Raw genomic sequence first — 57,671 nt, 5'->3', positions numbered from 1 at the left:
TCGCCGACGGCCGATCCCAGGCTGCCGCCCAGGAAACGGAAGTCCATCGCCGCGACGATCACCTCGGCGCCGTCGATGCGTCCCCGCGCGCAGACGACCGCCTCGGCCAGTCCGGTCCGCTCGCGGGCCTGGCGCACCCGGTCCGGATAGGGGGCCGAATCGGTGAAGCGCAGCGGATCGGGATCCGCGGGCACGGGCGTCGCCAGCTCGGACCATCCCGGGTCCAGCAGCTGGGCGAGCCGGCTCGGGGCCGTCAGCGGCGCGTGCCAGCCGCACTCCGGGCAGACCCGGTTGGCTGCGAGGAACCGCTTGCCATAGAGAAGGGTCCGGCATCCCCCGCACAGATGCCAGGCGAGGCGGTCCGCGGTCGACTCCGCCTCGACGGCTGGCACGGGCACGGGCGTGCCAGCGGTGGCCCCGGGCGCGGTCGTGGGCGCGGTCACCGGGCACCCGCCGTCAGAACGTACCGGTGCGCCGGCGAGCTCTCGCGCGTGGCCGGCGGTCGGTAGGCGGCAGCCCGCGCCGGCAGCCGCACCCCGGCGAACCGCANTGCCGCGGCCCGCCCGGTGTAGGCGGCGCCGAGCATCAGCTCACCCGCGACGTCCACCGCGCTGCGCCGGTCGACGTCCGCCAGGTAGCTGCCGGCCGCCCAGGTGTTGAAGGCGCCCAGGGACGGGCCGCACCAGATCTGGTAGTCGGTGATCCGGTCGGGCGCGGCGGAGATCGCCCAGCCCGAGGACAGCCCGAGATACCAGCGGAACACCAGCGCCATCCGTCTCTTCGGGTTGGCCTGCGCGCGTTCGATCTGCTCCGGGTCGCGCCGGCTGAAGTAGTCGACGGTGTCAGCCCATACCTCGTCCACGGACCGGCGCAGGACCGAACGCTCCAGCCAGTCCCGATCCTCCGCCGAAAGGTCGTCGAGGGAGTCGTGGGCGCGGTAGAGGTCGTACAGCCGGCGGCCCCGCCCGGCGAACATCGTGCCGCGGCGCAGGACCTGCACCTCGGCGCCGATCTCGAACATGTCGGAGGCCGGCGCCATGTCGATGTCGTTCGGGCCCGCCTTCGCCAGCAACGCCCGCGCCGCCGCCGACTGACCGGACTCGACGCACGCCTGGTTCACCGAACCGGTGACGACGTAGGCGGCGCCGAGCGCGAACGCGGCGAACACCGCCGATGGCGTACCGATGCCACCCGCGGCTCCCACTCTCGGCGGGCGGCGGTAGCCGAGCTCGGCGGCGATCCGGTCGCGCACCGCGATGATCTCGGGGAGCAGGACCGGGAGCGGCCGGCGGTCGGTGTGGCCGCCGGAGTCCGCCTCGACGGTGATGTCGTCGGCCATCGGCACCGTGCGGGCGAGCGCGGCCTGCTCGGCGGTCAGGGTGCCATCCGCCACCAGCGGGCGCAGCAGCGCGTCCGGGGCGGGGCGCAGGAAGAGCTCGGCCACCTCCCCGCGGGAGACCTTGGCCACCACCCGGTGCCCGACGTGTACGCCGCCAGCGCCGCCCGGCCGCAGCCCCGCGGCCCGGTAGGCGACGATCTGCGGGGTCAGCTCCAGGAACGCGGACGCCTCCACGCAGGTCACCCCGTGGCGCAGGCAGGCGGCCAGGATGGCCCGTTCCAGCTCCAGCTCGTTCGGGCTGTGGATCAGATTGCAGGCGAAGGGCGCCGGGCCGAGCTCACGGCGGATCCGCCCAAGCGCGTCGTCGATCCGGTCGGGCAGCACGCCGGCCGCCCCGTACGTGGCGAGGAAGCCCGCCCGTGCCATCGCCACGACCAGCTCCGGCGAAGCGATGCCGTTCGCCATCGCGCCGGTCATGTAGGGCTGACGCACCCCGTAGTCGGTCAGGAAGGACGCGGCTCCCAGCCGCTCGGGGCGGGCCGGCGGCGCCACAGCCAGCACCGTCGCCCCCGCCGCGCGCAGGCTCGCCGGGTCGTCGGTGGCCGCGATCGCGCCGCCCTGTTCGCTCACCACGACGCAGGGCGCGTCCAGCCGGGCGAGCAGGTCGTGGATCTCCTGGGCGGATCGCGCGAGCCGCGGCCCGCCCGATCCAGGGCGCGGCGTCGCCGGCGCGCCACGGACCGTCGTTGTCGTCGTCACCATGATTGCGCTCCTCTACCGCGCGCTTCGGCGGCGATGTCGGTCAGTCCGTAGATACGCATACCGGGTTTCCAGACGCTGGCGTCCGCGACGACCCGTGCCCGGGCACCGTCGCGGCGGACGTCCTTGATGTGGACCTCCAGCGTCATCTCCCCGTCATCCGGGCGGATCTGGCCGCGGTAGCGCCAGCTCATCGGCAGCCCGGCCGGCACGACGAAGACCGGCTCGACGAGGTCGTCGGTCAGGCCCTCCTGGACCATCCACTCCTGCAGCGCCTGGATGACGGCCTCGACACCCAGCGAGCCGGGCATCACCGGGTCGAGCCAGAAGTGCCGCGCGAAGAACCAGTCGTCCGGGCTCGTGGGGCGGACGGCGTGCAGGTAACCGCGGCCGAAGTCGCCGCCGCCGTCCACCACCGTGATCTGGTCGAGCAGGGCCATGGCGCCCTGGGCGCACAGCGGCGCGTTCGCGGCCCGCCGGGCGGCCACGTCGATGGNCCGCCGGTCCGCCTGCGCCGGGTTGGTGCGTTCCAGCCAGGTCGGCACGAACGCGCCCTGATCGAGACCGTTCTGGTTCGCCAGCGTCCGCTGGGTAAAGAAGCCGAACAACGACTCACCGACGTAGAACGGCTCGCCGTCACGGTCATCGCCGTCACGGCCGGACCCNTGCGATCCGGATCCGTCGACCGGCACGAGGAACAGCTCGTACTGGAAGTTCTGCAGGATCGCGCCGCTGAGCACGGTCGTGGACAGCAGGGTCGAACGCTGCCGGATGGTGCGTCCCGCCAGGTCCACCTCGCGCCGGACGGTCGCCGTGCCGTCGAGGTTGCGCAGGACGTAGTCGTTGGCCGGGTCGGTCAGGGTCGCACCCAGGTAGTAGCCCAGCAGGAGCGCCGACTGTAGCGATGTCTCCATGTGCACGATGTTCGGCATCGTCGGGCTGGGGCTGTCGGTGTAGTACCAGGAGTCCGCCGGCGAGTCGTACTCGGTGATCATCGACGCGCCGCCGCTGAGCTGACCGCGCGCGCCGTCCACCCGCATGACCCGGTCCACCAGCCGCAGGCCGCCGCCGGGCAGCCGGCAGACCGTCCGGCCCGCGGCGGAGGCGAACTCGGGACCGAGCGCGATGGCGAGGTCGCCGCGCGCCGCGTGGAACATCTGCAGCTCACCGAGCAGCGCCGACTCTCCGGTCGCGCCNACGCGGCCGAGGAAGGCCGGCAGGACGCCGCCGTGCGCCGGACCCACGGGGGTGCCCGGACGTTCCCGCACGGCCAGGGCGATCCCGCGGATCGTGGCGACCGGCCCGTGGGCGTCCCGCAGCTCAATGTCACCGCGCAGCCAGGGCCGCGGCACCAGGTCGATGTCGGTGACGGTCAGCACGAGCTCCAGACCGGCCTCGACGGCCGGCCCGGCACCGTGGCCGGGCGCGTGGATCTCGATCGACAGCCGGCCGAGCCCGTCGGGGAGTTCCAGCCGCTCGTCGGGCAGCGCGACGTCGAGGTGCGCATCCGCGATCACCAGGTGCAGACCGGCGGCCATCGCGAACACACTCACCGCCTGCCAGGAGGCGGTGAGCGCCGCGATGGCCAGGTGGGTCGGATCGGGCTGCCCGTCGTGCTCCACGCGGCCGGTCAGCCGGCTCACCGAGGCCCGCAACTGGCCCCGGCCGGCCGCGCCGCCCCGCGGCGCGAGCTCCGGCACGGCGGCCAGCGGACCGCCGGGGGCGAGCCGCACCGACGGGTTCACCCCCCGCTGGTCGTAGCGGGCGCCGAAGACGCCGGCAACGTCACCGCGCGTCAGCCGGTCCAGGTCACCGGCGTCGAGGGTGGTGCGGGTGGTACGGCCGGGCAGTTTGAACGCGTCCTCCGTCCAGCCGCGCGCGCCCCGGGAGCCGGAGGCAGCACCCGCCGGCTCCAGGGCGGCGAAACCGGGCGGGTTCCCCGGCGCTTCGATGCCGGCGAACCCGGCAGCCCCGGCGAGACCGCCATGGCTCGCGCCGTCCCGCGCGAGCCACCGGAACACCCCGCCGAGGACCTCCAGGAGCACGTCGGGGCCGCGGGTGACCCGCAGCGCAAGTGTGACCTCCGCCGTGGCCGGGTCGAACCCGCCGGGGGCCCCGATGCGGGTGGTGGCCTGAACACGCAGCTCGTCCCCGACCCGGGGCAGCGGTCCGCTGGTCACCAGAGCCGCCCGGGTCAGCACCCAGTGCCCCCCTCCCCGGGGTGCCAGGTGCGCCGACCCGCGCAACACCTCGTCCAGGGCCTGGCGGACCACGGCGGGCAGCGACACCCAACCGTCGATCGCCGCGGCGTCCCGGGCCACGACGGTGACATCCACCGTCAGCTCGGCAGGCGCCGTGATCTCGACGGGGGCGATCGCGGGAGCGGGCCGCGGCGGAGTGCCGGGCGCCGAGGCACCCGCGTGCCCGGGGAGCCCCGTATCGTGGCAGGCCGGCCGGTCCACCGCCGGGGTGCCCCATCCCGGCCCACCCCGACCACGATCACCCACGGCGGCCGGAATCCGGCCGCCGGGCGGTGCGATGGCGGCCATCGCGGCCAGCGCCCGGTCGGCCAGGGCGGCCTGCGTGCGCATCGCCGAGGCGTGGGCCGCGACCACCGAGGCCCGCAGCCGACGCAGGGTGGCCGTGGCGTCGTCGACAGCCGGGGCGGCTGCCGTACCCACAGCAGCCGTGTGGCCCACGCCGCTCAGGACGTCCGCGCCGCGGGTGGCTGCCGTGATCTCCCTGCCCCCGTCGGCGTTGTCCTCCTCGCCCCCCTCGACATCGCCCCCCTCGACGTCGCCCCCCTCGACGTCGTCAGGGCGGTGGGTGCCGCCGGGCCGCGCCTCGAACTCCGGGCCGGCCTGCATCGCCGCCCAGACGGCGGCGTCGGTGGGCTCGCCGTCGAAACCCAGCCCGTCCTGCGTCGCCTCGACCGTGATGGTCATCGTGATCCCTCCCATCGCCCGTGCAGTGCCTGGTCTTTCGGCCACCGACCGGACCTCATGCCCGGTCACCCGACTGCCACCGCTGCGCCCCCTGACGGATCAGATCCGCCATGTCCGGGGTGCCGACGAAGGTGAAGTCGGACAGGCGCTGCAGCACCCGTCCATCCGGGGTGTGGGCGGTCACGGTCACCGTGACCGTCATCGGGCCGGGTCGGACGTCGTCGACGACCACGATGAACGTCTCGTTGGCCGGCAGCGGAGCGAAGAACTCCGCGTGCCCGATCTCGATCGGCAGGGCACCCACCTCGTTCAGGGTCCACCGGGCGAGCACGCTCCCGGCCGCGGCGAGGATGTCGCACAGGACCGGGCGGTGCAGCGCGCCCGCGAACGCGCCGCCGGCGAAGGGCAGTTCCGGCAGGCGGCACTCAGCCACCAGACGGCCCGGCTCCCGCACGAGCAGGCGCCGGATGCCCCGCATCAACGGCCCGTGGATGAGCAGCCCGTCGGTGTAGACCCAGGCCGCGTCCTCGCCCTGCTCGCCGAGCCGGTAACCATCGGCGGGCCAGCCCGGGGCGGTCGGGGCGGCCCCNGCGGCCTTGCCGACCTCGGTGACCTCGGCGAGCACGAGGGTGCCCGCGTAGTGCGAGGTCGGCAACGCGCCGCCGCTGTCCCCGCGAACGGTCGCGGACACCGTCACCGGCCCGCCGTCACGCCCGTCACCGGGCCCACCGCCGGTCCCGTCGACGGGCCGCGCGTCGAGCCAGTAGTCCCGCAGGTGCGCCCCGTCGAACACGATCCCCTTGTGCACGATGAAGTTCCGGACCTCGACGACCTGACGCCCGGGCAAGGCTCGTTCGACCCCGTTGACCAACCAGCCGAGACCGGCGGTGGCGGGNAGCACCGGGGCCGGCCCGATCTGGTGCTGGTCGATGACCGTCTCGGTGTCCATAGCCGCTATCGAACGGTGCGCCACGAACGCGGCGGGCGCCGTGCCACCCGCGGCCCGCGCGAGCGGAGCGGATCCACCGATGAGGACCGCGCCATCCGCGCCGTGGCCGTCGACGAGTTCCGCGACGAAGCGGCGCGCGCCCTCGTCCGGCGGCAGCAGCGTCACGCCCCGGGAGCGGAAGAGCTCCCGCAGGTCGGCCGTGACCATCCCGCCGTCCCAGGCGCCCCAGTTCAGGGCGACCACCCGGCCGGTGAGCCCGGTCCGGGCCCAGGCCGCGACCCTGGTCAGCGCCTCGTTGGCCGTGGCGTAGTCGGCCTGCCCCGGGTTACCGAAGACACCGGCGACCGAACCGAACAGCACGAGATGACGCAGCGGTGCCCCCTCCAGCGCCGTGAGCACGGAGCGCAGGCCGGCGAGCTTCGGGGTGAGCACCGACCGGATGGCCGGGACGGTCTTGTCCGTGAGCATCGCGTCGGCGAGAGCGCCGGCGCCGTGCACGACGCCGGTGACCCGGTCACGCCAGGGCGCGAGCGCCGCGGCCGTCGCCACCGGATCCGAGGCGTCCACGGCCTGGTAGTGGATCCGCGCGCCGGTCGCGGCAAGGTCACCGAGGGTGGCCCGCACCTGCCGGACGGCGATCACGGCGGCAGCCGCGGCATCGACGTCGGGCAGCCGCACCTTGCGTCCCTCGGCACGGGCCCCGGCGAGATACGCCGCCTTGAGGCCGTCATCCTCGACTCCGGCCGCCCAGCCCGGCTCCTCAACCAGATTCGTGCGTCCGAGCAGGACGAACTCGCAGGAGGCGCGGCGCGCCAGCTCCTCGACGCAGCGCGCGGTCACTCCGCGGGCTCCGCCGGTCACCACCAGGACGTCATCCGGGCCCACCGGGGGCCGGAGCGTCGCCGGGGAGGTCGTCCCGGTCACCCCGGCCGCCTCAGCCACCCCGGCCGCCTCAGCCACCCCGGTCACCCCGGTCACCCCGCCCTGGACATACTCGACGGACCAGCGGCGTCCCTCGGGATCCAGACCGACCTCGACGACGTCCCGGGCGGAATCGACGGCCTCCGCCAGGACGGCCGCCGCGAAGGTGTCGTCGTCNAGCGCCGGATGGACGTCGACCGACCGGCAGACCAGCTCAGGTGCCTCGAGCGCGACGGTCTTCACCAGCCCGGTGATCCCCGCGGTGACCGCCCCGGCTATCGAGGACCCGCCCCGATGGCCGAGCAGCCCGTCGACCCGCGTCACCGTTAGGAAGGCCGCGCGCCGGCCCGCCGAGGCCGCCGCCCGCAGTGGTACGACGAGCCCCTTCGTGGCCAGGATGGCGTCGGCGAGCCCACGCGCGGCGACGTCGAAGTCGGCCAGCCCGGTGGCGCCGATCCCGGCTCGATCGTCCTCCCCGGCGCGGTCCGGCTCAGCCCCGGATCCGGCGCCCGGTGATGCCGGAGCGCCGAGGGCGAGCAGGCAGAGGTCCAGGCGGACCGATCCGGCGACAGCCGCGAGCGCCGCCTCGACCGCGGCGCCATCCCAGCCGAGGAGGCCGGCGGTGTCGGAACCCGCAAGGGACCCGATCGCGATCCGCTCGACCGAGATGCCGCGCTCCCTGAGGTGGCGGACCAGCGCCACACCACCGGCGTCACCGACCTCGATCACGAGCGCGCTGGGCTGGACGCCGAAAGGATCGTCGAGCGGGTCTACGGCCGGCAGAAGGCGCGGCACCGCGCGCAGCCGCTCGATGGGCGCCTCGGTCGGAACGGGGTGCGGCGCCGATGCAGTCGCCGTGGGCATCGACGCCGCCGTCTCAGTAGCGGTGGGCGGGGTCGACTCGGGTGCGGCGCTGGCCGGCGCGGTCAGGCCCAGGCCATCACGCAGGAACGAGGCCACATCCNCCAGCGTCCGCATCTCCGCCGCCCGCTCCGGACCCACCGCAGGAACACCCGGGAACCGCTCCTGCAACGACCCCAGAATCTGCACCCGCTTAATCGAATCAACCCCCAGATCCGACTCCAACGCCATCGACGGCTCCAGCACATCCACCGGATAACCCGTCTTCNCCGCCNCCNCCNCCGCCNCCGCCGACTCAATAACCGACACGTCGACGCCCGCCGGCGGCTCGGCCGTCGCCGGCTGGGCAATCCCAGCGGTGGCCGGCTGCGACCCCACGGTCGCCGGGGCCGCGGATGGGACGGTCACCGGAGGCACGGATGGGACGGATGGGACGGATGGGACGGTCACCGGAGGCACGGGCGGGGCAGCCGCGATCGCNCCCGCCGGACGCCCGTTACTGTTCCCGGTGCTGGGGATCGGAAGCGGGACGGCCGGCAGCCCGGGCGCCGGGATTCCCGGCGTACGCAGATCGCCCGCCGTTCCCCGTCCGTACAGGTCCGTCGGTTCCGTACCGGTGGTGAGCGCGCCGCCCGGCGCCCCGCCGGCCGCGAGCCCGCCGGCGCCGTGGCCGCCGACGCCGTGGCCGCCGACGCCGTTGCCCTGGCCGCCGACGCCGTTGCCGTACTCCAGGTCGGTCAGGGACGCCAGGATCTCGTTGACCCGGATATGGGCCTCACCCACGGCCAGGCTCTGCCGGGTCACAGCGTCGGCAGCGGCCCGGATCTCCTGACCCGCCCCATTGTCCGCGGGGGCCGCGCGAAGGACCTGCACGAGGCCCTCGGCGACCCGGAGCTGGGTGTCGAGGAACTGGGAGTGCAGGGCCAGATGGTCGCGGGCGACCTCGCTGATGCCGGCGACCTCACCGGCGCTCGGGGCCGGGGCCGCCAGGGTGGCTGCCGCCGGAGCAGGCGCTACCGGAGCAGGCGCTACCGGAGCGATGGCCGTCGGGACGGGTACCGCCCGGGTGGGCGCCGGTGCCGGCTGGGTGGGTACTGGCCGGGTGGGCGCCGGTGCCGGCTGGGTGGGTACTGGCCGGGTGGGCGCCGGTGCCGCTTCGGGGACGCGCCGCTCGGTGGCGGTCGGGACGTTTTCGAGCGCCGCGGCGGCCGACTCTCGCGGCCGGACGGCCGCGGCGGCCGCGAGCGTGACCAGCGCGTCGGCGTAGGCGCGACGGCGAGGCTCCGAGACGTAGTCCGCCCCGGTCAGCGCAACCGTCATCCCGGTCGGCTGCACCTGCTGCGGCAGCGGGGCCGTATAGCGGTTGAGCCCGCTGAGCTCGACGCCGAGCACCGCGAGGCGCACGGCCGCGGTCATCAGAGCCACCGCGCCGTCGCCGTCGCGACCGGCGTCGGTGGGGATCGCCACGACATCGTCGCCGAGGGTGCGCCGGACCAGACCGGTCAGCACCTGGCTCGGCCCGATCTCGACAACCACCGTCGCGCCGTCCGCGTGCAGGGCCTGCAGCCCGGCGACGAACTCGACGGGGTTGCCCAGCTGCCGGGTGAGGACCCGGCGGTTCTCGGCGGGGTCGTCGCCGTACCGGGCGCCGGCGGNGTTGGCGTGCACCGGCACGGCCGGCGATCCGATTTCGGTGACGTCCACCGCGGCGGCGAAGTCGTCCACCGCGTGCCCGACGAGCGAGGTGTGGAACGCCGCGGCCACGGAGATGCGCCGGGCGTCGAGCCCGTTCGCGGTGGCGGCGGTGACGAACTCCTCGACGGCGGGCGTCGGACCACCAACGACGACCTGGTCGGGGGCGTTGTGGTTACACACGACCACGTCCGGGTGCGCGGTCAGCAGCTCGGCGACCGCGTCGCGGTCGGCGCGGACGGCGGCCATGGTGCCGGGGTCGAAGCCGGGTTCGTCCGGCGGGGCCATGGCCTGGCCGCGACGCCGGGCGAGCCGGAAGAAGTCGGCGTCGGCGAGGGAACCGGCGGCCCACAGGGCGGTCAGCTCCCCGAAGCTGTGGCCGAGCAGGCTCACCGGGCGCAGTCCCAGCTCCCGCAGGAACCGGAACTGGCCGACGGAGAGCGCACCGATCGCGGGCTGCGCGTACTCGGTGCGCGTCAGGTTCATCTCGTGGTCGGCACGGTCGCCCGGATCGAAGCTCGGCGGCGGGAACACCGCACGGGCGAGCGTGAGCTCGGCCCCGGCGAAGGTGGCGTTCGCCGCGTCGAAGGCCTCCCGCACCGGCGGGATCTCGACGGCGGCGGTGAGCCCCATGTCGACGTACTGGCTGCCCTGGCCGGCGAAGACGACGCCGACGCGGGGCTGCTCGGCCGCCTGCCGGCGGTAGTGCACCCCGGCGGGATGCGACCATTCGGCGGCGTCGGCTCGCGCCGCGAGCTGCTCGATCGCGATCGCGCGCAGGCGCTCCGCCTCGGCGCCGGTGCGCGCGACGAACCCGACCCGCGCGGCGCTGCCCGGGATGCCCGTGTCACCGTTCGGTTCGGCCTGTCCGCGCACCAGGTCGAGGAGCTCCGCGGGCGTCGCGGCATGCCACAGGTGGGCGCGGACGGCACGGTGCGTCGCCCGGGCGGCACGCTTATCGGCGTCCGGGCGTGCCGTGTCGGGGGTCTCCTCCAGGACGACGTGGAAGTTGGTACCGCCGAACCCCATGGCGGAGGCGGCCGCCCGGCGCCGCCCCACGTCCGGGTCGAGCACCCAGGGCCGGGTGCGGGTGCTGAGGTAGAAGGGCGAGCCCTCCTGGGCGAGCGCCGGATTCGGTTCGCGGACGTTGATCGTGGGCGGCAGCACCCGGTTGTACAGCGACAGCGACAGCTTGATCAGGCTGGCCGCGCCGGCAGCGCCCTTGGTGTGCCCGATCTGCGACTTCACACTGCCGATCGCCGCCCGGCCCGGGCGTGCCCCGGCCTCGGCCAGGACGGCCCCGAGCGCGGACAGCTCGGTGGCGTCACCGACGGCGGTACCGGTGGCGTGCGCCTCGAACAGCTCGACGGACGCCGGGCTCACCCCGGCGTCCGCGTAGGCCCGGCGCAGCGCGCGGACCTGGCCCTCCGCGCGCGGCGCGTAGACGCTCTTGAACCGACCGTCGCTGGACGACCCGAGACCCCGGATGACCGCGTAGATCCGGTCCCCGTCGCGCTCGGCGTCGGCCAGCCGCTTGAGCGCCAGCATCCCGATGCCCTCGCCGACCAGGGTGCCGTCGGCGCCGGCGGCGAACGGCTGGATGCGGTCGGACTTGGACAGCGCCTGCGTCTTCGAGAAGCACATGTAACTGAAGATCGAGTTCTCGGTGTCACAACCACCGGTGATCATGAGATCGGCACGGTGGTCGATGAGTTCGGCGATGGCCCCGCGGACGGCCGTGAGCCCACTCGCGCACGCGGAGTCGACCGTGTAGTTCGTGCCTCCGAGGTCGAGCCGGTTGGTGATCCGGCCGGAGACGACGTTGCCGAGCAGCCCGGGGAACGAGTTCTCCTCCCACGGCGGGAACGCGAGCGAGAAGGCCTCCGAGACCGCGGCGGTTTCGGCCTCGTCGAGTCCCGCGGCGCGCACGACCTCGCGCAGGACCGGCGTCTCCAGCCGGGCCGCCAGCGGGTGGGCCATCGTGGTGGGGCCGGCCATGCCCAGGATGACCCCGGTGCGCTCGGAGTCGTACCATGCCGATCCCGGTGCGCCCGCGTCGACGAGCACATCCCGCGCGACGATCAGACTGAGCAGCTGCACGACCGCGGTCACGTCCAGCAGGTTGGGCGGAAAGCCGAACTCCACCGGGCTGAACGCGACCTCGGGGAGGAAGCCGCCCCGGCGCGCGTAGGTACGGTCGGGCACCGTCGCATCCGGGTCGTAGTAGTCCTCCGGGCGCCAGTGCGTCGACGGCACCTCGGTGACGCAGTCGACGGCGTCGATGACGTTGCTCCAGTACTCCCGCACGTCGCGCGCCATCGGGAACAGTCCGGCGAGCCCNACGATCGCGATCGGGTTGTTCGCGAGTCGTCGGTCGTCAGGGCGGTCGGACTCGTCCACGTGCTTCTCCCCTTTACTGGCCGGCAGGTCACCACCGCGTGCGGCGGGACCCTGATATGTCGGGCGTGGTGCCCTGATATGTCNGGCGTGATGTATCCGGCGGNGNNNTNNANNNGNGANNNATTGGGAACCGGTTCACCGGAGCGGACCGGCCGGTCCGCCGGAGAGCCAGACGGCCGGCGGGTTGTTCCGGAACAACGTTGTCCCGGAACAACGTTGTTCCGAAGCACTGCCGCAGGTCTTCGTGGCCGTGACAGCGAACCGCGAGGCCTGGCGACAGTTTACTCGTATCCGATCCGCGCGGGCATCCTGGAACCAGTGTCATCGACGTCCTGTTGTTCCGCAAGAACAACCTGCCGAACACTCGATCGGCCGAGGCAANCGCCGCGACGGTGCGTCGTGAGATGCTTCACTCCCGATCCACTCGACGTCGGGTCAGAATACGTCGAGAGGCCGGTCAACCGAACAGGGTCAGGATGGAACCGGAACCGGAATCCGGGGAGCCGGGCGCGACAGGACTTCGCGCACCAGATCCGCAAGGAGACTGGCGACGAATTCGTATCCGGCCGCGTTGGGATGATAGTCCCCGGGATTCCACAGTTGAGAGTCGTGGGCGCGGTCGACGTGATCGAAATCGACGAGGAGAATTCCGTGGTTCGCCGCGGTCGAGCGGACATGGTCGTTCGCCCGCTCGATCCTGGAGCGGAGTACGTCCAGGATCGCCGGCGGCGCCGAGAGCCTGGTGGTGAGGTCCGGAAAGGTGAAGGTGAACGCGGTGGTTCCCGGGACCGCGAGAGTCGCGACTAGGTGGGTGAAGTTTTTTTCGAACCTGTCCTGCGAGTAGTCCGCGAGCAGGTCGTTGCTGCCCGCGGCGATCCCGACGAGGGCCGCCGGGGCGGAGGCGGCGACGTCGAGCTGCGTGTCGATGACATCCTGCGTCGTCGCGCCGTTCCGCCCCAGGTTGAGAACGCGACTGCGCGGAATACCCAGAGCCGCGGCCATTCTGGGCGCCCAGCCGATCCAGGCGCCGTCGGGAGCCGGGTCACCGCGGCCCTCGGCGAAGCTGTCGCCGACCACGGTGAGCATCGGCGACGGCGTCGGACCGCCGATGATCGGTCGACTGTCCATTACACGGCCGCCGCGGCCAACATGATGGACTCGACGTTCTCCGGCGCGAGAAAGACCGACGACGGCACGACACCCGCGATCATTCCGAAGAACTGCGCCCGCGCCGTCTCGTTGTTCGGCAAGGCCCGCCACAGCGCCACGAGGTGCGGCGGGAAGTTCAGCTCGCCCAGCGTCGTGGNGAAATTGAACGCACCGGCCGATTCCTCGTCGCGCAACCGCTGATACTCGGCGAGGGCCTCGTCCATGGGCCGGTCGCCACGCAGCGCCTGGTCCACGTGCTCGGTCAACAGGTCCGCGCAGCGGAAGGCGTCGGTGATGCCCAGACCGGTCACCGGGTCCTTGTGGTAACCAGCGTCTCCGGTCAGCGCCCAACCCGGACCATAGGACGTGCGGTAGTAGTTGTCCGGATAACGGATTCCGTAGTAACGGTCCTCCTGGACGCCATGGCTGTCGAGATCCTCGGCGAGCTCGGGCGCGACGCTGCGGAAGGTCCGGCGCAGGCTCCCGTCGATATCGGCGCGGAACTCCTCGAAATCCTCGAGGTTGCGCATCGCGGTGACGAGGGTGAGCCCGTCATGGGTGGGCCAGCCGGCGCACTGCTCGTGGTCACCGAACCGGCTGTGGAACTGCCAGTCCAGCCCACTGAAATAGGAGTAGTAGATGAAGCTGGCCGCCGGCACGACCTTGTAGAAGTCGGCTCCCACCAGGTCGGCCACGACGGAGTTGCGGCCGTCGGCGCCCACGACGAGAGTGGCCCGCTCCTCGACGACGGCTCCCGTGGCGTCCCGGCCCACGANCCCCGCGNCCGTGCCGTCGTCGTGACGGATCAGATCTCGGACCGAGAAGCCCNCCCGGACTTCGACNCCCGCCGCGACCGCGCCGTCGAGCAGGAGCTTGTCCAGCACGATGCGGCGCGGCGCCATCGAGAACGCCAGCCCGTCGACCGGATCGGCGAACCCGCGGATGACCACACCGAGGTGGGACACCGTCATGTCGGTGATCGGCCGGCAGTTGGTCGCCGTGAGTGCGTCGAGCAGCCCCCACTCCCGCAGACGGAGCAGTGCGGCCTNCTGAAGATAGTGGGTGGAGATCGTGTCGCTGGGAAAGGACACGCGGTCGACGAGCAGCACCCGGTGACCGCGCCGGGCAAGCAACATCGCCACAGGTGAGCCGGCGCAGCGCGCTCCCACGACAATCACGTCGTACATGGTCGGAGACTCCCTGAAGTATGCCGGTCAACCGATCGTTACACTGGCACGACGGGTCCCCGGCGGATGTGTTGTCGTTATCCTCCTGGGCATCCTCCTAGGCTCCCCTATATACCTGCAAGGCGTCACAAGGTGATGTAATCGCACGATAGGAATCACCAATGGCAAAGGGTTCGTAAAGTCGCCTCGAATTCATCCCGAAGAAACCTTTCCAGCGGATGCTCAGTAACATGTCTGCTCAGTCGGAGATACGATCCCCACTGGAGATGGTTCGCGAGGCGCACTTTCAGGCGAACGGTGACGCGCCACCAAATCTCGAACAACTCCGTTCCGTCATCGACACGATGGTGCCATTCTGCAACCTGACCGGGGTGCGGGTCGTCGAGCTGCGCCGGGACGGCGGCGTGGCGGAGCTCCCCAACCGACCCGACCTCCAGAACCACATGGGCACCGTGCATGCGGCGGCGCAGTTCCTCGCCGCCGAGGTCTCCGGAGCCGCGGCGTTCTCGGGCGCCCTGGCACCGAGGATCTTCAGCCTCCGCAGCTTCGTGCTGCGCGACTGCCGGATCATGTACCTGCGGCCGGCGGTCGGTCGGATCCGGGCCCACGGTTCAGTGGACATCGAGGTGGCGCACCCGGCAGCGGAGCGGACCGCCGAAGAACGCTTCGAGATCCGCGGGGGCTCGCTGCTCTACGACGACGCCGGCGCCCTCGTCGCCAAGGCGGAGTTCGACTACCGCGCCTGGTTCGACGCCTCCTGACAAGACACCTGCAGGAAAGATACCTGCAGGCAAGGCGCCGCCGGCAGCAGGAGGGCCCTGCCCGCAGGTAAAGCCCGTAACCACGGCTCTCCCTCGCCCGGGCCGGGCATCCCGGCCCGGGCGTCCTCCGCGACTTCACTGGAAGAAGTCCACAGACGTTACTACGCTCACCATCATGCCCGGCTTTCCGGCTGCGCTCACCAACCTTTATCGGACCCGCTGTCGGAAATACCGATCAGACGATCGGCGATCCGGATGGAAGGAGCGGCACGTGTCCGCAGATGCTCTTGTTCCTCCCCCGTCGGCGGCCGCCGGTGAGACCGAACCCGCGGCGGAAAGCNAGACGGAACTCGAGGTCGCCACCACTGCCGGGACGCGATTCGGCCTGCGTGTTCTTCCGCAGGCCGACGAGTCCGCGCCGGTGATTCTCCTGCTTCCGGCGATGGGGGTTCGGACAAAGTACTACACCCCCTTCGCCGAGGCACTGCGGTCGCTGGGGTACTCGGTCGTGACAACCGATCTGCGCTGGCATCACCACGGAGCCGCGGCGCTCCGGCGCTCGGCCGGCAGCCGGGGCAGCTACCAGGAGGGTGTCGAGGACGACCTGCCGACGATCACGGCGGCGACGCGGGAACGATTCCCCGGGGCGCCGCTGTTCGTCGTGGGTCACAGTCTCGGCGGACAACTCTCGATCCTGCGTGCCGCGCGGGAGGCCCCCGACAGCGGCGGGCTGAGCGGCCTGGCCGTCATCGGCGCGGGCACCTCGTACTGGCGCGTCTTCAGGCCCCTTCGTTCAGCGTGGGTCCTGGGCGGTTCCACGTTCGTCGCGGGGGTGTCGCAGCTGCTGGGCTACTGGCCCGGGCACCGGTTCGGCTTCGGCGGGCGGCAGCCCAGGGCGCNGATGCTGGACTGGGCCAGAAGTGCCCGCACCGGCCGTTACCGGCTGGCCAGGTCGGAGCCCGACCTCCTCGGTCTTCTCGGCGCGGTGACCCTGCCGGTACTGGCCATCTCCCTGGACGCCGACCATCTCGCGCCGCGCCGGGCGGTCGACTATTTCACCAGGCGGTTGACGGGCTCGGAGGTCCATCGCGTCCACCTGGACCGCACGAGTGGATCCACCCACCTCGGTCACTTCGACTGGATGAAGGAACCCGCTGTCATAGCACGCCACGTGGCCGAGTGGATCGACCTCGTCCTCGGCCGGNGCGGCACGGGCGCCCGGTGACGGGAACCGCACCGTGACGGGGTGCTCGTCGCGGTTCCGCTCACTGTCGCCATCCCTCTTGTTCGCCATCCCTCTTGTTCTTGTTCGCCATCCCTCTTGTTCGAACTTGTTCGAAGCAGCCGCTCCCCACCGTGATTCTCGCTTCCCACCGGGCAGCCCCGACCGTCCGGTTCACCACGGTTGACAGACGGCTTGTCTTCGTCTCGAAGACAGCCTGTCCATCGCACGTAGGGTGCAGTCATGTCTCCCCGTNGCTACGAGCAACGGCTGCGCACGGCTGGTGCGGACCNGACCCGCCGCCGGATCCTCGACGCGATGTACGAACAGCTGCCCCGGCTCGCGAGCGTGGAGGCGGTCGCGCGGCAGGCGGGCGTGGCCCGGTCGACGGTCTACCTGGTGTTCGGCTCCCGAGCGGGGCTGTTCGATGCCCTCACCCAGGACGTGCTCGACCGGGGCGGTTTCGCGGACCTGGTGCGGGCCGTGCAGGATCCGGACCCACTCGTTCACCTGCGCGGCGGGATCACCGCAAGCGTGCGGGTGTACGCCGGGCAGCGCGACGCCCTGTGGGCCCTGCGCTCGATGGAACAGGCGCTCGATGGCGCGCTGCAACGGGCCGAGCAGGACCGTCTCGGCGGGATGGAACATCTCGCCGAACGCCTGGCCGCCCACGGCCTCCTGCGCGTGCCGGTGGCCGCCGCGGTCGACGTCCTCTGGCTGCTTACCAGCTTCGACGCGTTCGACCTGCTCTACACCGGCCGCCGGCTGTCGGTCGACGAGGTCGCGGCCCGGCTCCTGGCGACCGCCGAGCACGCGCTGCTCTGAACCGGCACACATCCCGCTGGAGCTACCCGAAGGCGGCGATCGACCTCGTCCTCGCCCAGATGGAGACCCTCACCGAGGACTGGTCCCCCGCCGACCAGTAAAACGACACTTCTCCTTGGTCATCGAGCAACCAATGCGCTGACCGGACGAGCTGCTGCCCCCGACATTCTCCGCCTCTTACGGAGATCGATACTCCTGTACTGGACGTGTACTGGACGTGTACTGGACGATAAGAGATGACCTTAACCTTGCTGAATTCGCCGAAGTTCAAAGCCGGTAGCTTCCGCTGGAAGGCCTGGGCGGGCGAAGCCGCGTTAGTACTGGGTGGTCGCGGCCAGGGCCAGCAGAACCAGCGCGATCACCGCGGCGGTCGTGCGGATGCTGTTGAAGAAGTCCCAGCGCGCCCGCTGCTCGCGCCAGTCGGCCGGCGGAGACTCCGGCTGCCAGGTGGCCATGGCGTTGTTGATCGGAAGGTCGCCGCGCACGGTGACCAGGATGTTGGTGAGGACGCAGGCCGCCACGATGCCGGCCAGCACCGCGCAGGCCGTCGCACCGGTGACGCCGGCCGCGACCGCCAGGGCGATCGTAGCGATCAGATTTGTAATCTGCAGCAGCTTCATCATCCGCGGGTAGCTGATGTCGAACGCCTGCTTGACCATTACGTAGGGAGTGGGCGGCAGTGAATGCATCGCGGGCCGTACGGCGACCAGGCCGACCGTCAACGTGCCCGCCACCAGCCCGGTCAATACGAGAGAGATCACGACCAGCGCCGAGACCATCCGCTTCAGCTCTCCGTCCTGTGCATGTTGNGGACATACAGGTGACGAGCAGAGACCCGGGCTCGCCCCCGGGCGACTGTGGGGCTAAGGCATTCATACCGCAGACGACGGCTACCCGAAGGCTGGTTCACGAACCGCGTCCAGAATTACCGAAAGTTCCGGGTCATAGGGAAACGAGGCGGCTCTCTACCGAGCCGGTCACAGGCCCAGGTCGTTGATGATCCGGCCGAGCGGCTCGGGCGTGACGGACGGCTGCGGACTATCGACCGTGAGGCGGTTCATCCCCTCCAGGTAGATGTCCACTTGTTCCCTTTCATCCAAATAGGCGGTAAATATTCACATGGTTTTGTGGTCCGGGCATGACTGTGTGCCGCGCGGCCACTCGTCCAGGTAGCGCACCGTCACGGTGATGGTGTTACGCAGTTCCCGCCGTGGTGATGTCGACCTGCTGGTTGCGCCGCACCATGTCGACGATCCGGTTCACCGGTCCCACCACGAACAGCTCGTCCCCGGGCCGGAGCCGGGTGTGGCGTCCCGGCCGGTAGTCCGGCCCGCCACCGGGAGCCCCCTGGCCGTCCCGCTCCACGCCGCCGTCGGTGTCCGCGCCGCTGTCCAGATTCACGCCGCTGTCCAGATTCACGTCTCCGCCGGTGTCCGCGTTCGCGGCCGCGGTGATCACGGCGAGCACCCGGGTCCCGGTGGACAGCTCCCGCAGGGTCGGGCCGACCAGCCCGCCGCCGGCGTGGATGGTCATCCTGGCCACCAGGAACGGCGTGCGCTGCACGTAGAAGGTACTGATGACGTCGTAACCGAGCGCCGCGCCGACGAAATACGGCGTGGCCAGGGCGGACGCGCTGCGTGCCGTATGGATGCCGAAGCGCCGCTCGACCTCGTCGGCCATCGTGGTGTCGAAGATCCGCAGCACTACTCGCAGGTCGGGGTGGTGCGTGTCCGGGTCGGACTCCCGCATCCGGCCGCGGGACCACCCGCCGCCCCGCCGGGCGGCCCGCCGGGCGGGGCGGCGGGCCGCCCACGCCCCCCGCAACTCCTCGTGCGCTTCCCGGGCCGACAGCACGGCCTCCAGGTTCGCGACGTCGTCGCTGGTGAGCACCGCGATCGTGGCGGCATGGGCGAGGCCGGCCTCCAGCAGCGTCGAGCGGACGGTNGCGTCCCCGATGATCACGGGCACCCCACGTTCACGGGCGACGGGCAGGTACCGGTTGTTCTCGTCACGCTCGATCACCACCACATGCCGGCCCGCGCGCACCAGGCCGTTCATCGTGGCGACCCCCACCGAGCCGAGCCCGCATAGAATGACGTGGCCACGCACCGCCCCGGCCCGCCCGCGTCCCATCACCCGCTCCAACCGACGGCTGATGATGATGTTGGTAATGAACGCATAGACGACGGCGATCGACAGGGCGCCGAGCAGCATCAGTCCGATGCCGAACACCTGTAGCCACTCGTCGGCGGCGCCGAAGTTGAAGTCGCCGTAGCCGACCGTGGCCATCGTCGCGACCGTGAGGTAAAGCGCGTCCAGCGGGCCGAACTCGGCGGGNGCGGCCTCGTTGTGGTTGGCGTAGGTCAACCACAGCACGACCGTACCGACCATCATGATCGTTACTACGGCGGCGAGTGCGAACCGGAAGGGGGGGTCGAGCTCCCCACGGATCATCGAGACGATCTCCCGGAACCTGGCCACCGTGGCCCGCCAGACCCCCCGGACCCCTCCGGGCTCGCGGGGATCGCCGGGATCGCCATGCTCGGCCGAGCCGCCGGCCAGCGCGGCGAACAGCCGCGCGTCGTGCAGGCCCGCGACCGTCATGCCCCGCTCGTGGAACTCCGACAGCCGCCCGAGGAGCGTCAGCCGGTCGCCGGGGCGCAGCGAGACGTCGCGGGGCGGGCAGAGCTCGGGGAGGCGCTCCCCCGCGCGGCGCAGCGAGATCGGGGTCAGATCGCCATAGCGGGCCCGGAAGGCATGCCGGCCTATGATCGACTCCTCGATCACCGCGAAGACCTCGGCATCGGACCGTTCGTCCATCGGGAAGGCGTGCGTCACGTCCGAGCGGAGGCACGCCTCGACGAAGCTCGGCCCCGCGAGCTCGGCCCGGTTCAGCACCCGGACCTGGCTGAGCGCGTCCGCGAGCTGGTCGCCGAGCTGGCGGTTACTGATGGCCACGACGAGCCGGACACCGGGGGCCGTCTCGGCCGCGACCAGCGCCGTGCCCAGGTTGTCGAGGTCCGTCTCGTGACAGGACACGACCGCGAGCGCCGCGGCGATGCCGGCCTCGCGCAGCGCCCCGGCGCCACGGGTACTCTCCACCAGGACCCGCACGCCCCACCGCTCCACCCTGCGCCGGGTGGCGGGGGCGACCCGATCGTCGATGGCCACCACCGTCACACCCGACGCCCGGAGCTGTTCGGCCAGCCGGAGCCCCAGGTTGCTCAGCCCGCAGACAATGACGTGACCCGACGAGTCGGAACCACCCGAACCACCGAGACCACCGAAGGCGCCCGAACCTCCCGAGCCGCCCTGACCGTTGACAGCGCCATGCCCGCTGAGGGCACCATGCCCATCGAGGGCACCATGAACGTTGACGGTGCCATGCCCATCGAGGGCACCATGAACGTTGACGGTGCCATTGCCTCCGGTCACGCCGGGACTTCCAGAACCCGCTGCCATGCCACCCCCCTCCAGCACGCCGAACCGGTCCCGTCCCGGTCATGCCTCGACCGGACCATCCTCAACCGGATCGGTCCGGGGCCGATCAACACCGCTCGGCACGCCGTGGCGCACCTGGCCGGTCCTCGCCGGACCCGGCCGGGATCGGGCGCGCCACAAGGGGAACAGGCACCGCGCTGAGGTGGGGTATGGGGACTCGTCCGCTGCCGCCAGTTTGTCATACCGGCCCGCGGCGACGGCCGGGCACGGACCCGGTGGGCGGATCCGCCGCCTCCGATAGTCTTTTCCACCGGTAAGTGGCAAAACGGTTCGGATTCGGCTACCCAGGCAGGGCGGAGAGCAGCAGTGAAGGCGAACGAAACTACTCTGGGTGAACTCCTCCAGGGTCAGTGTCAGTACGTCGTCCCGTTGTATCAACGCCCCTACAGCTGGGAACGCGCCAACCTGCGGCAACTCTGGGCCGACATCACGAGCGTGGCCGCCGCCGGTCCAGCGGCAACACACTTCCTGGGTTCGCTGGTTCTCGCGCCGAGCCCGTCAACCACGCCGGCCGGAGTGGCGATCTGGCTGGTGGTAGATGGTCAGCAACGGCTGACGGCGCTGAGCATCCTGCTCTGCGCGATCCGCGATCATGTCCGAGATGACGATCAGATGCTCGCGGCGAAAATCGACGATCTGTACCTCATGAACAGGTACGCGGCCGGAACCGAACGTTACACCCTGTTACCGACGCGAGCCGACCGGACCGCCTGGACCGCTCTCGTCGAGCGGTCGCCGGAGGCAGGAGGCCGGGCGGGGATCGGCGACGCATACCAGTTCTTCCGCAAGGAACTCGCCGCGTTGCGCGACGCCGACGACCCGCTGGACGCAGCACTGATCGAGCAGGCCGTGGTCGGTCAGCTCGCAATCGTGGAGATCGCCGCGCATGTCGACGACGACGTCTACCGCATCTTCGAATCGCTCAACCACACCGGCCGCCGGCTCACCCAGGCGGACCTGCTGCGCAACTACCTGTTCATGCGGCTACCCACCCGAGCGGACCGGGTGTACGACTGGCGGTGGTTCCCACTCCAGGAACTGCTCGGTGACAGACTGGAGGATCTGGTCTGGCTCGACCTCGTGCTCCGCGGCGACGACCGTGCCACCAAGGAGACCGTGTACCAGTCGCAGCGGCAGTATCTCCAGACGCTGCCGGACGAGGACGCCATCGAGCAGTGGATCTCCGAGCTGCATGCAAAGGCCCTGCTGTTCAGCCGGATCCTCGATCCGGACCGGGAGGAGGACCCGGTCCTGCGGCAGGCCCTGCACCGGCTGCGCCGGTGGGGGGCGGACGTCGTCCGGCCGATCGTCCTACACATGCTGATCGCGCATGCGAATGACCGTCTCGACGCCACCGAGACCGCCGCGGCACTCCGGGTGGTGGAGAGCTACCTGGTGCGGCGGATGCTGGTCGGCATCGCGAGCGCCAACAGCAACCGCATCCTCATGTCGCTCGTCAAGGAGCTCGGCGACCAGACACCGACCGCCGCCGCGGTCACGCGGGTTCTCTCCGGCCCGCGTAAGAAGTTCCCGACCGATCAGCCTGTGAAGGAAGCCGTCCTGCTCAATCCCTTCTACTGGACCGGACGCGGCCCTCAGCGCACCTATGTGTTGCGCAGCCTGGAAGAGGATTACGAGCATCTCGAACCAGTCGACTGGGGCGTGAAGCTGACGGTTGAACACATCCTCCCCCAGTCATTGTCGAGACCGGGATGGAAAGCGGTTCTCGACGCCGATGCCCACGAGGGTGAGACGCGCGACGAGCTGCACCGCAGGCTCGTCCATACTCTGGGCAATCTGACGCTCACCGCCTATAATCCGAAACTCGCCGATCACGAGTTCACCGAGAAGAAGAAGCTGCTGGCCGACAGCGGGCTGGCGATGAACCGAGAAATCGCCGGTCAGGACAGATGGGGCCGGGAGGAGATCCAGAATCGTGGCCGGGCGCTCGCCGAGCGGATCGTGAAGATCTGGCCCGGCCCGGACGAGTCCGTAGTACCGCCGCCCCAGGACCAGCGATGGACCCTGATGAGCCGGGTACTGGCCGCGATCCCACCCGGCCGCTGGACCAGTTACTCCGACGTCGCGGAGGTGATCGGGTCCCACGCCGTCGCGGTGGGAGCCAAGCTGGCCAGTGCCCGGATCTCCAACGCCCACCGCGTCCTGCTCCTGAACGGTTCCGTCTCCCCGGACTTCCGCTGGCCCGATCCGGAACGCACCGACGATCCACGGGAGATCCTGACCGCCGAGGGTGTCATTCTCAGCAGGTCGGGCCGGGCACTGGCCCGCCAACGCATGACCGCCGCCGAACTCGCCGCCGCCGCCGATCTCGAAACCCCGGAAGAGAGCCAGGGCGCCGCCGGAACCAAGGAACGTCTGTGGGCCGCCCCGGCCGCCCGGTCCGCCGTGGGGCTCGCGGTCAGCCTGTGGCCATCAGAGCGGCGCGCGGCGGCGCCCACGGACGATGCGAACTCCGGCCTCTCCTACCGGGACCGGGTCCGGGGCTGCCTGCTGGGCGGGGCGTTGGGAGACGCGCTCGGTGCGGCAATCGAATTCCAGTCGCTTGACGAGATCCGACGGGAGTACGGGACGGCGGGGGTCATCGGCCTCACGGCCGCCTACGGGGTACACGCTCCGTTTACAGATGACACTCAGATGACGCTCTTTACCGTGGAGGGTCTGATCCGGGCCTCGGTCCGCAGCCGTTCCCGGGGTATCGCCGATCCGCCCGCGGTGCTGTGGCGCGCCTACCAGCGTTGGCTCACGACGCAGCGGCGGACCGGTCCGGCCGCCGGGGAGGTGGACGGCTGGTTGGCGGCGCAGCAGCTGATGTATGCCCGGCGCGCTCCGGGGAACGCCTGCCTGTCCGGGCTGGGGCGCCCCGAGATGGGCACGCTCGCGCGGCCGGCGAACCCCGACAGCAAGGGATGCGGGGCGGTGATGCGCTCGGCCCCGTTCGGGCTGCTCCGGCGGGGCCCGGAAACCTCCTTCGACCATGCGGTCGCATGCGCCGTGTTCACCCACGGTCATCCCTCCGGGTACCTCGCCGCGGGCGCGTTCGCATGGATCGTCGCCGCGATGGTAGACGGCGCTGGCATCACCCAGGCCACCGCATCGGCCCTCGGCCGCCTGTCGGCCGAACGCGACGGCAAGGAAGTAGCCAGAGCTCTGCGGGCGGCGCTCGGAACGGCAGCGGACGGTGCGCCCACGGCGGAACGCGTGGAATCGCTGGGCGCCGGCTGGGTCGCCGAGGAGGCGCTAGCGATCGCGGTGTACTGCGCGGTGGCGGCGCCCGACGATCCGCAGACGGCGCTGCTCGCGGCAGTCAACCACTCCGGCGACAGCGACTCGACCGGCGCGATCTGCGGGAACCTCGTTGGCGCCGCTCTGGGTGAGCCGGCGCTGCCGGCAGCCTGGCTGAAGGAGCTGGCGGGCTATGAGCTGGTCGGGCAGGTCGCGGACGATCTGGTAACCGAGATCGAGAACACCGCGACCGTCTCCGACGCCTTCGGCGCGGCCACCCCGGCCTGGTCCACCCGCTACCCCGGGAGCTGAGCTCACGCACATCAGATCTCCCATCGGTTCGAGCTGCGCCGGTGCTCCGTGGTGCTTCCGGCTCACCTGGTCGGGGGACGTTAACCTGACCGTCCCCCTACCGAAGGTCCCTTTCGGCCACCCGGGGCGGCGAGGTGAGCTGGGCTGCGAGGTGAGTTGCATGAAGGTGCGGACAACAACGGGCCGGCGATGGATCGGGGCGGTGGCGCTGCTGGCGGGCGCGCTGCTCGTGCCGCTGGGATGTGGCGGCGGTGCCGGTGGCGGCGGCTCCACCGACGTCACCACGCCGAAGCCATCGGTGTCCGGCACCACGCCGGTGCCTTCTCCGTCCGTGTCCTCCCGCTCGCCGGATGGACCGGTGGTGACGTCGCCTTCCACGACCGCGACGCCGCGGGAGCCGGTCTGGTCGAGCGAACCGCGCCGCGTCGAGCATCAGCTGTACGGTAACGCGACGGTCGTCGCGGTGCGCGGCGCGCACAACGTCGCCGGCGGGATGGCTTTCGATCGGCTGACGATCGAGTTCCAAGGGCAGCTCCCTGGCTACGAGGTGCGTTACGTGGCCGAGGTGCTGTCGCCGGGCGAGGGCGTTGCGGTCCCGCTGCGGGGGCAGGCGTTCCTGGAGGTGGTGTTGTTCCCGGCCGTGGCCCACGATGAGACCGGTAGGTCGACGCTGCGCACACCGCGGGCCGGCGGCGGGCTTCCCGCGCTCGTCCAGTATCGGATGACCGGCGACTACGAGGGATACGTCCATTTCGGCCTGGGGGTTGACGATCGGGTCGGCTTTCGGGTGCTCGAACTGTCGAACCCGTCGCGCGTGGTGATCGACCTCGCCGCCTGAGGCCTGCCGGTGAGGTCTGCCGGTGAGGCCTGCCGGTGAGGCCTGCCGGTGAGGCCTGCCGGTGAGGCCTCGGCCCGTGGCCTGCCCGCGCCGCCCTGGCGCGGGCAGTTCCCTCTTTGCCGTCGCCGGTCATCGAGCCACACCGCGCCGCACCCCGAAAACCCAACACAACAGCATGATCAACTTAGGCTGCCCGGCACTGGTCCGGGAACGGCCCGTTCGGCATCGGGGGTCGGGACCTTCCGCACATGGTCTCAGGACTGGCGCGATATGGGGTGCTTGGCCTCGGCAGAGAAACATACGTGCCGGTCGGGGCACGCCGGAAGGTGTGCCCGCCCTGTGGAGATCGGGAGGCTGTCATGACGTACGTCCCACCTGGAAAGCCAGGCAGTATCGTCCATGTTACGGACCGGTACGAGAACTTCATCGGTGGAAAGTGGCTGCCGCCGCGGGCCGGTAAGTATTCGACCAACCTCAGCCCGGCCACGGCGCAGCCGATCTGTGAAATACCGCGGTCGGCGGCGGAGGATGTCGAGGACGCCCTGGACGCGGCGCACGCCGCCGCCGGCTCCTGGGCCGCCGCGTCCCCGGCGGAGCGGGCCGAGGTGCTGACCGCGGTGGCGGATGCGATCGACGCCAACCGGGAGATGCTCGCGGTCACGGAGAGCTGGGAGAACGGCAAGCCGGTGCGGGAGACGCTGGCTGCCGACATCCCGCTGGCCGCCGACCACTTCCGGTACTTCGCCGCGGCGGCGCGCACCCTGGAGGGGTCGATCTCCGAGATTGACGGCAGGACCTACGCCTATCACTTCCACGAGCCGCTCGGGGTGGTCGGGCAGATCATCCCCTTCAACTTCCCGTTGCTGATGGCGGCGTGGAAGCTGGCGCCCGCGCTGGCCGCGGGTAACTGCTCGGTGATCAAGCCGGCGTCACCGACGCCGTGGTCGATCCTCAAGCTCGCCGAGGTGATTCAGGACGTCATCCCGCCCGGCATCATCAACATCGTCAACGGGCCCGGCGCCGAGGTCGGCAGAGCCCTGGCCACCAGCCCGAAGATCGCGAAGATCGGGTTCACCGGTGAGACCACGACCGGCCGGCTGATGATGCAGTACGCGGCGCAGAACATCATCCCGGTCACCCTGGAGCTGGGCGGAAAGTCCCCGAACATCTTCTTCGAGGACGTCCTGGCCGCCGACGACGCCTATCTGAACAAGGCGGTCGAGGGGCTGGTGCTGTATGCGTTCAACAAGGGCGAGGTGTGCACCTGCCCGTCCCGGGCGCTGATCCAGGAGTCGATCTACGACGAGTTCATGGCGCGGGCGCTGGAACGGGTCGGCCGGATCCAGCAGGGCAACCCGTTGGACCCGGCGACAATGCTGGGCCCGCAGGTCTCCGCGCAGCAGCTGTCAAAGATCGGCTCCTACGTGGACATCGGCCTGGCTGAGGGCGCCGAACTGCTGGCCGGTGGGCACCGGACGCGGCTGGCCGGAGAGTTCGCGAACGGCTACTTCTTCGAGCCGACGCTGCTGAAGGGCCACAACAAGATGCGGGTCTTCCAGGAGGAAATCTTCGGCCCGGTGCTGGCTGTCACCACCTTCAAGGACGAGGCCGAGGCGTTGGCCATCGCCAACGACACGCCTTACGGGCTCGGTGCCGGTGTGTGGACGCGGGACGGTGCCCGCCAGTTCCGGATGGGCCGGGGCATCAAGGCCGGCCGGGTCTGGGTCAACTGCTACCACCAGTATCCGGCGGGCGCGGCATTCGGCGGATACAAGGTGTCCGGCATCGGCCGCGAAAACCACCGGATGATGCTGGAGCACTACAGCCAGACCAAGAACATGCTGGTCAGCTACGACGAGAACGCGCTCGGCCTGTTCTAGGGTCTCGGAGTCCAGGGTTCCGGAGTCCAGGGTTCCGGAGTCCTTTGGCATTTCCCATCGACGATTCCCCTGACTGGAGGATGTTATGAAGGCAGCAGTTGTCACCGATTTCCGGGCACCGTTGCGTATCGAGGACCGGGACGTCCCGGTGCCGGGGCCGGGCCAGATCCTGGTACGGATGNAGGCCAGCGGTCTGTGCCACACCGACATCCACGCGGCGCACGGTGACTGGCCGGTGAAGCCGACTCCCCCGTTCGTCCCTGGTCACGAGGGCGTCGGCGTGGTCAAGGCCGTGGGCGCCGGGGTGACCGGGCGCGCGATCGGCGACCGGGTCGCGATCCCGTGGCTCGGTCACGCCTGCGGACGCTGCCGCTACTGCGTCGGCGGCTGGGAGACGCTGTGCGAAAGCCAGCGCAACAGCGGCTACTCGATCGACGGTGCGTTCGCCGAGTACGCGGTGGCCGACGCGGACTACACGGTGCCGGTGCCCGGTGACGTGCCGTCGTTCGACGCCGCGCCGCTGACCTGCGCCGGCGTGACCACCTACAAGGCCATCAAGGTAGCCGGGGTGACCCCGGCCGAGACGGTGGCCGTGTTCGGCATCGGCGGGCTGGGCCACCTGGCGTTGCAGTACGCCCGCATCGCGGGNGGNTTNACCGTCGGGGNCGACGTCACCNAGGCCAAGCTGGAGCTGGCCACCGAACTGGGCGCCGACCACGTGGTGAACGCGCGGACCGCCGACCCGGTCGAGGCCATCCAGCGGCTGGGCGGCGCCGACGTGGCGGTCGCGCTCGCCGCGTCGCCCCGTTCGTTCGAGCAGGCGTTCGCCTCGCTGCGGCGCGGCGGCCGGCTGGTCTGCGTGGCCCTGCCGGCGGATGGCACGATGTCCATCCCGATCTTCGACACGGTCCTGAAGGGGATCACGGTCAAGGGATCGATCGTCGGCACCCGCAACGATCTGGCCGAGGTGTTCCGGCTGCACGCGGCCGGCCGGACCAGGGTGATCGCTTCCGGCCGGAAGTTGGACGACGTCAACGCCTGCATGGACGAGGTCCTGGACAGCAGGGTCCCGGCCCGGCTGGTGTTCGAGTTCTGATCTGGCCCATTCCGACCGGTCCGGCCTGATCAAATTTGACCCGATCTAACGCGATCTAACGCGATCTGATCCGGTCTGATCTGGTCTGACCCGGTCTGACCCGGTCTGACCTGGTCTGACCTGGTCTGCTTTGATCTTGCCCGCACGGCCATCGGTCCTCATCCCCCCAACGGGGAAGGGAACACGAGGAGAATCCCGAAAGGGGGAAAGACCATGAGTCCGCTTACCGTGGGCGTGGCCATGGAGACCGCGCCCGGCGAGCGTCGGGTGGCCATGGTTCCGCAGGTCGTGGGCCGATTGGTCGGCTCCGGTCTCGACGTGCTCGTCGAGACCGGAGCCGGACGTGGCGCATGGTTTCCCGACGGCGCCTATGCCGAGGCCGGCGCCACCGTCGTCGCACGGCTCGACCTGTTCGCGCGGGCAGACGTGGTGGTGTCGGTCAGCCTCCCGGACCCGCGGACGCGCGCGTTGCTGCGCGGCGGGCAGACCCTGGTAGGGCTGCTGGCGCCGTTGCCGCGGCCGCAGGTGATGGCGCAGCTGGCCGAGGCGGGGGTGACCGCGGTGAGCCTCGACGGGCTGCCGCGGACGCTGAGTCGGGCCCAGTCCATGGACGCGCTGACCTCCCAGGCGAATGTGGCCGGGTACAAGGCGGTGCTGGTCGCCGCCGACGCCTACCCGCGTTATTTCCCGCTGCTGATGACGGCGGCCGGCACGGCCCGGCCCGCCGAGGTGCTGGTGCTCGGCGCGGGCGTGGCCGGGCTGGCCGCGATCGGCACGGCCCACCGGCTCGGCGCGGTCGTCCGCGGTTACGACGTCCGCCCGGAGGCGCGGGGCGAGGTGACCTCGCTCGGTGCGAGTTTCCTCGACCTGGGTGGGCCCGACCTGGGCGGGGTGGCCGGCGGAGCGGGTCAGGGTGGCTATGCCCGGGCGTTGACCGCCGAGGAACTGGCGGGCCAGCAAGAGGCGCTGGCTGCCGCCGTCGCCCGCCATGACGTCGTCATCACCACCGCTCAGGTTCCCGGCCGCCGGCCGCCGCTGCTGGTGACGGAGGAGGCGGTCAAGACGATGCGGCCCGGGTCGGTCGTCGTGGATCTCGCCGCGAGCCCCCTCGGGGGCAATGTGGAGATCTCCGCGCCGGATGAGACGGTGGTCACCGCGGGTGGCGTCACCGTGATCGGCGCCGGCAACCTGCCGGCCCTGATGCCGGCTGCGGCATCGGCCGCCTATGCCCGCAACGTTGCCGCGTTGCTGGGCCATCTGGTCCACGACGGCGCGCTCACCATCGACACCGCCGACGAGATTCAGGCCGGGGTCGTCATCACCCACGCCGGCCGGGTCGTCCACCCCGCCACCGCCGCCCTGCTGACCGGCGGCTCCGCGGAAAGCCAGTCTGGAGCGTGAGGACATGACCGAGACGTTGGTCACCGACCTGACCGTCCTCGTCCTGAGCCTGCTGGTCGGGTTCGAGGTCATCAGCAAGGTGCCGTCCACCTTGCATACACCGTTGATGTCCGGCGCGAACGCGATCCACGGCATCGTCGTCGTCGGCGCGATGCTGGTCGCCGCGACAGCGCACACCCCACTGGGCTACGTCCTGGTGTTCTTCGCCGCCGCGTTCGCCGCGATGAACGTGGTGGGCGGCTACGTGGTGACGGACCGGATGCTGGAGATGTTCCACCGGCGCCCGGCCGCGGAGCGAAGCCGGCTCGCAGGGCAGAACCAGCCGGCAGGGCGGAACCAGCCGGCAGGGCAGAACCAGCCGGCAGGGCAGAACCAGCCGGCAGTGGGGAGTGAGCGGTCATGAGCGGCTCGGACACGGCGATCCGCCTGCTGTTCCTGGCCGCGGCGAGCTGCTTCGTCCTCGGCCTGCACCTGATGAACTCGCCCGCGACCGCCCGCCGGGGCAACCAGCTGTCCGCGGCCGGGATGGTGGCGGCCGTCGGGACCGCCGTCGGGCTGCTGGCCCGGGACGGCGTCATCACCGCTACCGGCCTGATCGTCCTGATCGCCGGTGTGCTCCTGGGATCCGGCGCGGGCCTGTATGCGGCGCGGACCGTGCGGATGACCGCGATGCCGCAGCTGGTCAGCGTGTTCAACGCGGTCGGCGGCGGCGCGGCGGCGCTCGTCGCGTTCGCCGAGGTGGCGCGGTTGGGCGGCGCGGCCGGGCTGGCCGGGGCCTCCGGTCAGACCACCGTGACCGTCGGCCTCGACGTCGTCATCGGCGCGGTGACCTTCTCCGGCTCGCTGGTGGCCGCCGGCAAGCTGCAGGGCCTGATCAGTGGCGCGCCGGTGCTGTTCCGCGGCGCCCGACTACTGAACGCCGCGCTGGCCGCGGTCGCCGTGACCGGCGTGGCGGCGATCGTCGCTGGTCACGGTGGGACGATCGCGCTGTCGATCGTCGCGGCCGCCGCGCTGGGCTTAGGCGTGACGATGGTGCTGCCGATCGGCGGCGCGGACATGCCGGTGGTGATCTCGCTGCTGAACGCGTTCACCGGGACGGCCGTGGCGATGGCCGGTTTCGTGCTCGACAGCACCGTTCTCGTTATCGCGGGCGCGCTGGTGGGGGCGTCCGGCTCCATCCTCACCGTGCTGATGGCCGAGGCGATGAACCGGTCGATCCCGGCCATCATCGTCGGTGGTTTCGGCACCGCGGACTCGACCGGAAACGCCGGCGCGGCGGCCTCGGCCCCAGTGCGGTCGGTCGCGGCGGACGACGCGGCCCTGCAGCTGGCGTACGCGTCGAAGGTCATTATCGTGCCCGGCTACGGGCTTGCGGCGGCGCGGGCCCAGCATGAAGTAGTCGAGCTCGCCGACCTGCTCACGCAGCACGGGGTGGACGTCTGCTACGCGATCCACCCGGTCGCCGGCAGAATGCCGGGCCACATGAACGTGCTGCTGGCCGAGGCGCACGTCCCCTATCCGCAGATGAAGGAACTGGCCGAGGTCAACCCCGAGTTCGCGCAGGCCGATGTCGCCCTGGTCGTCGGCGCCAACGACGTGACCAACCCGGCGGCCCGCCGTCCCGGCAACNCGATCTCCGGTATGCCGATCCTCGACGTCGACCAGGCGAAGAGCGTCATCGTCATCAAACGCTCCATGGGCCACGGCTACGCCGGCATCGACAACGAGCTGTACACCGACCCGAAGACCGGAATGCTCTTCAACGACGCGAAAGCCGGCCTGAGCGCGCTCACCGCCGCCATGAAGACACTCGTGCACTGACCTCCCCGGCGGTCCGTCCTCCCCGGCGGTCCGATGATGCTGCTCGGCCTCTTGGCAGATGGTTCACCAGGCCGTTCCCTGAGCGATCCCGGCTGCACGCGGAGTGGGATGCGGATGTGGATAAGGCCCTACGTCGTACCGGGATGGTGTGGTGCGGTGGGTGCGGGTGGGACACTCGTCGGGTGATCGGCGGGGCAGGGTGATCGGTGGGGCAGGGTGATCGGTGGGGCAGGGTGATCGGCGGGGCAGGGTGATCGGCGGGGCAGGGTGATCGGCGGGGGCACATCGCGCGCAGCCTTCGATCGTGCGCACCTTTCTCACCGAACGCTTTACCGACCCGTATCTCACCCGGTCCGAAACCGGCTACCAGGAACTACTCGCCACGGTCTCGGCACACCAGGTCCACGCCGCTCGCCGCCGGTACGACACCGGCGGCGAGCGGCGTGATCACGCGTGAACCCGGCCTCCCCGAGGACCTGACAGGCCTTGACCGTCAGTCACGATCTGGCGCATCGGCACCATCGGCACCCGGCCCTACGCGGCGACGGCCTCCAGCGCGCGGTCGNAGTGCCGATGGGCGGCCACGGCCGTGGCGAACGCGGAACCGAAGTCGCCGAGCACGGACGGCCCCGCAAGGTCGCGGACCGTCACGATACCCCGGTCGGACACCACCGCGTCACCCTGGTCGGCGACCCGCGCGCCCGGCAAGGATGCGATCTCGAGCAGCGACACCCCCGCGCCGACCGCGCCGATCGGCTTCGCGTGCTTGTACGCCTCGCCGACGTAGTGCACGGCCTCGCCGTTGTGTGTCAGTGCGGTGACACCGCGCTCGCCCGGGGCGACGAACACCGCGTCGTAGAGGACCGAGGACATGGTCACCAGCGTTCGGTCCACCGGCAACGCGTCGCCGGACACCGTGGCGAGCATGCCTCCGTGCGGCGCGAGAACCTCCAGGATCGCGCCCTGTTCGCGCAGCGCGGCGGTGGCCGAACGCAATGCCACCTCGTCCACGCCGTCCGCCGCGAGCACCGCGATCCTGCGGGTGGCCACCCCGCTGGGCTGGTCGGCCTGACTCAGCGCGGGTGAGGATCGTCCGTGGTTCGGGGTGCTCTCCGGTGGCACCGGCAGTCCGAGGTTCTCGGCGACCCCGGCCGCGAGTTCGTGGTCCACCTGGGCGAGATGTCCCAGGACACGCTCCTTGATCTGGGTGTAGTCGACCTTGCCGAGCTCAAAGCTGAACGCGTCGACGATGTGCCGCCGCTCCCAGGAGGACATGCTGTTCCAGAACAGGGTGGCCTGGCTGTAGAAGTCCTTGAAGCTCTCGCTCCGCTTACGGATCGTGTTCCCGTCGACCCGCTCGGCGTAGTGCACGTACCCGCCGTGCGCCGGATCGGAGAGCACCGGGCAACCGCCGCTGATCGAGTTCGGGAAGTACGACGTCTGGCTCTGCTGGATGCGATGCTGCCCGTAACCGTCGCGGGAGTTGTTGTGCACCGCCGCGACCGGCCGGTTGACCGGCAGCTGGGCGAAGTTCGGGCCGCCGAGCCGGATCAGCTGGGTGTCCAGGTAGGAGAACAGCCGGGCCTGCAGCAGCGGGTCGTTCGTGAAGTCGATGCCGGGGACGACGTTCTGTACGCAGAACGCCACCTGCTCGGTCTCGGCGAAGAAATTGCCGGGGTTGCGGTTGAGCACCAGCCGTCCCACCGGCCGCACCGGCACCCGCTCCTCAGGGATGATCTTCGTCGCGTCGAGAAGATCGAAGTCGAACGCGTGCTCGTCGGATTCCGGCACGAGCTGCACGCCGAGTTCCCACTCCGGGAACGTACCGTTCTCGATCGACTCCCACAGGTCCCGCCGGTTGAAGTCGGGGTCCTTGCCCGCGATCTTCTGTGTCTCGTCCCAGACCAGGGAGTGCGTGCCGAGCTTCGGCCGCCAGTGGAACTTGACGAAGGTCCCCTGCCCGGCGGCATCGACGAACCGGAAGGTGTGCACGCCGAAGCCCTGCATCATCCGGTAGCTGCGCGGCAGCGCCCGGTCCGACATCAGCCACATCATCATGTGCATCGACTCGGGGACGAGACTGACGAAGTCCCACAGGGTGTTGTGCGCGGAGGATGCCTGCGGGATCTCGTTGTGCGGCTCCGGCTTCACCGCATGGACGAAGTCGGGGAACTTGATGCCGTCCTGAATGAAGAACACCGGCATGTTGTTACCGACGAGATCGAAGTTACCCTCCTCGGTATAAAATTTTACGGCAAATCCGCGTACGTCCCGGACCGTGTCCGCGGAACCGCGGGAACCGCCGACGGTCGAGAACCGTACGAACACCGGGGTACGCCGGCCGTCCTCGCCCAGGAAGTGCGCCCGGGTCACGTCGGCGAGCGACTCGTACGCCTCGAAGTACCCGTAGGCACCGGCACCACGGGCGTGGACGACCCGCTCGGGGATGCGCTCGTGATCGAACCGAGTGAGCTTCTCCCGGAAGTGGAAGTCCTCCAGCAGCGTCGGACCGCGTTCCCCCGCCGCGAGCGAGTCGTCGGTGTGTTCGACACCGATCCCCTGGTCGGTGGTCATGCGGGCGCCGTCGTCGCCGACTCGGACGGCGTCGAGTTGCTGCTGCTTCGCGTCGTCCCGGGGGAGGCGCGACGTCCCGGGATCGGTCATGATGGTCACCTCGCTGACTACCTGATGCTGTCCGGGCGTACCCGGACCTACCCGCGACGACACGAGTAAACCTCGCTTCCGGACGGCGTCGCGCCGGCGTCGCGGTCTTCCCCGCCGCCAGCGGGAACCAGCGAGGAACCAGCGAGGAACCAGCGACGAACCAGCGAGGAGGCATCCGTTGCGGGAGAACCTGGCGGAGTCGCGCAGCATCGCCCGGCTACTCCACCCGCGCACGGTCGCCGTGGTGGGGGCGAGCCGCGAGCCGGGCTCGATCGGTCACGAGATCTTCCGTCGGCTGCTCGCCAGCGAGTTCACCGGCTCTGTCTATCCGGTCAACGCCGCGGCAACCCATGTGGCGTCCGTCTACGCCTACCGAGACCTGCGCGACGTCCCAGTCGAGATCGACCTCGTGGTCGTCGCGGTGCCGGCGCCACGGGTCGCCGAGGTCATGCGGGCCTGCGCGGAGAAGGGGGTACGCGGCGTCATCGTGGTCGCGGCCGGCTTCGCCGACGGGGGTGACGAGGGACGGGCCCGGCTCGCGGACGTTATCCGGATCGCCCGTGACGGCGGCATGCGACTGATCGGGCCGAACGCGATGGGCGTCATCAACACCGTCCCGACGGTCCGGCTGCACGCCACCTTCGCGGTCGGCGACCCCCCGCCCGGCCGGGTCGGCCTGTTCACCCAGTCCGGGGCGCTCGCGGGCACGTTCCTCACCGACGCCTCCCGGCGCGCGCTGGGCATCTCCACGTTCGTCTCGATCGGGGACCGCTCGGACGTCTCCTGCAACGACCTGCTGCGGTACTGGCGCTCCGATCCACGAACCGGCGTGGTCATGCTGCATCTGCAGAGCCTGGGCAACCCACGCCGGTTCGCCCGGATCGCCCGCGAGCTCAGCCGGCACAAGCCGGTCGTGGCGCTCAAGAGCGGGCGGGAGGCCGCCCACAGCGACATCGGCGCCCTGTTCAGCAGCGCCGGGGTGATCCGCGTCGACACGTTGAGCCAGCTGTTCGACACGACCCAGCTGCTGGCCTGCCAACCGCTGCCGGCCGGCCGGCGGGTCGGCATCGTCGGGACCTCCAGCGCGCTCGCGGCGCTCGCCGCCGACGCCTGCCGTACCTACGGGCTCGACGTGCCGGCGCTGTCCGCCTCAACCTGCGCCGGCCTCGCCACGCTGGTCGGCCATCGGTACGCCACGAACCCCGTCGATCTCGGGCCGCTGGCCGATCCGGACCGGTTCGACGCCGCGCTGCGCGCGGTCGCGACCTCCGGGGACGTCGACGCGATCATCACCCTGGTCACCCCGCACGCGCAGGTCGACCGGCTGGCGAGCTCGGTGCGCGCGGTGGCCGTCGAGAGCGGCCTGCCGCTGCTCGCCTCCTTTCTCGGGCAGGATGGGATCCCCGCCCAACTGGCTGTCCGGGACGGCTCGGGTACCCCGGGCCCGGGGTCGGTGCCGTCCTACGCCTCGCCGGAGTCGGCCGCGCTCGCGCTGTCCCGCGCGGCCGACCATGCCGCCTGGCGGGCCCGGGACCAGGGCAGCGTCCCCGTGCTGGCCGGCATCGACCTGGACCGCGCCCGCGCCGAGGCCGAGCGCTACCCGAAGGACGGGGCGTGGCTGCCCGATGCCGCCGTCGCGACCCTGCTGGCCGGGGTCGGCCTGCGCGCCTGGCCGAGCCGGCGGGTCGGCGACCAGGCCGAGGCCCTCGCCGCGGCGGAGGCGTTCGGGTGGCCGGTGGCGCTGAAGATCGCCGACGAACGGTTCCGCAGCCGGCTCGACGTCGGCGCCGTCCAGCTCGGAGTCGACGATGCGGCCGGGCTCACGCAGGCCTGGCAGGCCATCCGCGCCGCCGTCGGGCCGGGCGACATGCTCGTGCAGCCGATGGCCCCGGCCGGGGTGTCGACCGTGGTGCGGCTGCGGCAGGATCCCATCGTCGGTCCGCTGCTCTCACTGCGCCTGGGCGGGGTCGTCGCGGACCTGCTCGTCGACCCGCTCTCCCGCACGCTGCCGCTGACCGACCGGGACGCGGCCGAGCTCATCCAGGAGATCCGCGGCAGTGTGCTGCTGCTCGGCGGCTCCGGGGCGCCCGCCGCCGACACCGACGCCCTGGCCGACCTGCTGCACCGCGTCGCCCGGCTCGGGGAGGAACTGCCGGCCATCGCCGAGATCCTGCTCGATCCGGTGCTCGTCGGCCGCCGCGGCGTCGTGCTGCTGCACGCCGGCATCCGCCTGCTCCCGCCCGAGACGGAGCCACGGACACTGCCACGGACGCTGCCGCGCGCGCTCGCCGCCGGCGGTTGAGCCCGCTCCTCGGGCGCGGGGGGACTCCTCGCCCGGGGACTGTACGGTCGAGGAGTCAACACCGGCACCAACACCGGCACGGACCCAGCCGGCACGGACCCAGCCGGTACCCGATCCAGCGGATTCGAGGACATGGATGACCGCCCGACAGAGGATCGCGTTCCAGGGCGAGCGGGGAGCCAACTCCCACATCGCCTGCCGGGACGTCTATCCGGACTACGACGCGGTCCCTTACCAGACCTTCGACGAGTGCTTCTCCGCGCTGGAGGAGGGTGAGGTGGACCTGGCGATGATCCCGGTGGAGAACTCCACCGCGGGTCGGGTCGCCGACATCCACCATCTGCTCCCCCGCCCCGGGGTGCACATCATCGGCGAGTACTTCCTGCCGATCCGTCACCAGCTGCTCGGCCTGCCCGGGGTGACCCTCGACGAGGTGAAGACGGTGCACAGCCATCCCCAGGCGCTGGCCCAGTGCCGGGAGGCGCTGCGCACGCTGGGTCTGACGGCGGTCGCCCACGCCGACACCNCCGGGGCCGCCCGGGAGATCGCCGAGGCCGGCGATCCGGCCAGGGCCGCGATCGCCTCCCGGCTCGCCGCCGAGGCGTACGGGCTGCAGATCCTCCAGGCCGATCTCGAGGACGCGGAGCACAACACGACGCGGTTCCTGATTCTGTCCGGCGAGAACCTGCGCGCGGCCGCCGGTGTCGGCCCGATCGTCACGACGTTCTTCTTCAAGGTGNACAATCGGCCCGCCGCGCTCTACAAGGCCCTCGGCGGCTTTGCCACGAACGGGGTCAACATGACCCGCCTGGAAAGCTACATGGTGGGCGGGGGCTTCGTCGCCACCCAGTTCCTCGCCGACATCGAGGGCAGCCCGGAGGAGCCGGCCGTCGCCCGCGCCTTCGAGGAGCTGTCCTTCTACGCCGACCACCGCATCCTCGGCGTCTACCGGGCGAGCCGGTACCGGGAACGGATCAGCACCGGTTCCGGGGCCTGATCGGCCGCCGGTGGAACGCGCCCCGGCAGAAGCCCGGTAGNAAAGGNCCAGCCGCTGCCCGGCTGGCCCCCGATGCCCGCCGGTCCAGATCTCACCGCGCCGCGGTGGCCTCACCCGGCGGCGTCGGCGAGATTGGGCAGCCCCGACACCGCTGGAGCCCATCGCGGGACGGCCTACCCACAGCACTGGTTGCAAGCACCTGCAGCCACAGAGATACGATTCAAGATCTTTGGACTGTGCCGGTCCGGTTCCGGGCCCGGCCGCGCATCGGGGGAGGGCCCATTGGACGATGAGCGCTGGACGCAGTGCACACCGTCCGAGTACGCCTGGGAGCGTGCGGCCCTGTCCTATCTCAAGGCGCAGCTACCAACCGGGGATCCCTACCGGGCTTGGGCGAACGCCGAGTTTCTCGGGTCCGACGGTTCCGTCAACGAGGTCGACCTGCTTCTCGTCCTGCCGGCGGGCATCGTCGTGCTGGAGATCAAGTCCTGGTCCGGTGTCCTCGTGGGAGACGCGGGCACCTGGCGTCAGAGCCACCGCGCCCCGGTCGACAACCCCGTCATCGGAGCAAACCGCAAGGCCCGCAAACTGAAGTCGCTGCTGGTTTCCCGGCCGGCGATGCGGGGCCGACGGGTGCCATGGGTGGAGGGCGCGGTATTCCTGAGCGACGCGCGGCTGGAGATCCGCCTTGTCCCAGAAGGCCGGGCGCACGTCTTCGGACGGCATGACCAGACCCAGCTGCCGAGTTTCCTGGACTTCGCGCGGCAGCCCGGCCGGGTGGACGGCGAGCTCAGTAATGCCCTGGCCCGGGCCGTCGACCAGGCCGGAATCCGCCCGTCCCAGCGGGCGCGGACCGTCGGCAGCCTTCGCCTGGAGCTGCCCGCCTTCCAGGAGGGCGTCGGCTGGCAGGACTTCCTCGCCCGCAACCAGCGGTTTCCCGACGACCGGCCGCGGCGGGTGCGGATCTATCTGGCCAGTGGTGTGGAGTCGGTGCACCAGCGTGACCAGCTCGTGCGGGCCGCCGAGCGGGAGTACCTCGCACTACGCGGCATCGACTATCCGGGGATCGCGGCGCCGATCGACTTCGTCGAGCACGATCTGGGCCCCGCGCTCGTCTTTCCCCACGATCCCGAGCTGATCCGGCTGGACCATTTCCTCCAAGAACACGAACGCGAGCTGTCCTTCGACGATCGGTTGGCACTGCTGCGCGTCCTTGCCGAGACCATGGCCTACGCCCACCGGCGGGNGCTGACGCACCNGGGCCTGAGCCCGCGATGCGTCTGGGNTCGGCGCCGGTCCGACCGCTTCGCCCTCCAGATCACGGACTGGCAGACGGCCTCCCGCGGCTCCGAATCGACGTCAGGGATACCGAGCACCACCGGCCCGGCCACGTCGACGGGGGGCTACGTCGAACTGGCCGACGACGCCGCCGCGGCCTACTTCGCACCCGAGTGGAGCTGGGGCACGGCGAAGGGGGTCACCCTCGACGTCTTCGGGGTCGGCGCCATCGCCTACCGGATCTTCACCGGGAAACCCCCCGCGGCCTCATCCGGGGAGCTCAGCCGACGTCTGTCCGAACACAACCGACTGTTACTCGCCGAACAGGTTGATGCCGTCTCCGAGGAGCTCAACGAGCTCGTCGCCCGGGCGACCGAGGCCGACCCGGAGCAACGCACCCGGGACATGGCCGCGTTCCTGCTCGATCTCGACCTGGTTCGGGAACGGCTGGCCGCCATCGCGGAGGAGGCACCGGTTGTCGTTGATCCCCTGGAGGCCGAGGCCGGCGCCGAACTGGAGGGCGGATTTTCGGTCCTCGGCCGGCTGGGCCGCGGCTCGACGGCGCTCGCTCTGCTCGTCGAGCGGGACGGCGGGCGCGCGGTTCTCAAGGTGTCGTTGGACCGAGACAGGGATCCGCGGTTGGTCGCCGAGGCCGAGACGCTGCGCACCCTCAGCGAGCATCCCGGTGTCGTGCAGCTGCTGAGCGACGGCGTGATCGACGTCGGCCCACGCCGGGCCCTGTTGATCACTTCAGCCGGGGAACGCACCCTCGCCCAGGAGCTACGCGAGCGAGGCCGACTACAACCGGAATGGCTCCAGGGGTGGGGCGACGACCTGCTGGAGATCGTCCAGCATCTACAGCGGGCCGGGCTGGCGCATCGCGACATCAAGCCGGACAACCTCGGCGTCGCCGAACGTGGCGGCAGGGGCAAGAAGCGGCAGCTCGTCCTGTTCGACTTCTCCCTGGCGAAGGAGCCGTTGGAGGCCATCGAAGCCGGCACCCGCCCGTACCTCGACCCGTTCCTCGGCCGCGGCGAGCGCCGCCGATGGGATCAGGCTGCCGAGCGATACGCCGCGGCGGTGACGCTCTACGAGATGGCGACCGCACGCCGGCCCGAGTACGGAACCCATGGCGGGCATCCGAGTTTCGTCGACGCCGACGTGGCGATCGAACCCGAGCTGTTCGACCGGTCGTACGCGACCGGTCTCACCGAGTTCTTCCGCCGAGCGCTGCACCGGGACGTCAGACAGCGCTTCGACACCGCGGAGGACATGCGCCGCGCCTGGAACGCGATCCTGGCCGAACCGGCCAGCGTGGTCCCGCAGCCGCCCTCCGCGCGCATCAGCCGGGACACGCCCATCGGCGCCGCCGGTCTGTCCCGCCCGGTGCTGTCGGTGTTCGAACGGCTGTCGATCGATACGGTGGGCGGCGCGCTCGACCTGTCGCCCGCCCAGGTCGTCTGGCTGCCCGGCATCGGTACGAAGACCCGCCAGCAGTTGCGTGCGGACCTGGACCGGCTGGCCGGCCAGGTCACCTCCTCCCCGGCCGAGCGGCCCACCGAGCCGACGCTCCTCGACCGCGTCGCCGCCGGGCTCATCCCCCGCGCGACCGACCGGGCCGTCGCCGAAGCCCTGCTCGGCCTCGGCGAGCAGGGCGGCAACGCATGGACGAGCGTGCGCGACGCGGCCAAGGCCCTTGACCGCGAGCAACGTACCGTCCGGCAGGCGGTAGCCAGGTTCGAGCGGCATTGGCTGGCCCTCGACGGGATGCGAGAGCTGCGGGACACCATCGTCAAGGTCGTCGAGTCGGTCGGTGGGGTCGCCTCCGCCCGGCACTGCGCGGCGGCCCTGCTCGACTTTCAGGGCAGCACGGTGGAGGAACCGCTGCGCTCCCGGCTCGCCGAGGCCGTCGTACGCGCGGCGATCGATGCCGAGCTGGCCGACGACTCCCCCCGCGACGACACCACTCACGACACCACCCACGACGCCTCCGGCGGTTCCGAGATGGGTGGCGATCCACGGCTGGTGTACAGCCGAGAGCCCAACGGCATCCTCGTCGCCGCCGGCCCCGCGCGCGCCGGGGACGGGCCCTCCACCGCCGATCGGTTGGACTGGGCCTCCCGGCTCGGCGGCGCGGCCGACGACCTCGCCGGCGCGGACCCGCTGCCGGCTCCGGCTCGGGTCATCGAGACGTTGCGCGCCGTCCGCGCCCCCGGCGACACCGACCCCTCCCTGATCTTCCCCGAACGGCTCCTCGACGTCGCCATGATCGCCTCCGAGAACGCCGCGGTGACGCCGCGCCTGGAGGTCTACCCGCGAGGCCTCGACGCGGGACGGGCGCTGCGGCTGGCCGCCGGGGCGCTGTACGGCCGCACGGAGCTGACCCCCGAGCAGGTGGCCGAGCGGATCATCGTGCGGTTCCCGCACGCGGGCGCGCTGCCCGGCCGTCCCGAGCTGGACGCCCTGCTCGACGCGGCCGGGGTGCCGCTGTGCNGGGACGACGANAAAAAGCGGTACGTGACCCGCCGCATCGAGGTGACCGGGCTCACCTCCCTGGTCACCTCCCGTGGAACCAGGCCGCGCTGGAGCACCGGCGCGGGCGCCGCCTGGACGACAATGGGATGGCGCCGGGTCTCCGACGAGGTGCTGGCCGCGGATGACCGGCTCACCCGTTCGCTGGTGGACGGCGGCTGGCTGGTGCTGTCGGTGCCGCCGCGGCGACTCGCCCGGGCCGAACGCTGCCTGGCCGCGCAGGATGTCACCGTTGTCGACGCGGAACAAGCCCTGCTCGCGGGGATGCGGGAGTTCTGCGCCCAGCACCGGGTGCAGTGGTCGATCGTCCTGGCGGCCGACGCCGCCGACCGATCGTCGCGCGACTGGGCCAACCTCTCAAGGGTCGCGCAGGCCGGGCTCGCCGGTGTGCGGGCCTCGATCGAGGCCGCGGGGCCGGCGGTGCTGATCACGAATGCGGGGGTGGTCGCCCGGTACGATCCGGCGCTGGTGGTACTGGATGAGCTGCGCGCATCGGTGCGGATGGCGACCGAGACATCACCGGTGCGTACGGTGTGGCTGCTCGTACCCTGGGCCGACGTGGACAAACAACCGTTGTTGGATGGTGGCGCTCCCGTGCCCCAGTTCGGCAACCAGGGCCTGGCGCTGTCCGAGGAGTGGATTGTCCGGCACGAGTCTCGGCTCGCCGACGGCGCTGAGGGAGGAGCAGCGTGATCGAGGCGAGACGCCTGTTGGCCGATCTCCAGCGGCAGGTCCGCGGCCTGGAGGCGGACCTGCGCGCGCGGGCCCGGTCGGACCGGGACGTCGACGATCGGCTGCACAAGCGGTACCAGGAGGCGAAGACCGGCTGTCGCACCGGCGTCGGCTACGAGACGTGGCTCGACCAGCAGCTCACCCAGGTGGCGGTCGGTTGGGTGCTGGCCTGCGTGTTCACCCGATTCTGCGAGGACAACGCGCTGCTGGGACGTCCGATGCTGGCCGGCCCGGTCCGCCCCGAGCAGGAGGCCGACGAGACAGGCGAGGCCAGGGAACGGGTCGACGGGGTGGCCGAGGCCCGGGAATGGCAGACTTTCTACTTCCAGGCGGAGGACCACAAGAATGACTCCGACCTGGACTACCTGCGGGCGGCGGTCGCCCGGCTGGAGGCGTACGACGCAACCCGGGATCTGGTCAACCGGCACAACCCGCTGCACCTGGTGGACATCTCACCGGACGCGGCGACCGGCCTGCTGGAGTTCTGGCGGCGGATCGACCCGGAAACCGGCGCTCTCGTCCACGACTTCTCCGATCCGGCGTCCTCCACCCGCTTCCTCGGCGATCTGTACCAGGATCTTTCCGAACAGGCACGTAAGGACTACGCGCTGCTCCAGACCCCCGAGTTCGTCGAGGAGTTCATCCTCGGCCGGACCCTTGCCCCGGCGATCGACGAGTTCGGCCTCGCCGAGGTTCGGATGATCGACCCGGCCTGCGGCTCCGGGCACTTCCTGCTCGGCGCCTTCGACCTCCTGCTCGACCGGTGGCAGAAGCAGGAACATGGGATTGACGTCAAGGTCCACGTGGAGCGCGTACTCGGCCAGGTCCACGGTGTCGACATCAACCCGTTCGCGGCGGCGATCGCCCGGTTCCGCCTCGTCATCGCCGCACTGGCCGTCTGCGGGATCACCCGGCTCGTCGACGCCCCCGTCTGGCGCATCCGCATCGCCATCGGTGACTCCCTGCTGTGGGGCACCGAGGATCAGCAGGACGAACTCGACGGCGTCGCCACCCACGCCCTGACGGGTTCCACCGGTGAGGGTGAGTTCACCTACGAGTACGAGGACGCTCGCGAGCTGAAGGAGATCCTGGAAGCCCGCTACCACGCGGTTGTCGGCAACCCGCCGTACATCACGGTCAAGGACCGGGCCCCCAGCAACGCCTATCGGGTGCGCTGGAGCGCATGCCATCGCCAGTACGCGCTCAGCGTGCCGTTCGCGCAGCGGTTCTTCCGACTCGCGGTCAACGGCGGCTTCACCGGCCAGATCACCGCGAACTCCTTCATGAAGCGCGAGTTCGGCAAGAAACTCATCGAGGAGTTCTTCCCGAGCGTCGACCTCACCCTGCTCGTCGACACCAGCGGCGCCTACATCCCCGGCCACGGAACCCCGACCGTCCTCATCTTCGGCCGCCACCGCCGCCCCTCCCTGACCACGGTGCAGACTGTCCTTGGGATCCGGGGCGAGCCCAGCGCACCGGCCGACCCGGCCAAAGGCCTCGTGTGGACACGAATAGTAGAGAACTTCGCGAATGCTGACCACACGGATGCGTATATCAGCACCCTCGGAATCAAGCGGATAGATCTTGCGAGGCATCCCTGGTCACTCGCTGGCGGTGGANCGGCTCAGTTGCAAGCTCAGATAGACACAACCAGCGCGCGTCTACATAATCTCGGAGTTGACATCGGACGCACCGTCCAGCTCGGCGAAGATGACGCTTGGATACTTGCCCATAGTTCTCCGGCGGTGACCAGGTTTCAGGACAACATGGTCCCCCATGTTTTCGGCGAGCTAGTACGTGACTACACGATCGAACAACCTCCCATTGCAATTAATCCGTATGCCGACATAACCAAAGGAATCCCCCTTTTAAAAGATCAGGAAGTTGTACAAAATCTCCTCTGGCCAAACCGAACAATCCTGTCTGCTCGCACAATATTCGGTAGAAGTCTTGCCGAAAACGATCGACCATGGTATGCATATTTAGAAATATATGCAAACCGACTGCACACCCCGCTGGCGATCGCCTTTCCGTTCGTCTCGACCCACAACCACTTCACACTCGACCGAGGCGGCAAGATATTCAATCGTACCGCAACCGTTCTCAAGCTGCCCGAGGGAGCCACGGAGGAGAAACATCTGCGGCTGGTCGGGGTGCTGAACTCGTCGGCGGCGTGCTTCTGGCTCAAGCAGGTGAGCCAGCCGAAGTCCGGGAGTGGGATCGGACGCGGTATCCAGGACGAGGCATGGGAGAACCGCTACGAGTTCACCGGGACCAAGCTGAAGGAGTTTCCGCTGCCGGACGGGGCGCCACTGGTGTTGGCGACGCGGCTGGACGGGTTGGCTCAGGAGCTCCAGCGGGTCGCGCCGGCCGCGGTGGCCAGGGACGCTGTTCCGACCCGGGAGGCACTCGTGCACGCGCGGGCGGAGTGGGAGCGGATCCGGGCGGAGATGATCTCGGCGCAGGAGGAGCTGGACTGGGAGGTCTACGGTCTCTACGGGCTGCTCGGCGACGACGCGGACGGGTTGATCGGTTCGAGTGTGACGAAGCCGCCGCTGGCGCTTGGCGAACGGGCGTTCGAGATCGTGCTGGCGCGGCAGCACGATGCCGGCGAGACCGAGACGGAATGGTTCACCCGGCACCGCTCGACGCCGATCATCCAGCTGCCCGCGCACTGGCCGCAGGACTACCGGGCCCTCGTCGAGCGGCGGCTGGCGAAGATCGACGATGATCCGTACCTTCACCTCATCGAGCGGCCGGAATGCAAGCGGCGCTGGGCGAGCCGGCCGTGGGCGGAGATGGAGGCCGAGGCGTTGCGCGCCTGGCTGCTCGACCGGCTGGAGGCCCGCGAACTGTGGCACCGACCGGAACCGACCCCGCGCACCGTCGCCCAGCTCGCCGACGAGCTGCGGACCGACGCCGAGTTCACCGCCGTCGCCAGGCTCTACGCCCGCGACACCGCTCTTGGTGACGTGGTCGCCGATCTCGTGCGCGACGAGCATGTACCGTTCCTCGCCGCCTGGCGGTACACCGACATGGGGCTGCGGGTCCGGGCGCAGTGGGAACGCACCTGGGATCTCCAGCGGGAGCAGGATGCCGAGGACGAGCGGATCCGGGCCGAGGAGGAGCGGCGTAAGGAGTCCGACGAGCCGCTGCCACCGGCCCCACCGCGTAAAATCATCGACATCAAGGTGCCGCCGAAGTACAAACAGACCGACTTCCGCGAGACGTCCTANTGGCGCAGCCGCGGGAAGCTGGACGTGCCCAAGGAGCGGTTCATCTCGTACCCGGATGCTTCCCGGGACGGGACCCTGCTGCTGGGCTGGGCCGGCTGGGATCATCTCCAGCAGGCGCAGGCGCTGGCCACCTATATCGCCGATCGGCGCGAGGTCGACGCCTGGGACGCCGAGAAAACCAAGCCGTTGCTCGCCGGGCTGCTGGAACTCCTGCCGTGGGTCGCGCAATGGCATTCGGAACTGGACCCGGAGTTCGGTATTCGGCCCGCGGACGCCTACACCGGCTTCCTCGACGAGCAGGTGCGCCAGCTCGGGCTGACCCGTGACGATCTCACCGGCTGGCTCCCCGCGGCCAGGAAGACGAGAACCACGGCGAAGAAGCCGGCNAATAAGCCGGCNAATAAGCCCGCCACGACTCCGGCGAAGGCGGCCCGGTCATGACCCTGATCTCGGAACTCCTCGACATCCCCGAGGCCGTGTACCCGGGGGACTTCGTCCTCGACCTGTCCCGCGGCGTGACCCAGATCGATCGCACCCTGCGCGAGTATGTCGTCACCCCCGAGCTGGCCATCCGGTTCGGGGAGGCGCTGGGTCTGATCAAGAGCGCGCTCACCGACGGCAGTAGCAAGGCCNCCTACCTCGACGGCTCGTTCGGGTCCGGCAAGAGCCACTTCATGGCTGTGCTCGGCGCGCTGGCGCGGAACCACCCCGGGGCCCGGGCGATCGGCGAGCTCGCCCCTGTCATCACCGCATTCGACGGTGACGTCATCGGCAAGCAGTTCCTCGTCGTGCCGTATCACCTCGTCGGCAAGACGTCGCTGGAGGAGGCGGTCCTCGGCGGCTACCTGGCGCACGTCCGCGCGCTGCACCCGGACGCGCCGCTGCCCGCCGTCCTCATCGACAAGCCGCTGCTCGACACCGCGGTGGCGTTGCGCGGCCAACTCGGCGACCAGGCGTTCTTCGGCCTGCTCGGCGGCGGCGACCGGAGCTCGGCTGCCGACCCGCGCTGGGGCACGTTGAACCACGGGGCCTGGGACGCCGACCGGTTCGAGCAGGCACTGACCGCCGCTCCCGCCGCGCAGGAGCGCCGCGACCTGGTCGGCACCCTGGAGAAGGCGCTGGTCGGGTTCGCCGAGCTCGCCCGGGGCGCCGCCACCGGCTACGTCAACATCGACGACGGCCTGGCCGCGATCAGCCAGCATGCCGCCGGCCTCGGCTACGACGGGCTGATCCTCTTCCTCGACGAGCTCATCCTGTGGTTCGCCACCAGGATGGCCGATCACGCCTGGGTGGCGAACGAGGCTCCCAAGGTCGCCAAGCTCGTCGAGGCGGCCAACGCCGACCGACCGGTGCCGATCATCAGTTTCGTCGCCCGCCAGCGGGACCTGCGCGAGCTCGTCGGCACCAACCTGCCCGGCACCGAACATCTTGCCTTCGCCGACAGTCTCAAGTGGTGGGAGGGTCGGTTCGGCTCGATCAAGCTCTCCGACAACAACCTGCCGCTCATCATGTCGAAGCGGGTCCTGCGGCCGCGCAGCGATGCCACCCGGGCACAGATCGACACCTCGTTCGCCGCGATGGACCGGGTCCGAGCGGACATCCGGGCCGCGCTGATGACCGCCCACGCCGACCGGGCCGCGTTCCGGCTGACCTATCCGTTCAGCCCGGCATTCGTCGAGACGCTCGTCGCGCTGTCCGGGTTCCTCCAGCGGGAGCGGACCGCGCTGCGGGTCATGCAGCAGCTACTCGTTGACCAGCGGGACACCCTGCAGCTCGGCCAGCTCGTCCCCGTCTCCGACCTGTTCGACGCGCTCATCACGGATGCGTCGCCGATCAGCGGCGAGCTCGGCGGACTGTGGCGCAACGCGCAGAAGGTCTACGGCGAGATCCGTCGGCTCATCCTGGAAAGCCACGGGCTGACCGAGGAAACCGTCACCGGGGTGGCCCCGAAACACGCCGTGCACATGGACGACCGGATCGCCAAGACCCTGGTGCTCGCCGCCCTGCTCCCCGAGGTCCCGTCGATGCGGGATCTCACCGCCCGCCGGATCGTGGCCCTCAACCACGGGTACATCCGGTCGATGGTGCCGGGTCAGGAGACGGGCGCGGTCACCCAGGTCGTCCGCAAATGGGCGGCCCGGCTCGGCGCGGTGCAGGTCAGCGGGGACGACGCAAGCCCGCTCCTGTCGGTGCGGCTCGAAGGCGTCGACATCGAGGGCATTCTGGAGAACGCCAAGGGGGCCGACTCGCCCGGCGACCGCCGGCTGACCGTGCGAACGCTGCTGTTCGACGCGCTCGGCGCCACGAAACCGGAGGGTATCGACCGCGCGACGATCGTCACCGCCACCTGGCGCGGCACCAAACGCAACGTCGAGCTCATCTACGGCTATCTTCGCGACCCCGGTGACGTGGGCGACAGCATGTTCACGCCCACCCACAACGGCTGGCGGCTCGCCCTCGACGTCCCCTTCGATCCGGACGACCACTCCCCGGCCGAGGCCCTCGACCGGGTCTCGCGGCTGCGGGACGCGCTCCCAGCGCGCACCCTCTGCTGGGTCCCGCGGCACTTCACCGCACACACCCAATGGAGCCTGGGCCGCTACCTGCGGCTGGAATACGCCGTCGGGCCGAGCTTCGACCAACTCGCCGGGCACCTGTCCGACAATGACCGGGCTATCGCCCACCAGCAGTTGACCGCGCAGCTCGACCAGCTGCGCAGCCAACTGACGAACGCGCTGCTGCAAGCCTATGGCCTCGTCACCCCGGACGAGACGGTCGTCGATCCCGCGCACGGCGGGATCGACATGTTCGTCAGCCTCGAACCGGGATTCNCGCCCCGGGTCCCCGCCGGTGCCGCCCTGCGCCCCGCCTTCGAAAACCTGCTCGACCAGGCACTGAGCTGGGAGTTCCCGGCCCACCCCCACTTCGACGGCGAGGTGCGCCCGGGTGACCTGGCAAAAGTGCACGCCCAGGTGCGCCGGGCCATCGAACATCCCGAGCACCGGATCATGGTCGAATCCAGCGAGCGGCCCGTCATGCGGAAGGTGGCCAACCCGCTGGGGCTCGGCGAGCAGAGCGACCAGTACTTCGTCCTCGGCCACCACTGGGAACGGCACCTCGGCCGAAAGATCATCGAGGCCGAGGCGGCGGGCCGGCCGGTCACGGTCGGAGACCTGCGTGCCTGGCTGGACGAGCCGAAGCGGATGGGTCTGCCCCAGGAGATCGCGGACCTTGTTGTGCTGGTCTTCGCCGAGCAGACCAACCGCGGCATCCTCCACGGCCGGCCGCTCGACGTGAGCATCCCGCGCCCGCTGCCCGCGGACGCGCGCGTTGTCGCCGAGCCGCTACCCGATCGGGACACCTGGGAGGAGGCCCGCGGCCGGGCGCACGCCCTCTTCCTGATCACTGACATCACCGAACTGTGTACCGCGCGCAACGTCGCCTTGCTGGCCACTCGGGTACGATCAGCCGTCGCGGACCGGCTTCCGAAGGTTCGCGCGCTGCACGCGGCCCTCATCCGCCGAGGACCGACCGTGCTCCGGGACGGCACCGACCCGGCGACGGAACGAGTCCGGATCGCCCAGGGCGCGCTGCGTCTCTGTGCGGACCTGGCGACCATCACCGACAATCTGGCCCTGGTCGAGCGGCTCGCCGCCTTCGACCTCCCCGCGGTCCCGCTGCACACCGGTCGGAGCCTGACCACCGCCGCCGATCTCGACGCGGCCATCCGGGAGGTGGACTGGAACATCTTCACCACCGTGGCCGACTGGGGACCCGAGCATCCGCGGGGCGCGGAGGCAGCCGCGTTGGTGACCGAGCTCGCCGCGGTCTGGGCGGCCAACGAGTACGTCCAGCACCTCCAGCCGGCGCTCACCAAGGCNGACAGGAAGGCTCGCGGGTTGCTGCTGGAATGGAGCCGACGGGTCTCCCGCCCAGCGAGCAGAACCGGCACCATCAACCCGCCGGGCGTGGCCACACCGGGCGTGGCGACACCGGGCGGCGTGGCAACCAGCGGCGCCCGCGAGGTCGATCAGGACTCGGTTGCCGAGTTCACGTCCACGCTCGCGGCGCTCACCGCCCAGGGCTGGCGGATCAAAGTCACCTGGCAGGCCGTGCGGTGACCGTGGTAGCCGCGCCGGTCCTGGTCCGGGCGAAGGTGGCCGAGGTGCTCCGCCGAGACGAGAAGGCGCGCGTCGTCGCCCTGGCCGCGGCGCCGGTGTGGCCGCACGACGAACGCCTGGAACTGCCCGGTGGCCGCGGCGTAGTGGTCCGGCCATGCGTGTCCACCCTCGCGATCCGCGACGAGCTGCAACAGGTCGACGATCTCCCTGCCGGGGAGGTACTCGTCCTGCTCACCGAGTACGAAACCGGCGAGCTGGGGACGAGCATCACTGCCCGGCTCGCCGGTCAGAAGATCCTGCCGCTTGATCGCTGGCAGCAGCTCACCAGCCTGTTTCGGGCACACGGCATCGATCCGGCCCTCGTCGACGAGCAGTGGGCGGTGAACGCGCTGCTCGCCACCCCCCCGCCGGACGGGTATCCCGCCGCGCGCAACGGCTACCTGGACCGGGCCACGGCATTGGCCACACTCGCCGAGACCCAGGCCGGGCTCACCCCGCTCGACCTCGACCTCGCGGGCCTGCTGCGATGGAGCCTCGACGCCGAACACCTCGCGCGGTGGCGCGCGTTGGACCCGGCGGTGCGTACCGGCATGAGCGGATGGCTTGCCGGCCGCGGCGGTCGAGGCGACGTGGTGGCCGCCGTTCTCCGGTGCTTCGCCGGGCCCTACGGTCCCGACGCCGTCGCCGTCGGACTGGTGCTCGCGGCTCTCAGCCATCCCGAGGTCCGGGACACGGCGCAGGTGCCGCGCACCATGCTGGAGACGCGGGTGGTCGACGGCGCTCTCGCCCCGTCCGTCGCCGCGGAATGGGGACGCGCGGCTGAAGGGCTGGTTCAGCGGCTGCTCGGCCAGGAGGGGCGGGCCGTGGCTGGCGGAATCCTGCGACGCGCCGAGGAGATCCTGGCCGGGCAGGGCGCCGCTGAGCTGTCTTATCCCAGCGCCGTCCTCGAATCCGGTCTCACCCAGCGCCTGCGGCACATTGGCTCGCAGGTCGCCGCGGTGCTGCGCAAGCGGCGGCCACGCGCCGAGGATCTGGGGCCGGTCGAACATGAGGTGGCGCGGCTGAACGCGCACGCGCTGGCCGCCGACCATGCCGAGCGGGTGAGTCGCGCCGAGATGGCCGTTCGGCTGCTGCGCTGGCTGGCCCAGGAGGCCGCGTCCGCCCGACCACCGGCGCCGAGCCTTGCCGAGGCGTCCCGTCGGCAGCAGGACCAGGACGCATGGGTCGACCTGGCCCGGGCGCGGGTGTGGGAGGGCGACGTCGATCAGGTGGTCGCCGCGGCCTACCGGACACTGTGCACGACGGTCGACGCCCGTCGCCGCGAACACGAACGGCGGTTCGCGAATCTGCTCGCCGACCACACCCGCACCGGGTCGACGCTGGGCGAGCTGCTGCCGGTGGAGGACGTGCTCGACCAGATCGTGGTGCCGCTGGCCGGCCGATGCCGGCTGCTGCTGCTCGTACTGGACGGGATGTCCACCGGGGTGGCGCGGGAGCTGCTCGCCGACCTGTCGACCCGGGGCTGGGTAGAACACACCCTCACCCCGGCCCGACCGGTGCTGGCCACCCTGCCGTCGGTCACCCGGACCTCGCGGACGAGCCTGCTGTGCGGGCGGCTCGTGGACGGCACGCAAAGCCAGGAGAAGGCATCCTTCGCCGAGCGGGGCTGGCCGCTGTTCCACAAGGGCGACCTCGCCGCGGCCGGTGCCGGCGAGGTGCTTGAGCCGCGCGTCGCGGACGCGATCAGGGGCGACGCCCCCGTGGTCGGCATCGTTGTGAACACCGTCGACGACACCCTGGACAAGGGTGGGCGCACCCCCTGGACCGCCGGCTCGGTCGATCGGCTGCTCGACCTGCTGGCCACCGCGGACGGATCGGGCCGGGCCGTCCTGCTGGTCAGCGACCACGGCCACGTCCATGAACGCGGCTCCCGGCTGGTTTCCGACGACAGCGGCGGCGCGCGGTGGCGATCCTCGGCGCGCCCGCCCGACGAGGACGAGGTCACGCTCATCGGCCCGCGGGTGCTGCTGGGCGGCGGCCGGATCGTCGCCGCCTGGAACGAACGGCTACGTTATACGGCCCTGCGCAACGGCTACCACGGCGGCGCCAGTGCCCAGGAGATCGTGATCCCGTTGGCGCTGCTGCGTCGGGTCGACCTCGACCTGCCCGGTTGGACTCCCTTGCACCATGCCGCGCCTCCCTGGTGGGTGGAGCCGATGGCCACGGGCACCACGCCGGCCACGGGCACCACTCGGGCCACGGGCACCACGCCGGCCACGGGCACCACGCCGGCCGGACGTGCCGGCTCGGCCGCACAGCCGGACCTCGGTCTGTTCGACGAGTCCGAGGTGACGCCGCAACCGTGGGTGGATCGCGTGCTCGATACCGAGGTGATGCGGGCTCGGCTCGCCCGGATGCGTCGCGGGGCCATGCCCGCGGACCGGCTCGGGCTGCTCCTGCGGGCGCTCGACGCCCGTGGCGGCGCCGCCNCGCGGGCCACGGTCGCCCGCGCGCTCGACGTGCCGGACGCGCGGATCGCCAGCCACCTCGCCGCGGCGCAGCGGGTGCTGAACATCGACGGCTACGAGGTGCTGCGGATCGATGGTGACACCGTGCGGCTGAACGCCGCGTTGCTGGCGACGCAGGCCGGTCTGACGTGACCATCTCCGAACAACGCCGACGGGAGGTGATCGACGCGCTTCGGCGCGGAACCGTGCCGCGGCAGGGCCTGGATGTGCTCGCGGTCGGTCTTGACCGCTTCACCACGGCGATCGAGGAGGATCTCGACCGGCTCGCCGGCGGACAGGCGACGTTCCGGGCGATCCGCGGCGAGTACGGCGCGGGAAAGACGTTCTTCACCCGCTGGCTCGCCGAGCGGGCCAAGGCCCGGGGGTTCGCCACCGCCGAGATCGCGATCTCCGAGAACGAGACCCCGCTGCACCGGCTCGAAACGGTCTACCGCCGGCTCGCCGAACGGCTCGCGACCGCCGAATTCGCGCCGAGCGCGCTGCGTCCCATCGTCGATTCCTGGTTCTTCGCGCTGGAGGAGGACGTTCTCGCCGGCGGCGAGGTCGTCGAGAATGAGCTGGCGCGCCGGGTCGACGAGTTGCTGGAACAGCGGCTGGCCGCCGTCGGGCGGGTCGCGCCGTCCTTCTCAGCCGCCCTACGGGCGTACCGGCGGGCGACCGCGGCCGGCGAAACCGCGGCCGCGGNGGGNCTGATCGCTTGGCTGGGCGGGCAACCGCACGTGGCGGCGGCGGTGAAACGGGCCGGCGGTGTCCGGGGCGACCTCGATCACGACGGAGCGCTCGGCTTCCTGCAGGGGCTGCTCGCGGTGCTCACCGACAGCGGCCATGCCGGTCTCGTGGTCGTCCTCGACGAGGTCGAGACGCTGCAGCGGGTCCGGGGCGACATGCGTGACAAGGCGCTCAACGCGCTGCGCCAGCTCATCGACGACGTGGACGCTGGGCGATTCCCCGGGCTGATGCTCGTCATCACCGGCACTCCCGCGTTCTTCGACGGACCGCAGGGAGCGCAACGGCTCGCCCCGCTCGCGCAGCGGCTCCACGTCGACTTCCTCCCGGATCAAGCTTTCGATAACCCTCGGGCGGTGCAGCTGCGACTGCCCGGGTTCAACCGGGATTCCCTGCTGGAGCTCGGCGGCCGGATCCGGGAGCTGTACAGCTCCGGCCATGGTGATCCGGAGCGGTTCGCCACGGCAGTGGACGAAGGCTACCTGGCCGAGTTCGCGCAGGCCGTGGTCGGGCAGTTCGGCGGGCGAGTAGGCGTCGCGCCCCGCATCTTCGTGAAGAAACTCGTCGATGTGCTCGACCGCGTCGACCAGCATCCCGCCTTCGATCCCCGGCGTGCGTACGTCCCGCGGCTGTCCGCCACCGAGCTCACCGACACCGAACGTGCGGCGATGCCCAGCCCGCCACAACCGCCCCCGGCGGCATCGGTCGACGACATCGACCTACCGCTGTGATCTCCCGGACGTCCGCGGCCTCGGGGGCTTCCGGGGCCTCGGGGGCTTCCGGGGCCCCGGGCTTCGCCGCCCTCGACCCGGCCGTCCAGTATCACGTCGTCAACAGTCTGCGGTGGCCTGCCCTGCGCCCGTTGCAGGAGGCGGCGATACGTCCGGTCCTCGACGGGCATGACGTGCTGCTGCTGGCACCGACCGCCGGTGGGAAAACCGAGGCGGTGGCGCTGCCCCTGCTGTCCCGGATGGCCGGGGAGAAATGGCGCGGGCTGTCGGTGCTGTATGTGTGTCCGCTGCGGGCGTTGCTGAACAACCTCGAACCGCGGCTGGCCGCGATGTGCGAATGGCTCGGCCGGCGGGCCGCCGTCTGGCATGGAGATGTCGCCGACTCGGTGCGCGGGCGGCTGGCCGTGGATCCGCCGGATCTTCTGCTGACCACCCCGGAGTCGATCGAGGCGATGCTCGTCTCCGCGCGCGTCGATCATCGATGGCTCTTCGCCGGCCTGCGGACGGTTGTCGTCGACGAGGTCCACGCCTTCGCCGGTGACGACCGCGGTTGGCATCTGCTGGGGGTGTTGGCCCGGTTACGCGGGCTCGCCAACCGGCCGGTACAGCGGATTGGTTTGTCCGCAACTGTCGGGAACCCGGACGTACTGCTCGACTGGCTCGCGGACGGATCCGCCCGGCCGCGCGCGGTCGTCCGGCCGAGTGACGTGACGGCCACCACGGACGTGACGGCCACCACGGACGCGACAGCCACCACGGAGGTCGGGATCGACTACGTGGGCTCCCTGCGTAACGCCGCCCTCGTGGTCGCCCGCCTTCATCAGGGGATGAAGAGGCTGGTCTTCTGCGATTCCCGCAGCCAGGTCGAGGAGTTGACGGTTGCGCTGCGTGACCTCGGGGTACGGACGTATGTATCCCACTCGTCCCTGTCACGGGATGACCGGCGGCAGGCCGAGGCCGCCTTCGCGACATCCACCAACTGCGTCATCGTCGCCACTTCCACCTTGGAGCTGGGGATCGACGTCGGTGACCTGGACCGCGTCATCCAGATCGGCGCCCCCGCCACGGTGATCTCCTTCCTGCAACGCCTCGGGCGGACCGGGCGGCGCCCCGGGACCCGACGCAACACGCTGTTCCTGGCAACGTCGCAGAACTCTCTGTGGCTCGCGGCGGCTATCACGCTGCTGTGGCAACGCGGATACGTCGAGCCGGTCGTCCCGCCCGTGCTTCCCCGTCACATCGTCGCCCAGCAGATCCTCGGACTGGCCCTGCAGGAAGGCCGCCTCGTCGACCGCGACGTCTGGCAGTGGCTCGGCGGGCTTGCCCGGACTCCGGGCGCGGTCGACGTACTGGCGCATCTGGCCAGCTCCGGGTTTGTCGTGCACACCGACGGGCTGGTATCGATCGGCCCGCGGGCGGAGAAGGAATACGGGCGACGCTACTTCCTCGACCTCACGTCAACCTTCGCCGGCGAATCGATGGTGCAGGTCTGGTGGGGACGTAGCCTGCTCGGCCAGCTGCCACCGATCGCGCTCGCGGCTCGACCGGAGCACGGACCGCGGGTGGTTCTTCTCGGCGGTCGTGCCTGGAAGGTGAATCATGTCGACTGGCGGAGAAGACGAGTCCAGGTCGAACCGAGCCGCTACCCAGGCCGGTCCCGGTGGAACGGCGGGGCCCGGGTCATGTCCTATCCGCTCGCCCAGGCTCACCTCGACGTCCTCGCCGGGCAAACGGCCGGCATCGAGATATCCCGGCGGGCCGCCGACGCGTTGGACAAGCTCCGCGCGCAGCATTCCTTTGTCAGTGTCAGTGTCAGTGACGAGCCGGGCGAACGCACCTACCTCACCCGCGACCCCGAGAAGCGGCCGATCTGGTGGACATTTGCCGGGTTCGCGGCCAATTCGGCCCTCGCCTCGGGGCTCGGCGAGCTGGTTGACGCTGACGCGCCGGTCGGCGATCTCAGGCTGCGGCTTCGCCCGCACGTCAACTCCGCCGCGCTACGGACAATGCTCGATGTTCGACGTGACGACCTCGTTGACGCTCTTCCGGCCATCGATGTCGAGGCTGCCGATGGGCTCAAGTTCTCCGCGGCGATTCCCCTCGAACTCGCGATCGAGACGCTAGCCGCACGCCTCACCGATCCATCCGCCGTCCACGCGACGCTGAAGGCAATCATCCGGGAGGAGACTGCGCCTCCGCCTGGGGGATGGTAGCCGTGAACGGATTGATCGCGGCGGCGATGACGTCGGCCGACATCCAAGCCGGACGCCGACGCCGGGCTGGAGCGCATCGAGGAAGTGACCCGCCGCTTGCCCCACCGCTGCTTTCGCCTTCGACCAGTTCGGGCCGTTGCCGTAAGGTCAACGTTCGGGCGTGGCCAAGATCTTGAACAACATGGTGTTGGCGGTGGTGAGCGTCTGGGCGTCGACCCGGCGCAGGCATTCACCCAGGGCGGCCTTGGCCACGAACGTGACCAGGCCCATCACGGCCCACTGCCCCTCCCCCAGGTCGACGCAGAACCCCTCGTCGGTGGCGTGCTCCACGACCAGGGCGACCAGCACGGTCGGCTCGTCGGCGATCTCGTTGTAGACCGTGGAGCTGAGGATCAGCACCGCCTGCGGCGCCGGCCCGATGCCCGCGGTCCAGATCTCACCGCGCCGCGGTGGCCTCACCCGGCGGCGTCGGCGAGATTGGGCAGCCCCGACACCGCGAGAGCCCGCTGGTTGGCCTCCCCGAAGGCGAGGGCCGCGCCGGCCACCGCCGGGTCGGCCCGCACCCAGGCCCCGTGCGCGGCGCAGCGCCGACGCATGTCCTCGGCGTCAAGCACGCCCTCGACCCAGGCGTTCATCGAGGTGTGCTCGGCCTCGGCGTACCGCTTGACCGCCTCGTAGGCCTCGTCCGAGAGCCGGAGCGTGATCGTGCGCGACATGCGCAACATGCTAGCAAGATCTGACAGCGGTATCCGCCGCAGCGTGGAACGCATGGTCGCACCATCCGGCCACCAAAATCGACAGATTATATGCCTATTTATGTGATTCCGTTGCTCTAGCCGGCGGGTCATCTGCCTGGGCGGGACGCGGGCCGTGGAATGTCCGTGGCCCCGACGACGCTGGACTGCGCAGGCATTGTCCTGCCTACCGTGAAGGAGGGTTCACCATGAGCGCCACGCCGTCCTCCCCTGGGTCGTCCACCCCACCGGCCGCGGTCCCACCGGCCGCCACCCTTTCTACCGCGGGCCCGTCTTCCGCCGCACCCTCCTCCGCGGGCCTGCGCCCACAGCCCCGGATCGACATTCGCCGGGCGGACGACAGAGCGGCGACGCACGTCGGCTGGCTCGACTCCCACCACTCCTTCTCGTTCGGCCATCACTACGATCCGTCAAACACCCACCACGGTCTGCTGCTGGTGAACAACGACGACACGGTCGCTGCCGGGACCGGGTTCGAGACCCATCCGCACCGGGACATGGAGATCGTCACCTGGGTCCTGCGCGGATCGCTCGTGCACCAGGACTCCACCGGCCACTCCGGCGTCATCTACCCGGGACTCGCGCAGCGGATGAGCGCCGGTCGCGGGATCCTGCACTCGGAGAAGAACGACTCCTGGCGTCTCGACGGCGGCGGGGAGCCGCATGACGAGCCGGTGCATTTCGTCCAGATGTGGGTCGCGCCGGACCGTCGGGGCATCGACCCCGGCTACGAGCAGCTGGAGATCGACGACGAGCTGCTACGCGGCGGCCTGGTACCGGTAGCGTCCGGGATGGCCAGGCACCGCGGGCAGAGCGCGATCACGATCAGAAACCGGTTCGCGGCCCTGTGCGCCGCCCGGCTCAGCCCTGGTCGGGACGTCACGCTTCCCGAGGCTCCCTACCTGCACCTGTTCGTGACGCAGGGCGAGGTGACGCTGGAGGGGACGGGTGTGCTGCGCGCCGGGGACGCGGTCCGGTTCACCGCAACCGGCGGTCAGCGGGTCAGCGCCTCGGCTCCCGCTGAGATCCTGGTCTGGGAAATGCATAAAGCGATCGAGGATTTTTTGGGATAGCAAACTTATTGCTGGTGAGGGCGTGTCTCCGCTGGTGGGAGGGCATTTTCGCATCCTTTCAAGACGTGCGATCAGCGGCGGTGACCGGCGGCGGTCTGTGTCTGAGACGTGCCCGAAGGATCNTGCGCTGTCGGCCGACAGGGCAGCCGCGATACGGGCCCGGCAAATCTCCTCGTCCCCGTCGATGCACTGGGCGTAGATCGTCAGCAGCATCTGAACCGTGTGGCCCGCCCACTGAGCGACCCGCGTCGGCGGGACACCCGCCGCCAGCCAGCCGGACAGGCAGGCGTGACGCAGCGAGTAGGTAGTCTGAGCAACCATCAATGACCTCCGGAGGGGACTGTCGCCTTCAGGCGACAGGGGAATCCGGCACGGACCGCAACGGTTATACCGGCCACGCTGGTATAATCAACGGCATGTCCCGGACGGTGCAGGTCGGCGCGGGTGGCGCCTATGACCTCGGTTACCACGTCGTGTGGTGCCCGAAGTACCGCCGTGCTGTCCTCGTCGGTCCGGTCCGAGACCGGCTTGACGGGCTGATCCGCGAGAAGTGCGCCGAGCATGACTGGCTGATCGTCGCGCTGGAGATCGAGCCCGACCACGTGCACCTGTTCGTGAAAGCTCATCCGAAGCACGCCCCGTCGTACATCGCCAACCAGCTCAAAGGCTTCACGTCCCACG

At 70.7% G+C, this 57,671-nt stretch carries 31 protein-coding genes (1 of these 31 running past the window's edge); 20 read left to right on the top strand and 11 right to left on the bottom strand.

Annotation, left to right across the window (positions count from 1 at the left end):
* The 6 genes from CED_RS14110 to CED_RS14085 form a co-directional block, all read right to left on the bottom strand.
* Positions 1-443, bottom strand: partial view of an acetyl-CoA carboxylase carboxyl transferase subunit gene (locus CED_RS14110; protein WP_035911334.1) — the 5' portion only. Its footprint begins 1,453 nt before the window's first position; 443 of the gene's 1,896 nt are visible here — the first part of the coding sequence; the start codon lies at positions 441-443; the stop codon falls past the left edge of the window.
* Positions 440-2,101 carry a PfaD family polyunsaturated fatty acid/polyketide biosynthesis protein gene (locus CED_RS14105; RefSeq protein ID WP_035911331.1) on the bottom strand — a complete coding sequence of 554 codons (1,662 nt, stop codon included), beginning with the start codon at positions 2,099-2,101 and terminating at the stop codon, positions 440-442. Before CED_RS14105 ends, CED_RS14110 begins: the two co-directional genes overlap by 4 nt.
* A complete protein-coding gene (locus CED_RS14100; RefSeq protein WP_152569757.1) occupies positions 2,095-5,043 on the bottom strand; it encodes a beta-hydroxydecanoyl-ACP dehydratase in 2,949 nt (982 codons plus the stop codon). The genes CED_RS14105 and CED_RS14100 overlap by 7 nt, the downstream gene beginning before the upstream one ends.
* 55 nt (positions 5,044-5,098) lie before the next feature.
* The gene (locus CED_RS14095; RefSeq protein ID WP_035911328.1) at positions 5,099-11,866 is read right to left on the bottom strand and encodes a type I polyketide synthase; all 6,768 of its coding nucleotides are present in this window, start codon (positions 11,864-11,866) and stop codon (positions 5,099-5,101) included.
* 471 nt (positions 11,867-12,337) lie between these two features.
* A complete protein-coding gene (locus tag CED_RS14090; protein WP_011437320.1) occupies positions 12,338-12,994 on the bottom strand; it encodes an SGNH/GDSL hydrolase family protein in 657 nt (218 codons plus the stop codon).
* Entirely contained in the window at positions 12,994-14,202 is a 1,209-nt protein-coding gene (locus CED_RS14085) for an NAD(P)/FAD-dependent oxidoreductase (RefSeq protein ID WP_035911326.1), read from the bottom strand. Before CED_RS14085 ends, CED_RS14090 begins: the two co-directional genes overlap by 1 nt.
* A gap of 230 nt (positions 14,203-14,432) precedes the next feature.
* On the opposite strand from CED_RS14085, the gene CED_RS14080 reads away from it, so the two are divergent.
* The 3 genes from CED_RS14080 to CED_RS14070 all read left to right on the top strand — a co-directional run bounded on the left by CED_RS14080 (position 14,433) and on the right by CED_RS14070 (position 17,010).
* The gene (locus CED_RS14080; RefSeq protein ID WP_023841482.1) at positions 14,433-14,963 is read left to right on the top strand and encodes a PaaI family thioesterase; all 531 of its coding nucleotides are present in this window, start codon (positions 14,433-14,435) and stop codon (positions 14,961-14,963) included.
* Between the two features lie 271 nt (positions 14,964-15,234).
* Positions 15,235-16,188, top strand: coding sequence for an alpha/beta fold hydrolase (locus CED_RS14075; protein ID WP_051868827.1), 954 nt, complete (start codon positions 15,235-15,237; stop codon positions 16,186-16,188).
* Positions 16,189-16,428: 240 nt separating this feature from the next.
* Positions 16,429-17,010, top strand: a complete 582-nt coding sequence (locus CED_RS14070; RefSeq protein WP_035911323.1) for a TetR/AcrR family transcriptional regulator — start codon at positions 16,429-16,431, stop codon at positions 17,008-17,010.
* A 314-nt stretch (positions 17,011-17,324) separates the two neighbouring features.
* Here CED_RS14070 and CED_RS14065 read toward each other — a convergent pair whose 3' ends face one another.
* Both CED_RS14065 and CED_RS14060 read right to left on the bottom strand, forming a co-directional pair.
* Positions 17,325-17,789 carry a DUF1772 domain-containing protein gene (locus CED_RS14065; RefSeq protein ID WP_023841481.1) on the bottom strand — a complete coding sequence of 155 codons (465 nt, stop codon included), beginning with the start codon at positions 17,787-17,789 and terminating at the stop codon, positions 17,325-17,327.
* Positions 17,790-18,204: 415 nt separating this feature from the next.
* Entirely contained in the window at positions 18,205-20,472 is a 2,268-nt protein-coding gene (locus tag CED_RS14060) for an NAD-binding protein (protein WP_035911351.1), read from the bottom strand.
* A 345-nt stretch (positions 20,473-20,817) separates the two neighbouring features.
* Here CED_RS14060 and CED_RS23745 point away from each other — a divergent pair, with 345 nt between their 5' ends.
* From CED_RS23745 to CED_RS24355, 8 genes are all read left to right on the top strand, one after another.
* On the top strand, positions 20,818-24,066 hold the full coding sequence (locus CED_RS23745; protein WP_023841478.1) for an ADP-ribosylglycohydrolase family protein: 3,249 nt from the start codon (positions 20,818-20,820) through the stop codon (positions 24,064-24,066).
* 160 nt (positions 24,067-24,226) lie between these two features.
* Complete coding sequence (locus CED_RS14045) at positions 24,227-24,904, top strand: hypothetical protein (RefSeq protein WP_011437329.1); 678 nt, start codon at positions 24,227-24,229, stop codon at positions 24,902-24,904.
* Between the two features lie 359 nt (positions 24,905-25,263).
* Positions 25,264-26,784: an aldehyde dehydrogenase family protein gene (locus CED_RS14040; protein WP_023841477.1), complete on the top strand. Its 1,521-nt coding sequence runs from the start codon at positions 25,264-25,266 to the stop codon at positions 26,782-26,784.
* Between the two features lie 85 nt (positions 26,785-26,869).
* Positions 26,870-27,880: a zinc-dependent alcohol dehydrogenase gene (locus CED_RS14035; protein WP_035911319.1), complete on the top strand. Its 1,011-nt coding sequence runs from the start codon at positions 26,870-26,872 to the stop codon at positions 27,878-27,880.
* 213 nt (positions 27,881-28,093) lie between these two features.
* Positions 28,094-29,281, top strand: coding sequence for an NAD(P) transhydrogenase subunit alpha (locus CED_RS14030; protein WP_011437332.1), 1,188 nt, complete (start codon positions 28,094-28,096; stop codon positions 29,279-29,281).
* A 4-nt stretch (positions 29,282-29,285) separates the two neighbouring features.
* Complete coding sequence (locus CED_RS14025) at positions 29,286-29,684, top strand: NAD(P) transhydrogenase subunit alpha (protein WP_035911317.1); 399 nt, start codon at positions 29,286-29,288, stop codon at positions 29,682-29,684.
* On the top strand, positions 29,681-31,102 hold the full coding sequence (locus tag CED_RS14020) for an NAD(P)(+) transhydrogenase (Re/Si-specific) subunit beta (RefSeq protein WP_035911315.1): 1,422 nt from the start codon (positions 29,681-29,683) through the stop codon (positions 31,100-31,102). The genes CED_RS14025 and CED_RS14020 overlap by 4 nt, the downstream gene beginning before the upstream one ends.
* Positions 31,103-31,406: 304 nt before the next feature.
* A complete protein-coding gene (locus CED_RS24355) occupies positions 31,407-31,559 on the top strand; it encodes a hypothetical protein (protein ID WP_157493469.1) in 153 nt (50 codons plus the stop codon).
* A 77-nt stretch (positions 31,560-31,636) separates the two neighbouring features.
* On the opposite strand, the gene CED_RS14015 is transcribed toward CED_RS24355, so the two are convergent.
* Positions 31,637-33,766, bottom strand: coding sequence for a catalase (locus tag CED_RS14015; RefSeq protein WP_035911349.1), 2,130 nt, complete (start codon positions 33,764-33,766; stop codon positions 31,637-31,639).
* A gap of 178 nt (positions 33,767-33,944) precedes the next feature.
* Here CED_RS14015 and CED_RS14010 point away from each other — a divergent pair, with 178 nt between their 5' ends.
* The 7 genes from CED_RS14010 (at position 33,945) to CED_RS13975 (ending at position 55,162) form a co-directional block, all read left to right on the top strand.
* The gene (locus CED_RS14010; RefSeq protein ID WP_035911312.1) at positions 33,945-36,068 is read left to right on the top strand and encodes an acetate--CoA ligase family protein; all 2,124 of its coding nucleotides are present in this window, start codon (positions 33,945-33,947) and stop codon (positions 36,066-36,068) included.
* 136 nt (positions 36,069-36,204) lie between these two features.
* Positions 36,205-37,065: a prephenate dehydratase gene (locus tag CED_RS14005; protein WP_035911309.1), complete on the top strand. Its 861-nt coding sequence runs from the start codon at positions 36,205-36,207 to the stop codon at positions 37,063-37,065.
* Between the two features lie 282 nt (positions 37,066-37,347).
* On the top strand, positions 37,348-41,568 hold the full coding sequence (pglW, locus tag CED_RS14000) for a BREX system serine/threonine kinase PglW (protein ID WP_035911306.1): 4,221 nt from the start codon (positions 37,348-37,350) through the stop codon (positions 41,566-41,568).
* Positions 41,565-45,284 carry a BREX-2 system adenine-specific DNA-methyltransferase PglX gene (gene pglX / locus CED_RS13995; RefSeq protein WP_063613436.1) on the top strand — a complete coding sequence of 1,240 codons (3,720 nt, stop codon included), beginning with the start codon at positions 41,565-41,567 and terminating at the stop codon, positions 45,282-45,284. The genes pglW and pglX overlap by 4 nt, the downstream gene beginning before the upstream one ends.
* Before the next feature lie 3,676 nt (positions 45,285-48,960).
* On the top strand, positions 48,961-51,624 hold the full coding sequence (gene pglZ / locus CED_RS13985) for a BREX-2 system phosphatase PglZ (RefSeq protein ID WP_035911303.1): 2,664 nt from the start codon (positions 48,961-48,963) through the stop codon (positions 51,622-51,624).
* The gene (gene brxD / locus CED_RS13980; RefSeq protein WP_035911302.1) at positions 51,621-52,949 is read left to right on the top strand and encodes a BREX system ATP-binding protein BrxD; all 1,329 of its coding nucleotides are present in this window, start codon (positions 51,621-51,623) and stop codon (positions 52,947-52,949) included. Before pglZ ends, brxD begins: the two co-directional genes overlap by 4 nt.
* A complete protein-coding gene (locus CED_RS13975; RefSeq protein WP_235187083.1) occupies positions 52,946-55,162 on the top strand; it encodes a DEAD/DEAH box helicase in 2,217 nt (738 codons plus the stop codon). Before brxD ends, CED_RS13975 begins: the two co-directional genes overlap by 4 nt.
* 147 nt (positions 55,163-55,309) lie before the next feature.
* Here the strand turns inward: CED_RS13975 and CED_RS13970 are convergent, their stop codons facing one another.
* Together CED_RS13970 and CED_RS13965 are read right to left on the bottom strand one after the other, a co-directional pair.
* Complete coding sequence (locus CED_RS13970; protein WP_011437344.1) at positions 55,310-55,621, bottom strand: MazF family transcriptional regulator; 312 nt, start codon at positions 55,619-55,621, stop codon at positions 55,310-55,312.
* Complete coding sequence (locus tag CED_RS13965; protein ID WP_035911300.1) at positions 55,618-55,878, bottom strand: toxin-antitoxin system HicB family antitoxin; 261 nt, start codon at positions 55,876-55,878, stop codon at positions 55,618-55,620. Before CED_RS13965 ends, CED_RS13970 begins: the two co-directional genes overlap by 4 nt.
* Positions 55,879-56,105: 227 nt before the next feature.
* Between CED_RS13965 and CED_RS13960 the strand changes: the two genes are divergently transcribed.
* Both CED_RS13960 and tnpA read left to right on the top strand, forming a co-directional pair.
* Complete coding sequence (locus CED_RS13960) at positions 56,106-56,990, top strand: pirin-like bicupin family protein (protein WP_023841468.1); 885 nt, start codon at positions 56,106-56,108, stop codon at positions 56,988-56,990.
* Between the two features lie 416 nt (positions 56,991-57,406).
* Positions 57,407-57,671: IS200/IS605 family transposase (tnpA, locus tag CED_RS13955; RefSeq protein ID WP_035911297.1), on the top strand; the 265-nt coding region annotated here is incomplete at its 3' end.

Origin of the sequence: Frankia sp. CeD (genome assembly GCF_000732115.1) — a bacterium.
Lineage (GTDB): Bacteria > Actinomycetota > Actinomycetes > Frankiales > Frankiaceae > Frankia > Frankia casuarinae.
This window is presented reverse-complemented; position numbering and strand designations above follow the sequence as displayed.

What these genes read in the sequence shown, in the direction of transcription:
- CED_RS14025 (WP_035911317.1), top strand. Translation starts at nt 29,286, where the DNA reads ATGACCGAGACGTTGGTCACCGACCTGACCGTCCTCGTCCTGAGCCTG.
- CED_RS13965 (WP_035911300.1), bottom strand. Translation starts at nt 55,878, where the DNA reads ATGTCGCGCACGATCACGCTCCGGCTCTCGGACGAGGCCTACGAGGCG.
- CED_RS14030 (WP_011437332.1), top strand. Translation starts at nt 28,094, where the DNA reads ATGAGTCCGCTTACCGTGGGCGTGGCCATGGAGACCGCGCCCGGCGAG.
- CED_RS13960 (WP_023841468.1), top strand. Translation starts at nt 56,106, where the DNA reads ATGAGCGCCACGCCGTCCTCCCCTGGGTCGTCCACCCCACCGGCCGCG.
- CED_RS14065 (WP_023841481.1), bottom strand. Translation starts at nt 17,789, where the DNA reads ATGGTCTCGGCGCTGGTCGTGATCTCTCTCGTATTGACCGGGCTGGTG.
- CED_RS14090 (WP_011437320.1), bottom strand. Translation starts at nt 12,994, where the DNA reads ATGGACAGTCGACCGATCATCGGCGGTCCGACGCCGTCGCCGATGCTC.
- CED_RS14080 (WP_023841482.1), top strand. Translation starts at nt 14,433, where the DNA reads ATGTCTGCTCAGTCGGAGATACGATCCCCACTGGAGATGGTTCGCGAG.
- CED_RS14040 (WP_023841477.1), top strand. Translation starts at nt 25,264, where the DNA reads ATGACGTACGTCCCACCTGGAAAGCCAGGCAGTATCGTCCATGTTACG.
- CED_RS14045 (WP_011437329.1), top strand. Translation starts at nt 24,227, where the DNA reads ATGAAGGTGCGGACAACAACGGGCCGGCGATGGATCGGGGCGGTGGCG.